Source organism: Paenibacillus sp. FW104-T2, assembly GCF_058789975.1.
In genome coordinates this window covers 115531-163612 of record NZ_JBYTCE010000016.1, presented here as the reverse complement: position 1 = coordinate 163612, position 48082 = coordinate 115531, and the positions used below count along the sequence as shown (strand labels likewise).

Here is a 48082-nt window from a genome sequence, read left to right as displayed (position 1 = left end):
TTATTGCCATATACGAATGACCAACAGAAGACCTAGGAAGCGTTTTCTCTAAAAAGAAACAAAAAAAGCCGCCATAAAGGCGACTTCCGTCTTACATAGAAACATTCATCCATCTATCTTTGTCATTTCTGTTCATCACGTTCTTACAAACCAGCTAGCATGAGAAAACATACTCCCAGGTTATGATCCAGTAGGGGTAATTGGGCTGCTTTCCGTTGTCTCGTCAAATAACGTCACCAGCTCAATTCCGTCTGCCGAGATCCGTACTAACCCCTTATCCGATAAACGCAGCTCAGGAATAACGACCAGAGCAAGCAGGGAAAGTGTCATGAAGGCATTATTCAGAGTACAGCCTGCCGATTGCAGTGCTTCGCTGATTGCAGCAGATTGTGCAGCGACTTCTTCAAAGGGCTCGGTGGACATTAATCCTGCGATCCGAAGTGGAAACTCGGTTACACCTTCATCCGTAATCACGGCAACCCCGCCTTGCATGCGAATTACCCGATTACCTGCCTCCGCCATCAAGGTATCATCGTTACCGATAACGAGAAGATTGTGACTGTCATGAGCTACTGTCATCGCAATGGCTGCAGGGCGTGTGAATCCAATGCCGCCTACAAGTGCAACTGCCTTGTTTCCGGTTTGCCTATGTCGTTCTAGTACTGCAATTTTGCAGATATCTCCCGTTGTGGACACAGCTACCTTACCGTTTTGCACAGGTACAGGAACATGTTTCTCTTTCGTATCCACATGGTTTTCGGTCACATGAATGATTTTGGCCCCGATGGCTCCCTCGGCAATCGGCGCTTGCAGTTCCATATCTTTCGGCTGAATATTAGCTTCCAGCTTCACCGTATTCAACGCTTCTTCCGGATAAGTGAAGCTATCCCAGACGGCCGTCATCTTTCCCTTCTCTGCGACAACATGCCCGGCAGCAATTGTCATGCCAACACGCACATCTGCCAGTCGGCCATCCAGTAAGATAATATCAGCTATATTGCCAGGGATAACGGCTCCAATATCACGAGCCACACCGAAACGTTCCGCTGTGTTTATCGTTGCCATTTGGAAGGCAGTCACGGGTTTGACCCCCTGCGAGATGGCCAGTCGGACGACGAAGTCCATGTGTCCTTCTTTGAGCAGCGATTCCGAACTCCGATCATCGGTCACCAGCATCATTCGGCGAGTATCCAGTCCGAGTTCGGTACAGGCTTTGATGGTTTCAGCCACATCATGCCAGGCTGATCCCTGCCGCATTTTGGCATACATGCCAAGTCTCAGACGCTCCACGACATCTTCCTTCGTCACACATTCATGGTCTCCAGTCACACCGCTTGCCGCATAAACAGGTAAACGCCAGTCATCCGCTGCCCAGGTAAAGTGACCGTCCGCCACCTTGCCAGCCCGCAGCGTAGCCTGGATTTCTCCTATCATCGTTTCATCCCCGTATACGACACCCGGGAAGTTCATGACCTCACCAAGCCCAATCATGTCAGGGCCCCAGGAGAGAGCCTCAGCCACTTCCTCAGGCCCGATATAAGCTCCTGTCGTCTCCAAACCAGGATGTGTTGAAGGCACACAGGAAGCCACCTGCATATAGGCTGCGAGCGGCGTCGTTCTCGCTTCATCCAGCATAAGCCGCAGACCCTTGAGTCCGAGTACGTTGGAAATCTCATGCGGGTCAAAAAAACCACCGGTTGTACCGGAAGGCAGTACGGCTCTCGCAAACTCCGTCACCTTCATCTGCGTGCTCTCAATGTGGCAATGTCCGTCCAGTAATCCTGGAGCAATGTATTTCCCTTCTGCTTCAATAATACGTGTATGCTCTCCGATGGTATGACTCACATCCTTGCCAACATAAGCAATCCGAGCTCCCTGCACCGCAACGGACATATCCGGCAAAATTTCACCCGAGATGACATTAACCAGCGTCCCGCCCCGAATCACTAATGTTGCCTTCATATCTCCTCGCGCTGTTGCTACCAGATCAGGCACACAATCTGCCATTAATGGCCGTTCAAAAGATGGTTTGTTCATGCCATTGCCTCCTTCATTCATTAACGATCCCAAAAAAATATATTGTTACGATTATATGAGTCCGCACGGCATGTGTAAAGAAAATTCCCACCAATTGTGCATGAGTACAAATTCAAGCTCAATAATTATCCACGGAACTAAACCCATTCATTCTTATGTCAGGAATCGTTATCCAGCGTTGCTCTTCCACTGCGTTTATCATATTCAAAACCTTACCCTACATAGAAAGACTCCCGTTCTAGGGAACGGAAGTCTTCTCATATAAAAGGATCACCTTGTTTAATCTGTTTGAGCCGCAGATACATGGTTAATGGCATATAATTGCTGCGGTTGTGAGGTTATGAACGGACTTGGTTTACCAAGGCTGTACACATGGAGCAGGTGCATCGCTCGGGTACACGCCGTATAGAACAGTTTGCGCTCGTGCTCCTGCGCATATTGTTCTGCTGAACCGTCATAGATCAGCACCGCATCAAACTCCACCCCTTTTGCAAGGTATGCCGGTATGACATGCACACCCCGTTCGAAGGCAAGTGTTGTCTTCTTGATCAATTTCGGTGCAGCAGGCAGTACGCGGCTTAACGCCTCATGAACTTCCTTGCTCTCTTCCGCCGTCTTACAGATTACCGCAACCGATTCATACTCTTCCTGAATGAGATGGCTAAGATCCGCTGCAATCTTCTTCATATGCTCCTCCGTATTGGATGAAACAATGACTGCCGGCTTCTCGCCGCTGCGATTGAACGGAATAATCTCTTCCCCACCGGGAACCATCCCCCTTGTAAACTCCACAATCTCCTGTGTTGAACGGTAGCTCCGCGTGAGTTCGATCACTTCGGTATTCTCTGGTCCATACAGATTTGTGAGTGGTCCAGTCCCACGAAGTACTGAAGAATGGGCATAGATCGCCTGATTAAAATCACCCAAGGCCGTTATTTTCGCCCGTGGAAACAGTCTTTTCATGAAAGCCAGCTGAAACGCAGAATAATCCTGTGCCTCGTCAATAATCACATGTCTTATATTCGAGTTGATATGGAACCCAAGCAGCAGCTCCCGCAAATACAGATAAGGGGTAATATCCTCATAAGCCAGTTCCTGTACTTTCATTCGGCGAAGGGTCATGCTGCAGATTTCATCCCAGTGGGCAGGCAGTGCCTCGCCTTCCAGCAGACGAATCATCTGTGCCTGGTCCTGGAACAGATGCGCATACAACTGGCGAATATCCACGAATCGCAGCGATTTGATCCACTTCCGCAATGGCTTGAGCCGATCACTAACCACCATGCGGGCCAAGATCTCCCGTTCCTGTGCAAAATCATCGAATGTATCCACTTTCCCCTTTTGTTTGCGCTTCAGCCGCTGATAAGCACGCTGCAGATCTTCCGGTTCCATCAGATCCAGCTGCTGATCAACCCAAGGTGCTTCCAATTCACTTTTGCCAAAGGCCGACAATTCCTTCAGCATCCAGTCCCGCAGCATTTCCAGACGATTCACCAGCTTCACGGATGACCCGAAGCTGTAGAATTTCTCAGCCATCGCCTCCGCTGTGACAACCGCCTGTCCCTGGAACCGCACCGGTTTGAATTTCATGCCTTCCGACATCAGGCTGTCCTTGAATTGCGTAATCACTTTCAGGAAGGCTTCGGAAGACTTGAAGCGGATGCCTGACATGCGCGCCGTGTATCCTGGATCCTCCATATTGGAGAGGACGTATTCAAGCTGAATGAATGGATCCTCCAGCTGATATTCGCGGCCAAGCCTGCGTTCCAGGTATTCCTGAAACGTCGTTTGCAGCATATTTTCTTCCCCAAGCTCAGGCAGTACCGTGGATACGTAACTGTTGAACATCGGGTTCGGCGAAAAGAGTACCATCTGATCGGCCTGCAAATGCTCGCGATACTTGTATAGAAGGTAGGCTACACGCTGCAATGCAGCTGACGTTTTCCCGCTGCCGGCTGCTCCCTGCACAATCAGCATACGTGTACGGTCATTACGGATAATTCGGTTTTGTTCCTTTTGAATGGTCGCCACAATGCTTTTCATCTGTGCATCCGATGTACGGCTCAGCACCGCCTGAAGAAGTTCATCTCCAATGGTAACCCCGGTATCGAACATAAAACGGATGCGCCCATCCCGAATGACAAACTGTCGTTTCATTTCGATATCGCCACTGATTTCCCCGCTTGGTGTATGGTAAGTAATTGGTCCGGGGGCACCATCGTAATATAGATTGGATATCGGCGCTCGCCAGTCGTAGACCAGGAAGGACTCTTCCTTCTCATCCAGCAGTGAGGCAATACCCAGATAAATCCGCTCTGCTTGCGGATAACCGTCTTCCTTAAAATCGATACGTCCAAAATAGGGCGAGTGATGCAGTCGTTTCATTTTGTCCAGCGCTGCTGCCGTATTCAGATGACTGCGCTCCCGATCAGACAGGACCTGCGATTGCTGCCGCATGCTGGTCGATGTTTCCCCAACATCATCCGCCTCACTGAAGTTCATGGTGACTTCATCCCAGAAGTCCTTTCTCATCTCCACAACTTCATCCCGGAAAGACCCAACCTCCTTTTCAAGGTCGGTTATTTTCCGCTCGATCTGATCGGTTACGATGTCTACTCGCTGCTGCTCCTCGCTCCATTGCTGGTCAGTACTCATATGTTAATACGCCCCTCTTTCCCCGGATTGTGTCCTCAAAAGCCCATTTGACAAGCCCGAAAAGGCTATGGTATAATTAATTAGAAAGTAAACATTTTAATTTTATGTTAATTTGTTCTAATTTTCTGAAAACCATTTTTTATTGTACCAGTGACAGCGTCCCGATGCAAGCGGAGGCGTTTTTTGTTGTTTCCACCCTTAAATACTAACCTTATATACTAAGGGCATCGTTCCAATAGACCTCTTTATTATTACCCTTGAAATGGATGAATATAGATATGGTTCGTCTTCTAATGACGCAATTCTGCAATCGACTCTTTCCATCTTGATATGGATGCTGCTTCGTCTTTTAGTTGAAACGTGATGCCTGTGGTGATGTCAGCATACGGAGCACGATCCACGCGTACGCCCGTCACTTGAGCCTCATACCGATCTCTAGGATGAATAGCTTCCTTTAATGGAGGAAGTGCTCTGATCTCCAAGCGCACATACAGCAACTTATGCTCATGTACGGCAATCAAGGTAGCCTTGCCTGTTCTGTTCATATTCATACTTGTTTGTGTCCCTGGCCATAATGCGAGTCTAAGTGTATTTGGGTTCATAGCAATAATCTCCCCCACACTAATCATGGCCTGATGCGGCCATCCATCCTCTGACACGGTTAGCAGCTGCATGGCCTCATGCTGTTTCTCCTCCAATTGATCACCACTCAGCCATTCAACAAATTCTGGATTAAGATGTTTATCGTTCATATTATTCTCCCTCGGTTCACTAAGATGACCTTCATCCCTTGGTTATGTATACAAAACAACCCGGACACAGTTGTCCGGGCTACACGTTGTATTTCTATTGTATCTGATGGAGAAGCCTGTGTGCAATTGCTGTTAAGGCCACTTCAGCCAGTTCAGCATTTTATCCTGTGACTCGTTGTCTTCCGTGGAGCTGTGCACATGTTCGGCAAGCCTGTTGAGTCGTTCCAGCTGATATCCGTAATCGTATATTGCTGCAGCAACGATAGATAGTCTAAGCATGCCTTCCTGATCCATATCAAACTGGGATATGGCTTGTTCCATGAACCGATCATTATCCAATATGAACTGGGCTGCCTCTTCCCCATTCGGCTTCAACTTATCCTCGAATTTGAGCAGGGCGTGCTCATGGAATTTAATGACCAATTCAAGATGTGTATCAAAAAACTGATCCATCTCTGGCGTCCGCTGTGCTTGAAAATAATGTCGCTCCACAGAATCCAGCACGTCATACCCTTTTTGCAGGCTCAGCAGCATTTGTTTATATACAACCATCTGCCGCGTCTCGCTGAATTTGGAACGCTTCATTTTCTTCTGTTCTTCCTCAAACAAATTGTACTTATCCGAGAGCGATTTGATGGAACCACCCAGACTGCCCTTCTCATCCCTGAAAACGACTTCCTTGATCTCATCCGAGATGGACGTGCGTAAAAGCAAGGACATACTGTTGAACACATTCTGGATCTGCTTCACAAACTGCACCTTGGGCTTAGGCGGAAATACCGTGATATTAATGAGAAACGCGGATACAATACCAACAAGCGTCAGCAGGAACCGGTTCAATGCAAAGTGCCAGTCACCTGAAGCTTCCATAATGGAAACGACGGTAACCAGAGTCAGCCCTACGGTCTCACCCATATTCAATTTAAGACAAATCATAATAACAAGCACAATGATCAATCCCACTGCGATTGGCTCATTGGACAATACCATACCGCCCAAGAGGGCAACAATGGCTCCAAGCGTAGTTGTCTGCAATTGATCCAGGAAATACTTCCAGGAACGATAGATTGATGGCTGCATCGCGAAGATGGCAGCTATGGCAGCCGGTACCGGTGACTGCGGATTCAAGAACATGCTCAGGTACAGAGCAAGCGTTACCGCAATTCCTGTCTTAAGCACGCGTGCTCCAAACGACACGGTAACCCCTCCTTACCTGTACTCTCATTTTGAACTAAACCATTAATAATCATTATTACCCCATATTTCTTTTTTTGTTGAATTAATTTGATCCAATACTCCACTTTTTCATCCATTAACGATAACAGCAGCTCCTTTTAATGTCCCGTAGCCATGTAACTTAAACATCATTTTTATCAGAACGACTTATTTTACCACGGACGCTATGTGGTTACCATGTGATTCCTCATAATGTTTATTTCAGAAGATTAGATAACTTGTTTTCTTGCAAAAAAAAGCAAACCTTTGGGATGTGGTATTTACCACCACCAAAGGTTTGCTAATATATTGGTTTGGTTATCGTTTCACCAAGTCCAAGGGTGCTTAACGATCTGTCCCTTCCCACTCCCGCTTGAACTGCTCCACGAACTCCACCATAAACGCATGGCGCTGCTCAGCCAGTTCCTTGCCATAGGATGTATTCATGAGATCCTTCAGTTTAAACAGCTTCTCGTAAAAGTGATTAATTGTCGTGCTCCGTCCATTTCGATATTCCTCCCGGGTCATCTGCTCCCGCGGCGGAAGGGCTGGATCATACATTTCACGGCCTCGCGCTCCTGCAAAAGCAAACGTGCGTGCGATACCTATGGCCCCCATCGCATCCAGTCGGTCTGCATCCTGCACGACTTGAGCTTCCAGCGAAGATACAGCCGGACGCTGCCCTCCTGCGAAGGAGATCGTGCTGATGATGTTAACAACAGCTTCCCGGGTGTCCAGTTCAAGCTGCTGATCATCCAGCCATCGATTCAGCTTCTCCATCCCGGCTTCCAGACTTTCGTTCAATTTCTCATCCGGCACATCATGCAGCAGTGCAGCCAGCTCACAGACAAAAGGGTCTGCTCCCATTCGATGGGCAAGCTCAACAGCAAGCGCCGTAACTCGTTCAATATGCGGCCAATCATGACCGTCCGTATGCTTCCCGGCATCCCCCTGGACAAAGGCTCGGGCGGCTCCAAGGATGGCCTCTCTGGCAGATGTACCATCTACATGCTCAGGATGTCCGGATATATTCATAGTCAGACTGGAATTGTCGTCCACGATTACTCTTCCCCGCCTTCTCGGGCCTGTTCACGCGGCACACGCCGGGCAACACCAGTTCTCACTGCCGCTTCAACTACACGCTTACGGATCGACTTGACCACCTTATCATTGAATACGCTTGGAATAATATAATAACGTGTACGTTCCTCATCCGAGATGGCAGAAGCAATGGCCTTCGCGGCTGCCAGTTTCATTTCTTCATTAATCTCCGTCGCACGGCAGTCCAGAACGGCTCTGAACATCCCCGGGAAACAAAGCACGTTATTAATCTGATTCGGATAATCCGAACGGCCTGTAGCCATGACGGCCACGATATCCTCCGCTACAGCCGGCATAATCTCCGGTACCGGGTTTGCCATCGCAAATACGATAGGGTCCTCAGCCATGGATTGCACATCTTCACGGGTTAACAGATTGCCACGGGATAATCCGATAAACACGTCTGCTCCTCGAATAACATCCCGCAATGAACCCGACTCCAGCTCCGGATTGGTTCGCGAAGCATAATCACTCCATACCTCATTTTCATAGGTTTGTGTCCGTACAATCGCTCCCTCACGGTCAACACCGATTAACCGGCTTGCTCCAGCGGACAGGAGAATATTGCTGCAAGCCACCCCTGCAGCGCCTATACCACAGACGACGATCTTCACATCGTTAATGGATTTGCCGACAAGTTTGAGCGCATTAATCAGACCGGCATATAAAACAACTGCGGTACCATGCTGGTCATCATGAAACACGGGAATGTCCAGTTCCTCATTCAGTCTTCGTTCAATTTCAAAGCATCGCGGAGAGGAGATATCCTCCAGATTAATACCGCCAAAAGCAGGTGAAATCGATTTCACCGTGCGAATGATCTCCTCGGTATCCTGTGTATCCAGGCAGATAGGAAATGCATCCACACCGGCAAACTGCTTAAACAGCATAGCCTTTCCTTCCATAACCGGCATCGCTGCGCGAGGTCCAATGTTCCCCAGTCCGAGCACGGCACTGCCATCGGATACAACGGCCACCGTGTTCCGTTTGATGGTCAGCGAAAATGCCTTGCCCGGTTCATCGGCAATCGCCGAACATACACGAGCCACATCTGGTGTATAAACACGTGACAAGTCTTCCCGGTTATGAATCGGCGTTTTGGGAGTGACTTCGATTTTGCCGCCAAGGTGCAGCAGAAACGTACGGTCAGACACGTTAATAATGGATACACCTTTGAGCTGGCGTACCGCTTCTATGATTTTGCTGTTATCCTGCGCATCCGTTACCGCAACTGTCAAGTCGCGCACACTCACATCCTGATTGGTCGAAATCACGTCGATGGCAATGATGTCTCCCCCAGCTTCCGAGATGGCCGAGGCCACTTCGCCAAACTTGATATCTTTCGTTGTCATTTCCAGCCGAATAATAATGCTGTTGCCGTCCAGATTTCTCTGATTCATTCCAATTCCTCCCAGACTGAAAGTCTTGAGTTGCACGTTACCTGTTTCTCTTCGCTGTACATGCACTCTTTTCCTTTATCTTGTCCAGAAAAAGTGACAACTGCTACATGACTTTATACAAAAAAAGACCGCCCTTACGTCTGATCTGACGTGAAGGACAGCCTTTCTCAGTTATCTTATTTTCGTGCAGCCGGTCTTCTCAAGACACGAATGTCATACGGCTGCAGATCCAAATGGGCATGAACTTCTTCGCCACGAAGCAGATCCGTATAAGATTTCTTGTCCAGTTCAAGCTGCTTGGTTTCCGGCGTATAGTTCTGTACAAATACATAATCGGATGTACCATCCGTCCGCAGATGCGCAGTGACTCCTGCAGGAAGTTTGGTTTCGAGTGCACGTTCAATTCCCAGATCGACAATGAGCTTGCCATAGAAATCATCGTAGAACGGTGCAGTGAAACGCGTTGCGATATAATACGCTTTACCCGACCCCAATCGGTTAACGGTCAATGCAGGTCGTCCGGCATAAAAGTCTGAACGATAGGTTGCCAGCGTCTCCGCACCTTCCAGATGGATAAGATCACATAATTCGATGGCATCGTATTCAGCCTGCAGACCGAGCTCGTTTCCGCTCACAGGAATCGCCCCATTCTGATCCCGGTCATGCAGCCCGTCGATCTCTTCAGACCAGATCCCAAGCGTTTTGCGAAGCGGACCGGGGAAACCTCCCAGGAAGCATAGGTCATTCTCATTGACGATCCCTGACCAATAGGTTCCGACGAATGTACCGCCATTTTCGACAAATCGCTCAATCCGTTCGCCTACACCTTCCCGCACAAGGTATAACATCGGTGCGATCAGCAATTTGTACTTGGATAGATCGGCTTCCATATCGATCACGTCCACAGGTACTCCTTTTTTCCAAAATGCATCATAATGCCACTCTACCGTTTGCTCATACTTCACGCCAATATTACGTGGTCCCTGGGAATCCTTCACTGCCCAGCGGTTCTCCCAATCGAAAATGATGGCCACTTCTGCCGGTACGGACGTGCCTACAACCGCTTCCATTCCTTCCAGAGCCGTGCCTACGTCCGTCACATCCTTGAACACACGGGTGTGTTCATGTCCAACATGATCCACGACAGCACCATGCAGCTTCTCGCTGGAGCCTCTGCTCTTTCTCCATTGGAAGTACTGCACACTATCCGAACCATGCGCTACCGCTTGAAGAGAAGACAGCAGATGCATGCCTGGACGTTTCAGCTTGCTGGTCTCCTGCCAGTTCGTAGAACTTGGCGTACTCTCCATCAGCAGGAACGGCTGCCCACCTTTGATCGAACGAACGATGTCATGCATCATTGCTATTCTGGAGGCCTGTTTATCTTCCTCGTCCGCATCATGCCATGTCGGATAGCTGTCCCAGGACAGGAAGTCCAGAATGTCGGCAAATTTCCAGTAGTTCAACCCTTCATAAAATTCCATCAGATTGGTCGTTACAGGCAGATCCGGATTACTTGCTTTGAGCGGTTTTGTTTCATGCACAATGAAGTCTGCTGTCTGATCCGTAACGAAGCGGCGCCAGTCTAGATTCATGGCATGCACCTGTGTCTCACCATGCGGCGAAGGCGATTCCACCTGACTCCAGTCTGTAACCGTATGGCTCCAGAACGTAGTCCACCAGGAATGATTCAATTCATCCAGCGTGCCATATTTATTTTTCACCCAGCCGCGAAAAGCCTCCTGACAATAGTCACAATGGCAGTCGCCGCCAAATTCATTGGAAATATGCCAGCCGATAATCGCAGGATGCTTCGAATAACGTTCGGCGAGTTTGGTATTGATCGCCGTTACCTTTTCCCGGTATACAGGAGATGTATAGCAATGGTTATGACGGAAACCGTGCAGGTTGCGAACCCGATTGGCTCCTACACGCAATACTTCCGGGTACTTGGCGGACATCCATGCAGGTCTTGCACCGCTCGGCGTCGCAAGAAAGGCGTAGATTCCATTCGCTGCAAACGTATCCAAAACACGATCCAGCCATTCAAAGGTGTATACACCTTCCTCCGGTTCAAGGGATACCCACGAGAAGATGCCAATGGACATCACGTTGCACTTGGCAAGCTTCATCAGGCGGATATCTTCTTCCAGCACCTCAGGATATTTGAGCCATTGCTCCGGGTTATAATCTGCACCATGCAGCATGTGCGGCACCTTCGTACTTACAGGTGGATATTTATAAATCATATTTCGAGTCTCCTTATCCTTATGTTAATAGCTCTCTATCTGATCAATGCCGAGCCCTTCGGTGTATCCGTTTCGGATTCTTCCGAAGTTACATCAGCCTTCAAAGCTGTAAACGATTCCAATTTGCGGCCTTTAAAATCAAACATGGTCAAATTGCCCCAGTTGTTCGGATGTCCAACAGACCATTCCGGCTTGCTCGGAATCCATGCAGGCTCCCAGTAGTAAAAACCTTGACCCAATCCTCCCGGAACCTCACGAATAATCTGAAGTAAGTCCTGCAGGTAGCGCGCTTGGCCTTCCACACTTGCCGGATAACCTGGCAGCAGCAGATCTTCCTGATTCAGAATCCACTCGTGATCTTCGGGTTGTTCCAATGTCCAGGGATAAGCGGTCTCAACCACGTTAATGGGCTTGCCGTATCTGGCGGCCAGGTCATGCAAATTGTCACGCAGCGCGTCCAACGTTCCATGCCACCAGGGATAGTACGAGAGTCCAATCGTATCGAACTCCACGCCAAGCGCTTCGAAACGGTCGTAAAACTTTCGGCTTTCCACGTTATCCCCGCCACGATCAATATGGATCATGATGTTGATATTGGAATCAACGGATTTAACAGCAGCAATACCGTACTTCACCAGGCCTGCAAAACGTTCCCACTGTTCGTCGGTGTCATGCTCTTCACCGCTCACCCGACCTTCATCCCACAGCATGCCTGGGGTAATTTCATTCCCGACCTGTACCATGTCAGGCAGGGCGTCATGTTCTTTTAACGTGCGAAGCACATCTGCTGTATAGGTGCACACCGCCCGTTGAAGCTCTTCATAAGACAGATTCTCCCACGCTTTGGGCTTCCACTGGTTGGCTGGGTCTGCCCAGCGATCCGAGTAATGGAAGTCGAGGAGAAATTGCAGCCCTTGTTCTTTGATCCGTTTGGCAATCGTTACGGTTCGCTCCAGATTGCAGAATCCTCCGATAGGATCGTTCCAGATCCGCAGTCGAATCGCATTGGCACCGTTCAGCTTCAGGATGGACAGCAGGTCCTGTTCCTTGCCGTCCGTGTCGCTGTAGCTCCCTCCATGCTGTTCAATTTCATCCATAAAAGACACATCCATTCCAAGAATGAATGGCTTATTCTCCAAGTTGCTCACTTGTTCAACCTCCATTGGATTAGATTTAGCAACCAGGCTCAGCCTTTAACTGAACCCAGTGTCATGCCTTTAACAAAGAAACGCTGCAGGAACGGGTACACAATCAGAATTGGGGCGCTTCCGATAAAGATTTGTGCAGCTCTTACCGTGGTTTGAGAAATGGTCTCCATCTCTTTCGGGTTCATGGCCATCGTACTCATATCACGTTTGATAATGACGGTCTGCATGAAAGTAGCCAGAGGATAATCCTTAGCATTGTTCATATAGAGCAATCCGTCAAACCATGAGTTCCAGTGGAACACCATACTGAACAGTGCAATGGTTGCGATCGATGGCATGGAAATCGGCAGGAAAATACTGAACAACGTTCTGAAGTGATTCGCTCCATCCATCAACGCCGCTTCCTCAAGCTCTTTCGGAATACCCCGGAAGAAGTTTAGCATCAGAATAACGAGGAATGTATTAACAGCTCCCGGCAGCACCAGCACCCAGAAGGAATCCATTAGGCCGATTTTCTGAATGACCATATAGAAGGGAACCAGCCCCCCATTGAAAATCATACTAAAAACGAAAATCCATGAATAGACGGTTCTTCCTTTAAATTCATTATTTTCTTTCGACAACGGGTACGCCGCCAAAAAGGTAATCAGCAACGTAATTCCCGTACCAATAACGGTCCGCAGCAAGGAAATCCAGAGAGAGTTTAGGAAAATCGGATTATTCATCGTTTTTTTGTATGCTTCAAGTGAGAATCCTACCGGCCAGAGGCTGACGAGGTTGGCGTCTGCGGCAGCCTTGTTACTGAAGGATACAGCCAGGACATGAATCATCGGTACAATACACATAATGGCAACCAAAATGAGAAAACAAATATTAATGACGTTGAACACGCGATAAGGCGTTGATTTATGATACATCGTGGTCCCTTCTTTCTCCGTTCATTCGATTAGAATATACGATATCCGGCGTATTTTTTGGCTAGGCTGTATGATACAAGGATCAAGATCATGCTGATGACTGATTTAAACAATCCAATTGCGGTCGCGAAGCCCATCTCTCCATTTTCCAGCGCCGAACGATATACGAATGTATCAATAATGTCGCCCGTTTGATATACGAGCGGGTTGTACAGGTTGAAAATCTGATCGAACCCGGCGTTAAGCACGTTGCCCAGTGCCAGTGTTCCAACCACCATCAGCATCGGTACAAGAGACGGGATGGTAATATGCAGCGTCTGCTTCCAGCGACCCGCTCCGTCAATTTCTGCTGCTTCATACAGCGCCGGGTTAATGCCGGCAAGGGCAGCCAGGAAGACAATCATGTTATAGCCGAATTCCTTCCACACATCCGTTAGAATGATCGTTGGTCGGAACCAGCTGTTATCGCCAAGGAAGAAATATGGCCCAAGTCCGAATGCCCCGAGTACCCGGTTCACCAGTCCTCCGGTGGATAACAGATCAATCAGAATTCCGCCCAGGATGACCCAAGACAAGAAGTGAGGCAGATACACCAAGGTTTGAATCGTTCGCTGGATCGCCATCTTGCGAACCTCATTGAGCAGAATCGCGAACACAAACGGGACAAACAAGTTAAAAATGAGTTTTAGCACAGCAATGATCAATGTATTCCAAATGACTTGCAGGCTGTCCTCGCGTTCAAATAAATATCTAAAATTATCAAGCCCGACCCACTCCGAGCCGCTGATGCCGAGCCATGGTTTGTAGTTCTGAAATGCCATAACAATTCCGCCCATAGGCACATAACTGAATATAATCAGAAAGATGATAGCTGGCAGCAGCATTACGTGAAATGGCCAAGTTCGTTTCAAAGTTCTCATGATTGCTCCCCCTGTAATTCTTCCTACTCAAGGCTTCCTGAGTGGCTTATACTGCGATTATATCAATCGTTTGCATAGGTCAAACAGCACATAAAAGCAATATAAATGGCACAAAAGCAACCACTTTGGACTAGCTGCATTTACAGCCAATTCCTCCCTCTTGGGCTAGCACCCCTATCAAGCAAATCAAGCTCTCCTAACGACAAAAAAGCGCGCAGACCTGGCTGGTCTGCACGCTCCTTGTATCCTTATTTTTTTACGCTCTCATACCACTCGTTGACCTCTTGTGTGATTTGGTCACCGCCACCCGATTTCCACGTTTGTACAAATGTATCGAACGCATCTACAGGATTTTTACCATAAATAATTTCGTTGAATGCTTGATTCTCGATTTTGTTCAGATAGTCGAGCTTGGATTTCATCGTCGCAGTTGTAGGACCTGTAAACATGTTTTTGTACGAGATTTCTTCCTGACTGAGCAATACTTTTGCAGCAGCAGGGGTTTCTGGCCCATAGTTAACGGCCACATCCTTCTCCAGCTTCGTTTCAGGCTCTTTGCCGTCTGCCAGGTTCAAGAGCGCTTTCATCTGTGCATCCGGAATACGGGCACCATCACGAACGAGCAGGTAACGGACAACGTTAACATAACCGCCTTCAATATCATCGATCGGCATTTGTTTGCCGTCAGCATCCAATTGATAGTCATACTTTTCAAACAGACCATTATCATAAGGGCTTCCTGGTGCAGGATCTGCATAGTTGTCGAACAGGTAGTTCTCATAAGTAAAGAAGGCTTCAGGATGCTCCATGTCTTTCTTAATCAGAACGACACCATTAACAAACTGTGTACCGTGACGCATGGCTTTACCTTCGGGTCCTACTGGAATTTCGATCGGCTTCCAAACGGCACTTGGCACATTTTTCACCGTATCCAGCAGCGGCCATCCGCTCATCCAGTAAGGGCCTGGAATAATACCGGCCGTACCCGCCACGGCAGGCTCTGCCGTTTTGTTCTCATCCCACAAAGCTGCTTCCTGCGGAATGTAACCCTTCTTGAGCCACTCGCTCAATTTGGTCAAACCTTGCTTCATGCCGGGGTTGATGGAGCCATACTCCAGCTTGCCATCTGCACCCAGATTCCATTGGAACGGCAGCGTACCGTATGCACCGAAGATCCAGGATGGATCACCCATCCAGGTGTTCATGGATGTTTTGAAACCGATGCTCAGTGGAGTGACCTTGTCTGGAGCCAATCCATCCGGGTTATTATTTTTGAACGCTTCCATTACGGTTTCCAGTTCGTCAATCGTTTTTGGCGCTTTCATGTTCAGCTTGTCCAGCCAGTCCTGACGGATCCAGAGCAGGTAATCATTGTTGTAGGCATAGTCGAGTACTGGTATACCCATTCTTTTGCCATCACGGCTGTACTGGTTCCAAACGTTCGGGTCCTGCTCCATTGCTTTCTTCCAAGTATCCGATGCATATTTATCGAAAAGTGGACCTACTTCCTGATACATGCCGGAATCAATCAAATCCTGAGCCAGCAGGTTATCTCCTACCGTTACCACGTCAGGCATCTCTTGACCGGAAGACATGGCCAGACGAAGTTTTGTCGCGAATGCGTTGTTCGTATCTGTCACAGACCACAGGGATTTGATATTGATCCCAAACTTCTCTTTGGCCCACTTGGTTGCGACGTTATTTTCCATCGATTCCCCATTTTTGAACTTCAGCTCCGGGTCAATCCCCCATGCTGTTGTAATGGTGACTTCCGGATCATATTTTTCTTTGTATTCGTTTTCAATGGCAGACGTGCTGGAGCCCGCACTCTCACCGTCACTGCCTCCACCGCATGCAGCAAGAATGACAGCCAAACACGTTGTCGTAGCCAGGAGCGGCAGCCATCTCTTTTTTGTAGATTTCGCTCTCATTGTTGTTCCCCCTCAATCAATCGTTTTGGTTACCCTTTCATTATAGGCCTGCCAGGCCTTTCAGCCTATGTCACGAAAACAAGATTTCTGCACCTTTGACAACCTATATATTGGAACGGAGGATGAAATTATGCCTGGTCTCGAAATTCATTCGGCGTCATGCCGTAATGCTTTTTGAACATTTTGCTGAAATATTGCGGATTTTGATATCCAAGTTCACTCGTAATTTCGTAAATCTTCTTGTTGCTGTTCTTCAGCAGATACAGCGCACGTTCCATGCGCATGCGAATCATGTAGTCCCCAAGACCTTCGCCCGTTTCGGCTTTGTAAATCTTCGACAGATACACGGGATGCAGGTATACCTTGTCGGCAATCATCTTCACGGACAGATCCTGTCCCGTATCTCGGGTAACCATCTCCTGAACCTGCTTGATGACATGCCTGCGGCTCTGGGTTCCCGCCTGATCGGATAACTCTTCCTGCAGCTTCGCAAGCATTTCCGTAGCCCAGCGTCGCAACCGTTCGGGAGATTGGATCAACTGATGTGCCAGCAGCAGGTCAAAACCTGCGTGATCGATCTCGTGCACCAGATGACCCTGCTTGTGAGCGATATACATGAACGCATTGGTCACAGACAAATACATTTCATACACGTGCTCTCTGGACAAACACACCCGATCTGCCGCGTCAAATACAGCATTAAGCTTGCTCGCTGCAGCTTCCCACTGCTTCGTTTCGAGCAACTGGGGCAAAACGGGAGGTTTATAGAGTTCTTCCAGCGCGTGCGCTGCATCGTTTTCCATCCGCAGGGATCTATCCTTGTCCATGAAAATAATCTTGTTCTCTTCCGGTCCGGAAAGGACCAGCGATCCCAGACTTCGGCGGTAAGCTGCAGTCATTTCTTTAAACGGAAACGGCGGTGTAACCACCATGGACAGATCTCCCTGCAGGTAACGAATGACATGCTCCCGGAAAGTATTCACCGGTCCGGTCAATGTCTCCTCGCTCATGGATGCTTCCTCCACCGGTCCCTGATGCTGTAAAAACATGACCAGACATTCATGCGGCCCTCGTCCAAACCAGACTCTGAATTGGTCTCCGAGAACTTCCTCTGCGATGTTGCCTACCGCAAAGTCCATCAGGTCTAGTGATTGCTGATCCATGGAAGAGAATCGGCCTGTAAGACGAATAAGGAGCATAACCACCGGTTCTTCGGGTTCAAGTCCAATCTCATATTGCTGCAGCTGTTCGCGAAGGGCACGCGTTGTAATTTCACGACCAAGCAGCAGATCATGCATCAGATTTTCACGCAAAATTTTATAATCCGATTTCCGGCTGTACAGGAGCCTATGATATTTATCAAACTCATCCCACTCCCCGCGGAGAGACGTAATCGCAGCAGAGACCGAAGCCATAAATTCTTCATCATTCACGGGTTTCAGAATATAATCGGATGCCTGCAGCTGAATTGCCTTTTTGGCATAATCAAAATCACTATGTCCGGTCAGCAGAATACAGCGGATATGAGACCATCTGCTGCTCACCTCTTCAATCAGGTCCAATCCGCTCATACCGGGCATACGAATATCGGTAACGACGATATCGACCGCATTTTCCTCCATAATCTCCAGCGCTTCCTTGCCGGACGCTGCACGAAGCACCGTCGTTACTCCAAGCTCTCCCCACGGAATGGTCATTTCCAGACTCTCCGTTACATACGTTTCGTCATCCACCAGCAGTATATCAATCAACGTTCGTCACTCCCTGTCTGCTACATTTGCAATATATATTTACTCTCAAAAAGCAATCAATGGTCGTCAATCACTTTGCATCGGCACTTACTTCTTCCTCATCTATTGCATCTTCTGCTGGCCATGATAAGGCTACACAGAGACCCCCCAGTGGGGATTCGGTTATGTGAATGCCTGCCTGTTCTCCATACCGCAGCTGCAATCGTTGATTCACATTCCACAGACCACAACCCATATCCTGATCCATCGTGCCCCTGAGCTTGTCCAGCAGCTTATCCCGCTCCTCACTGGTCATGCCCTGTCCGTCATCTTCGACCTTTAGAATCATGACACCATTCTGTTTTTCTCCCGATACCCTGATCTCTCCAGCATCTGCATCGGCTTCAATGCCGTGAATGACCGCATTTTCAACCAATGGCTGCACGATAAGGGGTGGAACCTCCTGTCTCATCATGCTGTCTGGCAGATCAATGCGGTAACGAATCCGATCCATGCGCATCTGCTGGATTTCGAGGTAACAGTTCACAAATTCAATTTCCTCGTTCAGCGGCACAACGTCACGTTCCTGTCTGGTTGTATAGCGATAGTATCTGGATAAATTGTGTGACATGGCTACCACGGCATCCACACGTTTCAATTTCGCCATACTTGTGATAAAAGAGAAACAGTTATAGAAGAAGTGCGGGTTAATCTGGGATTGCAATTGCTTCAATCGGGCTTCACGTACGTGAATCTGTTCCAGATACACATGCTCAAACAGCTGCTGAATCTGTTCCACCATGGAGTTGAATCGCTCGGACAAAAAGCTGAATTCATTCCGGCCCTTGGGCTTAATTCGTACCGAATAATCTTCCTGCTTCAATCGCTGGAATCCGCGAATAAGCTGTTTCACAGGTACCTGTACCTGAACGTACAACAGATAGGCGGCTAGGAAACTCATGCCGAGCAAACATATCATTGAAGAATAAAAAAGCACATTCGATTGATGAATGGGTTTTAATATATCAGATAACGGCATATAGTCCACCAGATACCAGCCTGTCGTGCTGGATTTGACCGTATTCACCATGTAAGGTTCGTTGTCGATCACTACAGTGCGATTGTCCACATCCTGAAGGGTATGAATCGCCAGCTGGTCCATCAGCCGATTGGTCAGCTCACGATCCGAGGTTCGGTTATAGATGACACCGGATTCCTCTCGATAATAGAAGGGATCATGTCTTCCATCATCCTTGAACTTGTCCAGCATATCCCGAATGTTATCGCTGTCAAATTCCAGCTTGATAATGGTCTCAGCATTCACCGCGGGGTCCTTAATCCCATAAGGAGAAGCGGTAATCCAGCTGAACATGAATTTCTCATCTTTCCCATCAATAATCTTGCGGACATCCCAACCCGGAACCATACTTTCTCTGAGTGCCTGCTTGTCATAAAAACGGGCATCGCGTTCGGAGACAACCCTGCCCATGGAAGGGGAATATAAATATAATTTCGTTGTCCAGTTCGACGAGCTTTCCTGAATACTCAGCTTGTTCTGGATCCGCTTGACCAGATTGATTGCATCGAGGTCAAAATACCGACTATCGGTATAAATCCGGCGGAAGCTCGCAATATCCGGATCATGGATGAGAAGATTAGGCCAGGACGATAACAGCTCAATGTGCGTATTCACCTGATTTTGGAAAAATTCAAGCTGGTTGCTATTGGAACGATTCAATTCATCCCTGAGTACGGCCGTCGTTTTGTGATTCGAGTACCAGTAGAGCAATACAACGGGGATCAGCATAATCAGGATCAAGATCACCATTTTGGAAAACAGATTGGTCCGGTATGACATTATTCATCTCACCTTGTCTAAATTTGTCGTGACATTAATTGTAATGATGTAAGCGGTAAAAACAATCACTTTTTTTTATCCACGCAGTTCTCCGCCCTTGCCCATTCACCAGACTCAATCAAACCGGCTCATTTATAGCGTAAGCGTTACCATATTGAGGATAAAGGTCACAAAACCAATATTTCTGCACTAAATGCAACTTCCACAACACAAAAAAGCCAGCCTATTGGCCAGCTCTTCGCGGATAACATCGCTATTTCATGCTTCTTGAAATTGGTTTCTATATGTATGTGTTCCTTGCTGAAACTTATGGTATGGCATAATCGAATACAATGTTCTGACCTTCTACCTCTACATCCAGCACAATATTCCTAAGCTTTCCCCTTACTTGAAGCGGTGACTGTGCAGAACCTGAAAATGCAAGTTTGCCGGTGAACGTGCCATGAGGCATGATTTCGAGATGAACCGGCTGGAGTTCAACGGACTTCAGAGCCTCGTATAAAGGATCATCCTGCTGTCTGTAACTTCTCGCCAAGTCGGGCAAAAGCACAGCTGCGACGGGCTGCCTGCTATAATTTTTAAGTGTGAGATCACAGCTTACTCTTGTATTTCCATCCAGAGCCACATCGTACATGCAGGAGCTATCATTCTGAAGATATGATACACCATGGATACCAGTGGAACCCCATTTGGCGACATACATCACCTTATCTGTGATGTAGGAATAACTTAAAATAATGACCACGACGATCAGCCAGAGCTGTCTTGCCAGCCGAGGATACGAAGACTTTACTTCCTTGCGGGTTAGATAAAAACTGCATCCTAATAAACCTAGTCCTATAAATAGCGTAATATGTACACCGCTCATGTAAGCCGTGGTATAGGGGGATAACCCTATTTTGGATAACATCCGATCTCCCACCGAGTAACCCAGGTGGTGATTAAACGTAAAAATGATCGCAAAAAGCAGCAAAATCGCAGAGAACGCTAATTTCGTCCTCGACACAGGAACACCCCCTATTTAGCCACCTGATTATATCATAATTTTCCTAATTATGGTGTACAATCCATATCAAAAAAAATAAATCAAGGCGTCTTCGACTATTGCCGAAAACACCTTGATCAGAGGAAGTATCGTTACTTGGCTAGGAATGCGTCGAGCTGTTCCTGTTTGGCTGCAATGATTTTATCGATACCTGCGGCCTTCAGCTTCTCCAGATACTTGGGAATCATTTCGTTTGGATCCACTGCTCCGGATGTCATGCCTGGTTTGAACTGTTTGTTTACGTTATTAACCGCTGCTATTTCGTTTTTGACGGACTGGCTGTTGAAGGTAAAACCCAGTGCAGGCGACTTGACTCCCTTGGCATTAAACTCCTTGAACTTCTCCCACTTCTGAGGATCTTCATTATCCCAGAGGAAGTTCAGGAACTGGTTACCAAGCTGCCATTGGGCACCAGGATTATACGTGCGGCTGTTCGCATCCACACCTTCAGGCAGCGTGATAATATTGTCCTGACCATCCTTTTTCACATAATGCTTGCCTTCGATTCCGAAATTCAACAGATTATTGATTTCCTTGTCCGAGTGGAGCAGGTTGATGACCTGCATCGCTTTTTCCGGCTGCTCGGAAGAACGCGAGATAGCCAGCATGGCACCGGAAGCATCACCGGTTGTGATGGTCGGCTCTGTCATTTCAATCTGAGTCAGCGGGTATCCGACGTACCCTTCTTCTTCCTTGTCCTTCCCCGGTTTCATGCCATCTGTCCACATAAACGCCTTACCTGCCTTCGCCTGATCTTTCGGGAAGACGTTGGAAGTTGCCGCATCGCTATTGATGTATCCCGCTTGATACCATTTGCGTGCCAGTGCTGCGGCCTCCTTGAATTCAGGTGTCTCCACTTCGTTCAGCACGGTGGTTGTGCCAGCTGTCTTGGAGATGACTCCAGGTACAGATGCATCACCGAGATAATCCCAATCCAGATTCTCCAGCAGTCCGTTACCATTGGTGTTCGACATATAGAATGGAGTAACGGATGGTTCGTTTTCCTTGATTGTTTTCAGCAGAGGCTCCAGATCGGTCCACGTTTTTACCTTGGTCAGATCGAGTTTGTATTTATCCGCGAGATCCTGGCGCACCAGAACACCACGTGTAGCTGCCAATTCCTTGTTTGTCGGAACGCCGTAGTTCACACCATCAACCTGGGAACCTTCCAGGAAAGCAGGATCCAGATTTTTTTTGATATCCTGCCCATATTGATCAAGCAGGTCATTCAAGGGCAGGAATGCACCTTTGGCCACGTTGACGGTATAGTTCTGCCATGCCGCCGTGAAAATAATATCCGATTTTTCTCCGGAAGAGATCATCAGGTTGAGCTTGTTATCCCACTGTCCCCAGTCGATTGCGTTAATCTTGAGCGTAGCTCCGATCTTGGGCTCCATTTTTTTGTTGATCTCGGCTTCCACCAGTGCCACATCTTTCTGTGGTGTCCCCGGGTAGTACAACGTTACCTCATACGGTTTGGCTGCATTTTCCCCTGAACCTCCATTTTCTGCCCCTTGCGTTGTTCCGCCTTGGTCTGATGAACATCCGGCAAGCACCAGGCTGAATGCCATCACGGCTGCCGTAAGTCGCGTCCATACCTTCATTGATTTGATCAACTGAACCCCTCCCAATAATGTTGAACTTTTGCGCACACGATTTCCCCAATTCGCATGTAACCCGGATCTAACTTAGATCCTTCACTGCATTGTATATATGCCCTTTCATTCTATCTTGGGATCATCCACTACCCCGCTGACCGGGACGGAGTTATCCTTTCACAGCACCCACCGTCAGACCTTTAATAAAGTACCTTTGGAAGAACGGATAGGCCAGCACAATCGGACCGATGCCCACGACAGCCATCGCCATTTGCAGCGTTTTGTTAGGAAGATTCAACAATCCGCCCTGTGATGAAATCTGTGAAGAAACATTGGAGTTGGATGTTAAATATTGAATATCGAGCAGTGTTCGGTACATGAGGTACTGAAGACTGATCGTCCGGTTATCAGAGATAAAAATCATACTGAGGTACCAGTCATTCCAGTAGTTCAGTGTGCTGAACAGTGCCACGGTGGCCATAACCGGTAAGGAGAGCGGCAGTACGATACGTGTAAACGTTCGGAGTTCACCTGCTCCATCAATCCGTGCCGATTCAAGAATGGATACCGGAATGGAATTGGCGAAGAATGTCCGCATCACCAGAACGAAGAACGGTGATAACAATAACGGCAATATCAAGGCCAGAATGGAATTTTTCAGATCCAGGACATTGACGTATACGAGATACCAGGGAACGAGCCCCCCGTTGAACAACATCGTGAAGAAAATAAAGAAGGCAAACCATCCGCGGTAGGGCAAATCCCTTCTGGAAAGCGGGTAGGCATATAGTGCAGTCAACGCCACGCTGGTAATGGTACCTACCACTGTCACGATGATGGAGATGCCGTAGGAATGGATAATCTGATCCATATCCTTGAACAGAAACTCATAAGCCGTCAGGCTAAACTTCTCGGGGATCAGCTTGTATCCGTTCGCAATGACGGTTGTCTCGTCCGAGAAGGAAATGGAAAAGACTAGCAAAATCGGAACGATGCAGGCTATGGCATAGAAGATGAACATTGCGTGTATAATGGACGCAGAACGTCGCGATACAGCAAGTGGGTCACGTGATTTCACAGCAGACTTGCCTCCTCTCTAAAATAATGCATTATCTTTATCCATTCTTCGGACGATCGTATTGGATACAAGCACAAGTACAAATCCGACAACAGCCTGATAGAGTCCAGCCGCAGAAGACATCCCAATGTCGCCGCCAATGAGGAATGTGCGATAAACATAGGTATCCAGAACGTTCGTTACAGGGAACAATGCCCCCGATTCCAATGGAACCTGATAGAACAGACTAAAGTCCGCATAGAAGATTCGGCCGATCTGCAGCAAGGTCATGATGACAATGAGCGGAACGAGAAACGGAACCGTGATAAACCGGATCTGATGCCACTTGCTTGCTCCATCCAGCACGGCGGCTTCGTAGTACTCCTCATCAATGCCTACCACAGCTGCGAGATAAATGACGGCATAGTATCCGATGTTTTTCCAGGTGTTTACAATCGGCAAAATGTACGGCCAATACTTCGGCTCCGAGTACCAGTCAATGGGCTGCCCGCCAAAGAGCTGCAGGATCGTCGAGTTCATAAAACCTGAATCCTTGCCGAGAAACGCCAGAACCAGATAGCTAACCACGATCATGGATAAAAAGTAAGGCAGGAGCATCAAGGATTGATACAGTTTGGACATCGCTTTGTTCTTTACTTCATTCAGCAGGATCGCAAGCCCTACCCCCACAAACAGATTGAGCGCAATAAATACCGTGTTATACGCAAGTGTGTTGCGTGTGATCTCCCAAGCATCACTCGTTGAGAACAGGTACTTGAAGTTATCCCAACCGCTCCAGGGACTGCCCCATATTCCGTCGGCGTAATTCACATTTTTGAATGCAATCAGGACGCCAAACATCGGCATATAGTTGTTCACCAGCAGAAACAGAATCCCTGGCAAAAACATGAGATACAAGACTTTGAACTTACCAAGATTGTACAAAACGGACTTTCGCTTGCGGACGGATCTATCTGGTATATCCGCTACCCGTACACCCTTGCCCGCCTGGGGTTGTGTCTTCATAACCTCTTCTCCCTCACTCCTCTTGATTTCCTTCCTCAGGATGAAGCACCGCTGTGTATCCTGTGGTTCAAGTATAACCGCGGGGAGCTCTGGCCCAATATCGGCTGTGGTGACCTTTTCACTTATCAAATGATGACATTGGCATGATACCAAATAAAATAAAAACAAAATAAAAGACGCAGCATGCTGCGTCAACGCTAGACCGTTCTGGACTGTTTACGGAACTCCTGCGGCGTAATGCCCGTGCACTTTTTGAACATTTTCGTGAAATGGGAGTAGTTATAATAGCCCACTTTGCCGGCAATATCCGTGACCTTTACGGTGGATTCAGACAACAGGGTTTTGGCTTTGTCTACCCGCCGCTGCAATATGAATTCAGAGAGAGACATTCCCTTCTCCTTCCGAAACAGCCGGGACAGATATGCTGGATTGAAGCCGGCAAACGACGCCAGTTCCTCACGCATCAGATCTTCGCCAATATGATTCTCGATATAAATGCATAGTTGGTCCACAATCGTCATCGGACTGTGATCATCCGGATACAGGATCGGAATGGCACGGTCAATCAGATCCAGGGACCAAAGTTTTAATTGCGGCAAGGATCGTGTAACCATACTTTCTTCAGGCTCACGCTCACCAGGGTACAGACTGCGTACGGATACATTTTTCTGATGAAGCAGGGGATAAACCACATGCAGCATGGCATGATAGAACAGGCGCAGAATCTCTGGAGATAACTGTTCCTGCGCAGCCAGCAGCTCGAATATTTCTTCCACGCGTTCCCGAAGATCATCCACTTTGCCGGTTTCAAACAAAATCGACAACTCCGAAAACCAGGGGATTGGCAGAAATCGGTCCTCCGGTTTCTTTCCCTGCTCATCATAAACGAATACTCCCTCAAGCTCCCTGATATTGCGTCGCTCCATATCCATCAGTTCGTTCAGCAAACCCTGTAATTCGGTTACGGCCACGGGTGCACCTACGTAACAGGACAAGCGGCAGTAGAAATACGTCCCACATTCCCGAATATACAGCTGACAATTCTGTGCCACCTGGCTAGCAGCAGGTACAACTCCATCCTGTTCATACGCAAGTACGATATTCAGATTGCTATGGTCCTGAAATACTTCTCCTGGCCGATCCCCAAGGATCATCTCCCTCGCTGCATTCCGAAGAGCATATTCCAGTACCTCCTCATCACGCAGATCGAATTCCCTTACCCACTCCTCTACCGATATGACAATCGGCAGAATACGGGCATGCGGGTCGATCTCCGCCCCATAGACCTCGGCCAGCTCCTTCAACCGTGGCTTGGTTAGAGTGACGCGCTGGGAGATGGCATCTTTCCAGAACCGCTCGGTCAGCAGTGGTTTGTGGGTTTGCCAGCGCTTGTATACCGACTCATATATTTCATTGGTACGCGAACGCTGCTCTCCGGCTTTGAGTTTATCCACGGCCTGCGTAACCACCTTAAGAAGTTGATCAGCCTGGGCAGGTTTTAGCACATAATCGAAGCTGTTTAACTTGAGCGCTGTCTGGGCGTAGTCAAACAAGGCATGACCTGTCAAAAAGATCGTCAGGATGCCCGGAGCATGCTTCAAAACCCAGCTCTGCAGATCCAGACCCGTCTCTCCCGGCATTTCAATATCAGAGATCATGATCGAGATGGACTGGCTCTGAAGCACCATTCGTGCCTCTTCCGCATCACCCGCACTAAATACCCGATCGATGCCGGCCAAACGCCAATCAATCCCTTCTACCATGGCCTGAAGAGCATAAACCTCATCGTCCACGATTAATAGATTTCGCATCAGTTCAAGCTCCCCCTTCTTCCTCTTCCGTTTGGGCGGGCAGATACAGGATCACTGCTGCTCCGCCAGCCCTCAGGTTTTGGAACTCCAATTTGGCTGATTCATCGTATTTCACTAGCAAACGGTGAGCAACGTTCCAAATCCCGATGTGCTGTCCATTGTGGTCTTCCGCATAGTTTCCCCGCTGGAGACGCGCAAGCATGTCTTGTTCGAAGCCGACACCGTTATCCTCTACCGAAACCCTTAATGTAGTGTTGTGCTGTATAGCTTCAACCTCAGAATGTGGACTGGATAACGTTTTCGTTAAGTTGGCTGAGATGCGTATGACAAATGGTTCCGTACGCCGCCTAAACCCATGAATAATTGCATTTTCCACAAAAGGCTGGAGGGTTAAAGGCGGCAGTACAAAATGACCAAGACCTTCATCCACATCCAGGGAAAAATTCAATTTGTTCGGAAACCTGAGCTTTTGAATCTCCAGATAATGACGAATGTGCTCGAGTTCTTCATCCAGCCTGATCACGCGTTTGCCTGCCCGGAGACTAAACCGGAAATAATCGGCCAGATGTCCGGCCATCTGCTGGACCAGTTCATGTTTTTGCAGTGAAGCCAGGCTATGAATAATGTTCAGGGAATTCAGGTAAAAGTGAGGGTTGATCTGCATCTGAAGCTGCTTGAATTCGGCCTCCCTGGTACGAAGCTGTTCTTCATAGACATCGATTTTAAGATGCTGAATCTGGCTGGTCATCTGATTGAAGCTGTGAGTGACGAACTCTAATTCCGATGAAGTCGGCGGATCAAGCCTCACGTCGAGTTCTCCACGACTGACCCGTCTCATCCCTTTGATTAAAGTATTCATAGGTCGAAACAGCAACTGACGCAGGAAAATCAGGGCCGTGATCAAAATGACGGCTGCGCCAATAGGCAGCAGGCGAATAATCTGCTGAAAGAACGGCAGGTTGCGCAGCATATCCTCTTCGGGCAACAAGACAATATAGTTCATGTCGGACATCGCCGAAGGCAAGCCGAGCATCAGGTACTGCCGTTCATCCCCCTTGGATGTAACCTCTGATATGACCTGGTACGGATTCTCCAAACCGGAGAGATGTGCTGCAGCCAGCTTGATCTGCTCCGAGCTGAGGGCTGAACCGGACAGCGCTCCTCCATTGCTATCCACGATAACGGCACCTCCCCGTCCATCGGATTCAGTGAATTGTTCGGGGTGGTTCAGTGCATTCATATCCACAAGCGCACCAGCGTAGAACTGCTGATTAATTCGGACCGTTTTGACCAGTGCATTCCATCCACCACCGCGAACAATGCTCCATTCTGGCCGCTGAGTCTCATCATCCAATTGCGTCATCTGTACAGGCATGCTATCCCGGACGAGTGACATTTTGATGTCATAACTGCCCGAAGTCGCCAGCAGCAGATCATCATTTACCGCATCATAAAGAAAGAAAGAATCAATCAGATTGTAAAATCCGATATCGGTCATGAATTTGTTCATGATCCGCTGTTTCGCAATGATATAATCCCCGCTGCCGTATTTCAGGAAAAAAAGCGAAATGATATCCGGGTCCCGCTCGCCCAGACTGTATAGGTACCGATTGGTCTCCTGCAGCACTCGCTCATTCTGCTCCACACTCTTCGCAAGATGATTCATGTTGGTTAGGGATACTTTGTCCCTGACGACTCGAATTGCATAGACGTTGTTGTAATACAACAGCAAAAACAGCGGCAGCATGATCAGCGTTAAGCCAACCATGAATTTGAAGCGCAGTGAACGGATAAAGTTCATGGATTCCCGCCCTCTTATTCTCAATGTTTTATATGACCTTCTACTCTGTAAACGTTATCAAAAACAAACAACCTACTATTCTGTTTCTATTCCGGCCTGTTGTTAAATTTCCATATTTCTTCCTTAACGGCGGCATGTTCATTGTAATCATGCTTATTATGTGCTGTATATATGATGAAGTGACTTTCTCTGTCAGCTCTGGTGACCTGATCACGTCGTTCATTCGATATGTACCGTCTAATCAATTCTCCATTTGCAAAAAAATTCCTGCTGGTGGTCACACTCACACGTTCTACACAAAAAATAAAGCCTTCCAGCCCTCCTCTTCTCCATGAACGCCCGGTCCTGACATGCATACGATATATCACGCCTTAGGACTAAGGTGGAAGGAGGTATGCGGTGTGAATATTCAATTGGTACCGTTACATTATGTATATCTGGCTTTTATCGTGCTCATTGTGGCTGTCATGATACGGCGCCGGGATACGATGATTATCTGTGTTGCCGGGATTATGACGATTGGATTACTGGCAACAGAGACGTTAAGCGGTGCGGTGTCAGGAATCTTCAATAGTTTTGTATATGCTGCCAAAGAGCTGCTCAGCACGATCTTTATCATCTCGATCATTGTCGCCATGAGCCGGGTACTAATTCGCACAGGTATTAATGAAGTAATGGTTGCTCCACTAACCCGGTTTATTCGTTCTCCGCAGGTGGCCTATTGGGGAATTGGGCTTATCATGATGACGGTCTCCCTGTTTTTTTGGCCTTCGCCAGCGGTAGCACTGGTCGGGGCAGTTTTGCTTCCCGTCGCCGTTCGTGTAGGACTTCCACCCATTGGTGCTGCCATCGCAATGAATTTGTTCGGACATGGTATCGCCCTCTCGGGAGACTATATCATTCAAGGAGCTCCCAAACTGACTGCAGATGCAGCTGGCCTTCCGGTTACTTCCGTCATGACGGCAAGCATACCGCTGGTCCTCGTGATGGGCGCGGTATCCACACTGACGGCCTTTTGGATGTTACGAAATGAGATGAAAAGTGGCGTCCGCACTCAGATGCGTTCTCCTGTCCCAGGTGAACCTCTAATTGGGGCTTCTTCTCCTTCCGAAACCTTGCCGGGGGCCGGGGTCGTACCCGTACAACAACGTCAAGCGATACCGATACGATTACAAAAGGCATTCGCCATACTTATTCCATTGTTATTCGCAGTGGATGTGATTCTGATGTTTGTTCTTAAGCTTCAGGGCGGGGACGCTACAGCCTTAATCGGAGGTACCGCCGTACTTATCCTCATCACGGTCACTCTCGCAGCACATCGGCATGAAGGCCCTGAAGAGACAACGAATTATTTAATTGAAGGCTTTCAGTTTGGCTTCAAAGTATTCGGTCCCGTTATCCCTATTGCAGCTTTCTTTTATCTGGGGGACGCAGCCATCACCGAACTGTTTAGTAACCCTCTACCCGATGGATCACATGGTATAGTCAATGATCTTGGTGTTGCTCTTGCGGGGCTGGTTCCCTTGAATGATACGGTAGGTGCGATCACAATGACCTTGATTGGAGCCGTTACGGGAATGGATGGTTCGGGGTTTTCAGGGATATCCCTGGTGGGGTCCATCGCTTCGATGTTTGCCGGCACAGCAGACTCAGCCCCCGTATTAACAGCACTCGGTCAGATTGCTGCCATCTGGGTTGGCGGTGGTACCTTAATCCCTTGGGCTTTAATTCCAGCTGCTGCCATCTGCGGAGTCAGTCCATTTGAACTGGCGCGTCGCAACCTGAAGCCGGTACTGCTTGGTTTAACGGTCACGACGATCGTCGCCATTTTCTTACTATAATTAGTGCATTTTTTTACGCATTTTGAAAAGAAGTACGCTGCCTGGCCCAGAGCCATAGCTCGTGCCTGCTCCAATGGGCTAGATGCAGCAGCTCCACATAAGGGTCACCCTGTAACCCCAGCACTTCGGCAAAGGCTGGCTCTGTCTTCAATCCACTCCATTTCAGTCGGCGGATCTCGTCGTGACCTTCCGCACCCCAGAGCTGCAGCAGCTCCCATTCGACTAACATGTGAAGGTAGGCATTTTGTTTATTGACCGGCAACGATTGGGCGTAAATCTCCAATGGCCAATCCTCAATCTGAAAAGAACAAGTCATGTAGGCACTAGGGATATCCATACCTAGCCCCGTTCCGCGTTGACACGAAAAATGCTCCATTCCGCTAAAATGCTGAGTCACTACCATCTCGAACGCGTTCAGATCGGGAACTTCACACAATATATCAAGATCACTGCCAGGAATGTCTATATCAATGGGTACGGTTCCTGCCGGATAAGGGGTATATGCCTCCAAAATGGAGAACAAACCACTCTGAAGAAGCACCCGGTAAGCATCCCGCTGCCGTTCGTTGCCGGATGCCAGATGTGCCAAAACCTCAGCAGTTGTCTTCATGGATTCTGAGGCAGCCGAATCATTCCGCCGCTCCTGTAATCACCTGTTTTACACGACCAACTTGCCCACTTGTCAGACGAACCTTGATGCCATGGGGATGCGTGGGTGATTTGGTCAGCAAATCCTTGACGATCCCCCTTGTCAGTTTGCCTGTAGGCTGATCTTGCTTCAGTACGATATCTACTTCCAGACCAGGTTTAATGTTTACTCGTTGTTGTCCGTTCATCATGCAATCCTCTCCTTCCTCTTGCAACGTCAATCCATTCAGCTATGTTAGAGCAAAGCTTCATCTATTGTAAATCTTTTGGATTTAAAACAAAAGCCATGCCCGCTGCGTGGAAACGTGCTGCACCCTTATTTCGGATCTGAATCCGGAGAAGATGATTTGCTCTTCATGTCCCGCAGAGCGGACCGGTAGACCTCATCGGCACTCTTTTCAATTTCATTAGAGGTGGACTCGACTGGTTCCTCTTGGGGTTCAGGTGGTTTGCGAAAATGAAGCAGAGCTTGACGGTACTCACTATCATCATTTCTTTTTGTTTGAGTTTCCTGCTGCCTGGCTTGGTGGCTCATTTCAATCTTATTTTCCCGCAATTCCGTTTCCGTTTCTCTTGGTCCATCCGGTTCCGTATAATCCACCGGGTCTGAAGAATCCAGCAATTGTCCCTCTGTCTGCTCGTCCCCCTGCAGAAGGACAGGCTCTCGTTCTGTCTCAGCCGTTTGGGCAGCCCTGGCTTCTGCAGCTCTGCGGGTCGATCTGGAGTTAAAGATCATGAGAAAAATAATCCCTAGTAAAACAATTACGGCCAATATAATCAACATCTGAGCATCCTCCTTGTCATCGCCTGTGGCAACTTATCAATATATTGGTTCCCCAATCTGCGAATTATATTTCATGTTGTTTCGTATAGAGCAGCAGAGTACCGGGAATGCTCCAAACAGGATTGTCAGCAGAAGAACATATTAGGAGGAATGATCACATGAACTCTCGTGCCATATTGATCAATATCATTGTCATTCTGGTGATTTTGGGGGCAGGTGCCGCAGGCATATACTACTACAACCAATCCACTAGCTACGTTAAAACCGATAATGCGTTAGTCACGGGTCAGCCCATATCTATTGCTTCCACCGTTAGTGGCGAACTCCAAACGTGGAAAGGCAAAGTAGGTACCTCATACAATCAAGGGGATACGATCGGGACCGTCTCTGCAGGCGGTAAATCAACTCCAATTACCATGCCTGTTGCCGGCACCGTTGTCCAGGCGACCGCTGTAGAGAACTCATTGGTTTCTGCCGGTAATCCATTGGCTAGAGCCTATGATTTTAATAACTTGTATGTGACCGCGAATGTGGAAGAAACCGTCATCGACAAAATCAAAAGCGGGCAAATCGTTGACGTATACATCGATGCATTTCCAGATACCACACTAACAGGCAAAGTAGATCAGATTGGGCTTGCTACAGCTTCCTCTTTTTCCCTACTGCCTTCGACCAATACCAATGCCAATTACACCAAAGTTACGCAGGTTATCCCGATTACTATTACGATTGAGGGTTACAAAGGTCTGGGTGTTGTCCCAGGCATGAGCGCCACTGTGCGCGTTCATATATAAGGTCTGCCGATGGATAATCAATTGCCGCTCGGAAGAACCATTGCCGTCCTGCTGCTCGGCGCCTTTATCGCCATTCTGAATCAGACTCTGCTTAATGTGGCGATCCCCCATCTGATGAATGACTTCAACGTCTCGGCCACAACAGTGCAATGGCTATCCACTGCCTATTTGCTCGTGAATGGGGTTCTCATCCCCATAACAGCCTATCTGATTGAGTCATTCGGGACCCGTAAACTGTTCACCACAGCGATGCTGCTGTTCACCGTTGGCTCTGCCATCTGCGCAATCAGTCCGGGATTTACAGTCATGCTAATTGGGCGTATTGTACAGGCCAGTGGTGCCGGCATTATCATGCCGCTGGTTATGAACGTATTTTTAACCGTATTTCCAACCGAAAAACGGGGAACAGCGATGGGCACCATGGGGATCGCCATGATGTTTGCTCCAGCTATTGGTCCTACCCTGTCAGGCTGGATCGTGGAGCACTACACTTGGCGCATTCTGTTCTACATGGTTATCCCGCTGGCTTTGCTCGATATCCTGTTTGCTTTTCTCTGGCTGCGAAATGTGTCCAAGCTCAGTTCTCCCAAATTCGATGCGTACGGTGCGCTCTTTTCAACGATCGGATTCGGATTTCTGCTGTATGGATTCAGTTCTGCCGGCGACAAGGGATGGAGCAGTGCAATTGTACTGTTGACCTTGATCATCGGTATTCTGTTCATCACGTTCTTTGTTCTCAGGGAAACGGCAATGAAACATCCCCTGCTGGAGTTTCGTGTGTTTAAATACGATATTTTTACCATCTCCACACTAGTCAGTGCTACCATCAACATGGCCCTTTTCGGGGGGATGCTTCTGTTACCCATCTATCTGCAAAATATAAGAGGATTTTCCCCTTTGCAATCGGGTCTCTTGCTGCTGCCAGGTGCACTGCTGATGGGGGTTATGTCACCCATATCAGGAGCACTATTCGACCGGATCGGCTCCCGGCCACTAGCCATTGTCGGCTTGCTGATCACGGCATTCTCTACCTTTGAGTTCAGTAAATTGACCGGGGAAACCCCTTATGGTCACATTATGATGCTGTATACTCTTCGGAGCTTCGGCATGTCCATGCTGATGATGTCCGTGCAGACCGAGGGCCTAAACCAGTTACCCCCTCATCTGACCAGTCACGGTACAGCCATGTCCAACACGATAAGGCAGGTAGCTGGCTCGATTGGAACAGCCCTGCTGATTACCGTTATGGCTACACGGTCAGGCATTCATTTGGCTGACTACAGCAATACGGTCACGACAACCAATGTGCCCCTGACTGAACAAGTCGGGCTCCTAGGTTCGCAGATGGCTGCCGTAGCAGGCGTGCCATCTGAACAAGGTTCTTCACTGGCGTTACAGCAGCTATACGGTATCGCAGTTCAGACCTCGACGATTGAAGGCATTAACGATGCCTTTATTGTTGCCACCTGGATTTCCATTATTGGTCTACTCCTGTCGCTGTTTCTGCGGCGGGCAAGAGCCCGCCCTCGTGCGGTGAAGACAGAACAATAATCATATTCCGGAAACATAACAAAAGCCGCCGGTCTCTCCTAAGAGAAACCGGCGGCTTTTGTTAAAGTATTAGGAGCGCTATTTAAAGGAAACGCCATCCTTTGTTGCTTCTTTTGCCTTCACTGCAAGCAGTTCTGATACGGTGACAAAGCGGTATCCCTCTTGCTGAAGCTTGGGAAGGATTACTTTTAGGGCAGCAACGGTCTGGGCCCTTCCCTCCACCTTGTCATGAAACAGCACGATGTCCCCATTGCGTGCATTTTTCAGAACCTTGTTTGTAATGGCTGCTACCCCAGGAGAAGCCCAGTCCCGGGTGTCCTGATGCCAGGACCATAACACAATGGTATAACCTTTTTGTTTGGCAACATCAATGACCATGTCATTGTAAAATCCTCCGGGCGGTCGGAACAGCAGCGGTCGTGGTACCCCGGCATCCGTAATGGATTGCTCAGCAGCCACCATATCCTGCGTAAACTTGTCCCTGGCTGTGGATTTGACCGCATAAGTGTGTGCATAAGTATGATTGGCCACTTCATGTCCTTCATGCTGTTCCTGCATGACCAGCTCAGGATACTTTTCCGCCCATTTACCCAGTACGAAAAAAGTGCCCTTAGCTTGGTACTGCTTAAGCAAAGCCAGTATCTGCGGGGTCTGCACCGGATCAGGACCATCATCGAAGGTCAACGCAATGAGCTTGTCATGGGTAGGGACCTCCCAGACAATCTCTCCTCGTTCCTCGTAATATTGACGATTCTTCTGTACCGGCTTCGCATAGGCAGAACTGGTGCCTAGCATGAGAATCAGGGTGAACAATCCGATCGTTCGGGCTGCCTTCAGGTTCATGTTTAAGTCCTCTCTTTATCGTCAAACGTAAACTCCCTATTAGCATTTCCCGAAATGCCGGAACTATTTAACGGAAAATCTGGTCAATCACTGCGATTTCCTCGGCAGACAACGTTACATCTAAGGTTTTCAGATTGTTAATGACCTGCTCCGGTTTCTTCGCCCCTGGAATGAGTGCATCAATCGAAGGCTGAGTCAGGTACCAGGCCAGCACGAGATGTGCAACCTCGGCATTTTTGGATTCGGCAATGCTGCGGAGCTGTTCCACTTTGTCCAGATTGCGGATAAAGTTTTCACCAGTGAACAGCGGATTTTTGGCCCGTCCATCCTGGAATGTCGTATCCCGATTATATTTACCACCCAGCAGTCCGGCTGCCAGCGGAAAGTATGGAACAAAAGAAATTTCATGCTCTGCTGTGTACGGAAGCAGTTCTTTCTCAGCCTCTCGTTTGAACAGATTGTATTCGGATTGCAGCACATCCACATAACCATCCCGATTCGCTTCTCGCAGCTGTTCGATGGAGAAGTTGGATACACCGATTGCGCGGATTTTACCATCGTCTTTCAGTTGTTTTAGTGCACCTACTGCTTCATCCTTCGGTGTCTGCTCGTCCGGAAAATGGATGTAAAACAAGTCGATGTAATCCGTCTGAAGACGTTTCAAGGCTTCATCCACAGAAGCTTTCAGAAAAGCAGGAGAGTTATCCATCACCACGCTGCCATCCACGAATTTGTGGGCTGCCTTGGTGGCGATAATCGTTTGGTGACGCTGCCCCGTTTCCTTAAGTACCTCTCCAATTAAACGCTCTGAATGTTCAGGTCCATAAATGAAAGCCGTATCCACAAAGTTAATCCCTTGTTTCAGCGCTGTACGAACCACTTCCTTGCCTGTTTCATCGTTCAGCATATCCGGGTAGATATTATGTCCCCCTACTGCGTTTGCACCCAATCCAATTGGGTTAACGAGCAAATCCGTTTTCCCCAGGCGAGTCTGTTGCTGTGCCATAATTCATCCATCTCCTTTTCCTGAGCATTGGCTAAATGGTTATCTTAAGTAGTTCATCCTGCGGTGAATCCATTATATCAGAGTCATTTTTACATTTAAAATATCGGATTTATCGGATTAGCTATTTTTCAGTACGGTCGCTTCAACATCATTGATAAATCGGCGGAGCTTCGCAGCCACGTCTCGATTGATCTCTCCATTCTCATACAACTGTTGTACCGTATTACGCTGCTCTTGAATGGCTACCATTTGCAGCTCAAGCTTCTCCTGATTGAACGGATCTTCGGTCTTCCCCTTATTCCAGCTTCTCAGTCTGGCGATCACCCGCTCATACTTAGCAATCACGGACAGCGCCACAGGCCGATTGCCGTCGTTCATATGAGCCCGAATGGCTTTGATAGCCGCTTCCGAAGTACGAAGCTTAACCTGTCGAAACTGATCTGCATTCTCTAACATGAACGGCTGCTCGGGCTTCTCCGAGCGATTCGTAAACAGATGACCGAGCACACGTCCGATCTCACTAATGGAGAACATCATCTGCGTGTTGGTGCGGTTAGCCAGCATCATTTCCTTACGGTCCAGCCAGCTGTTACATTTAAACGCCGCTTCGGATGCAATGACGTTCTCATCCATCATATTTTCAATTTCCTTGCGCTCCGCACGCGTGCCAATCAGGTTAATGGCCGTTTCCTGCTTCATGATGTCCTTGCGTTTGCCCGCCGTCATCTGTCCTGCAGCCTGCCTGATGTATTTCGATAAATCAGAGACTACAGCAAGTGCTGCGGCTTTGTTCTCGTCGGTCATCTCGGACTTGACTGCCCGAATGGCCGCATTAAGCATGATGTCCTGTGCCTTTCGCTCTGTCGTTTGCTGAGAGCCATCAGCAGCCTTTTCATCATTCTTGGCGAGTACTGGAAGAAACACGCTTGCAGCGATTAACGTAAACAGAATAACCCCGGCTGCCAGGAATATGATCAAGTCCCGTTCCGGGAAAGGGGATCCGTCCTGAAGCACATACGGAATGGAGAATGCACCCGCAAGGGTTACTGCGCCTCTCACACCCGACAGGGAGATAATGGTCATCTCTTTTAACCTTGGTTTTCCAATCGGGGACTTCTTGCGGAACCACTCGTTCCCCTGCCAGAACAGATAGATCCAGACAAAACGAAGAAGTAACAACAATACGGATATTAATCCTACATACCCCAAAACTTGTAAATTGTTAAAGGTCACATTCTTGAAGATTGTATTCAGCACATCCGGAATCTGGACACCCAGAATGACAAACACCAAACCATTCAGAATAAATAAAATAACGGACCATGTGCTTGCAGAGACTACCTGCATCTTCAACTGAACCGATTCAGTCCGGTCACGTTCTATGGCATGGATAATACCTCCCGCCACAACGGCCAAAATGCCTGAGACGCCAATTTCTTCACTCACTAGATAAATAACGAATGGCGTAAGGATCTGCAGCAGCATATGCACGGTGACGTCTTCCATACCCAAACGCCGGATCCATACACCGAGCCGAATGAGCAGAAAGGATAATAGCGCACCTACCAGCAGTCCACCAATGGCAATGATGAGAAAGCTGAATGAAGCCTCTGCCAACGAGAAAACGCCTGTAACCGTTGCTGCGATGGCAAATTTAAATGCGACCAGGCCCGATGCATCATTCATCAAAGCTTCGCCTTCGAGAAGTCTATGTATGCTTTTGGGCAGATGTACACGCCCTGCCATGGCGCCAACGGCAACCGCATCGGTTGGGGACAGGATGGCTGCAAGGGCGAAAGCGGCAGGCAGCGGAATAGAGGGAATCAGCCAGTGAATGGCATAACCAGCCACAACTACGGTAACAAAGACCAAACCGAGTGCCAGCAGCAGAATGGGAGCCCTTAAATTCCACAGTTCATGCCTTGGTGTTCGTTTGCCATCGTTGTATAACAAAGGCGCGATAAAGAGCACAAAAAACAGTTCCGGATTCAGTGGCAGATGTACCCCTGCAGGAAGAAGCGCAATGGCTACGCCGAGGACAATCTGAATGAGCGGAACCGGGATGAAAGGTACAAACCGGTTCAGGATGTTCGATAAACCGATGAGTACCAGCAATACAAGTACCGCAATAAACAATTCCATGATGGTAATCCCTTTCCCTAAATGAAGTAATAAACCCAATCGGAGTAGTCTTATTTTAACATATATCCGTTTTTGTTATAAAAATGTTGTCATATCCATTACCCAGTTAGTGAAGTCAAGTAGCTCAGAGTAACAATTCAGTTTGCATTTGTTTATAAGATGTTACAATATGCTCAGGACAATACCCGTTTGGAAAGGAACATGGTAACTATGGCATTTGGAATTAATCGGCAGGAGTTGTCAGAATGGAAAGACCGTGTATCACGCGGCGAACTTGCTTATCTTACTCATTTTTGGATAGACCCGCGTTTCCCGGGCATTACAAGCGTAACCAAAGTAGGCTGCTCGAATCTGGAACGCCTTGAACAATGGTGTCTGGAACATGGCCTTGATCCGCGCTATATCCATCGACGTCAGCCTTTTCCCCATTTTGACCTGCTCGGACATAAACAAAAAGAAATCCTGATGGAGATTGGCCTAATGGATCACATTGAACGATTCCACCTGTAATCATCAGCTTATAACATGAAAAAACGTCAGCCTTCAACATTCGTCCCAACCCGGGGCGAACCTTTGAAGACTGACGCTTCAATGCCATTTTAACGATGTGTTTGTTCCAAAACCTTCATTTTTTCGAGCAGCTTCAGTTCAATTTTCTTAAGCATGCCTATCATCTGCTGCTGTTCTTCTTCCGTAAGCGCTTGTAACAGTTCCCATGTCATACGTCCACGGTTTGCAGTCAGGGATTTGGCCAGCTGCTCTCCATCTTCCGTCAGGGATAACCACACAATTCTTCGATCCTCTTCACTGCGTACCCGCTGAATCAACCCTTCACTCTCCAGCTGATTCAAAACAATGGTGGTAGCGCCAGATGATAAGCTGAGCTGCCTTGCCACATCAACAGCCATACAGCGCTGTTCCCTTAAAAGCATGCCCAATATATGACTCTTAGTCGGATTCAGTTTGCAGTTTGTTTCTGTTTTCTGCTGCTGGTCCAATACCTTATTTTTATATCTGAAGAAGGCCTCCAACAATTGATCAATGTTTGCCAATTGAGAGTTTTGCTCCGTATCCAGGCTCATAAATGTTCCTCCTGCCTTTCATCATAACCTTCCTAACATTGTAACATATTTGTACTTTTTTGTTTGTGAAAAATACGCTTGCTCCATGGATCCATTGCTGTTTGTAAAGTTCATGCTTATTTTTGCGATACATGTGACAAGCTACCTCATAGCATGATAAATGATGCATTTTGAGGAGGTAATGGAGCTTGAATATTTATATTGTTTTCGATAGCGAGGGCGGTCATACACAGGCGCTGGCTGAGGCGATTGCAGCCGGGGCAGCCAGTGTGCACGGGGCCACCGTTCATCTGCACTCCACCGAAGAAGCAGATGTATACAAGCTGGTGGAAATGGACGCCATTATATGGGGATGTCCAGGTCATTTTGGTTCTATCAGCTCCGGTCTGAAAAAATGGATCGACAAGCTGGGTTACCTATGGGCTCAGGGAAAACTCGTGGATAAAGTAGGTGCTGTATTCTGTACGATTGCCACAGAACATGGAGGGCTCGAATCAGCATTACTTCATCTGCTGACCCCAATGCTGCATCAGGGAATGATTATAACCGGGCTGCCAGGAAACTTTGCTGACAACGCTTTATATGGTTCTTATTATGGCGTTGGAGTTACCTGCCCAGTGGATAGTGATGTTCTGTTAAGCGATCAAGGAATTGCTCTTGGCAAAGCACTTGGAGAACGTGTCGCCCGAATCACCAATCGTCTGATCACCTAGACCGTGTTCCATTCGGGAGGATGTATCTCACCTTTTGTTCTCAAGCCTGCCCTTTCTTCAAGAAGCGGGAAAACAGCGCAGGCTTGAGTCCACCTTCTAAGCAAAGTCACAACTGCCTATTGCAAAAATGAAGTGTGTTTGTTTATAATAACTAGTATCTTAAAGTTACTTTTAGTTACTTAATAATTTTTATAAATTTGTTATCAGAAAGTAATATAATAACATAGCAAGGGAATTATATATATGAATGACAATAATCCGTTACAAGTAGACGTCTGTATTGTTGGAGCCGGACCAGGCGGCGCCCTCCTGTCTTACTTGTTGAACCGCCAAGGAATATCAACAGCACTAATTGAACGTCAACCTCATCTGCACAAGTCATTTCGCGGTGAACTGCTTAACCAGGACGGTGAAGCTGTGCTGAGCAAACATGGACTCTATTCGGGAGTAGCACAGCTTGGAGCCATGCCTTTGGAGCAGATTCAATACTGGGAGAACGGACAGATTATCCACACGGTTTACCCTGGTGAGGGAGAAACGCATGTGGGCATCCACGTACCACAGGATCACCTGCTGGATTATATTGTTTCACAATCACAGGCCCTGCCGCACAATCACGAGAAGGTACTATTTAATACGGTGATGACCGGACTGCTTAGAGATAAGACAGGAAAAACAGTAGGCATCAATGTTCGGCAAAATGGTGTTCCCGATTCTATAGAAGCAGCCATTATTGTCGGAGCGGACGGGAGATATTCTGCTGTACGAAAATACGCTGGCCTCACCCCGGATATACGCAAGCATGGGTATGATCTGTTATGGGCCCGAATTCCCGCGCCTGTAGGCTGGGAACCAGCCGTTCGTATGGCGAGCATGAACGGTCAGCAGCTGGCGCTGTTCTCCCAATACGGCGGGTATGTACAGATTGGCTGGAATATTCCACAGGGTTCCTTCTCCAAGCTGCGTGAGCAGCCCTTCGCCCCTTTTGTGGAGAAACTCGTTGAAGCCTTCCCTTGTCTCGCGGAATCGGTTGCTGCACATATTCAGACCTGGAGCGATTTTGTACTGTTATCCGTAGAGAGCAGTTATAGCGAGTCATGGACTCAGGACAATGTGGTTCTGCTCGGTGATGCGGCACATACCATGACGCCTACAGGAGCCTTTGGGCTCAATGCAGCCCTAGAAGATGCCGATGTACTTGCCGAAATTATCATTCAGATGGCCTCTGATCAATTTCAATCAATGGACCTATTGAAGCAGCTTCAGGTGATTCGCAGCAGCAAAGTGAAACAACAGCTTGCTCGTCAGGTGGAGATGGAATCCTCCTTTCAACAGCGTTACGAATCCATGCGCTACCAACCGCTCGAAATCGATAACATTTAATTCATATCAAACATGCCGATGGCTTCTGTTCAAAGGCCATCGGCATGTTTTTGCTCATTTTGCAATTATATTTCGCGACCGTTCATTGCACTTACCCGAAGCTCATTCAGGGGCAGCGACCTCGTCTCTGGATGGCGCAAATACACCGTGCGGCTCTCCCCTGGAAGCAAGTCGAAATAGTTGTCACTGAATCGCACACGTCCCAGCGGAAGCTCCAGTTTAACCAACCTTGCGATGGCACCGCTGGCTGTAACGGTAACAGACTGCTCCTCCTCATTGACATGTACACTCAGCTGGGACAACGGCAGCGCGATATCCTTCGGATCACGCAGGAAATATCGGTTAAGCGGGGCAGCAAATCCTTCCGATACGAGTTCAATCAAGACTTCTTCGGCACGTCTGCCCTGCAGCACTGCTGCTTCACTTAATACTCCAACCTTTGAAGAAGATTGGGGTTCAACCTCCACCTGCAGTGTATCCGAATATACTTTCTCCCCATTCAGCTGATATACATTAATCCGAAGATGTCCCTGTAACCCCTCAAGTTTATCGTTCACGACCCACAATGCAAGCGGATCGCCTGGCTCATGCTCCAGTGACAGTAGGATCGGATGGAAGAAGGTCTTCCCATAATAAAAGGATGCCTTGGGCAGCAGCTCATAATCAATCATGGACCAGCTCGTTCCCGGCCAGCTATCGTTTAGCTGCCACACAAGCGCGCCACTATTCCGGTGATTGATCCTCCGGAAATGTTCGATTCCGTACCGTAAGCCTTCCGCTTGAGTCAGCATCGAATAATTCATGTATTCTTCAATCGTTTGTGGAATGCCCGTGTAGCCTTCCATCAAAAGAATGCCCTTTTGGTGATTGGTATCCTTGTTGCGATAGGCCATCTCCGGACTTCCCCAGTAGAACTGCCCTTCAGGCATATTTTTCTCCAGCGTATAACGGTTGGCCGAAGCATGCATACCGAATTCACTGCTGAACAAGGCATAGTCCTTTTTATAATTTTTAAATGTTACGCCCTCAATGCTGTAGTCGAGCAGCGGTGGTTCACTGTGTTTTCTTGGGTAAACGGAACCATGCCAAACCTGCCAGTTGTGACGGTCACCAACATCCGGATCATTGGCATCATTGCCATCCTTGTCTCCAAACGGTGAAGAGGGCCAATACGGACGGGACGGATCCAGACGTTCCAGAGCCTCAGGAATCAGCTCATGATAGATCAGCTCCCCATAGAAAGGACTGGTGATGTCTCCGCTGGCAGACTTCATATCGTAAAGCCAGTCAATCTCGTTATTGCCGCACCAGAGGGCAAGGGATGCCCGGTTCCGCAGCCTGATCACATTATTTTCAACTTCGCATCTGACATTCTCCATAAAATCTTGATTGAAGTCAGGAAATAATGCATTGGCAAAGGCAAAATCCTGCCACACCAGCACCCCTTGCCGATCGCACTCATCATAAAAGACATCCTTCTCATAGATACCGCCTGCCCACACCCGCAGCATATTCATGTTTCCTTCGACGGTCAGCTCAATGAGCTCCCGATATCTTGAGTCGGGAATAGCACCAATTAGATGATCAGCGGGTATCCAGTTTGCTCCCTTGGCATACATTTTGATTCCGTTCAGTATAAAAGCAAACGCGTCTTCTCCCTGTTCATTGTGGAGGGCAAGTTCAATGGTTCGAATTCCATAGGGCTCGTGATAACGGTCTACTTCAATTCCATCTGCGTATAGGACTACCTCCAGTGTATACAAATACGGTTCACCCAGATCATGCGTCCACCACAATCGCGGTGAAGGCACAGCCAGTGTTGTATCCGCCTGTCCGCCTTGGACAGTCAGCGCAGCAGCTTGAATCACTTCCTCACCGCCCGCATCCAACAAGCGGACATCACATGTCGTGACCACAGCTTGCTTCAGCTGCTGTCTGTTTCGGAAGGACATCACCGATTTCACTTTTGCCGTAACGTCGATAATTGCCTGTTCTTGGCTGACAGACTTGGTCCGGGCAAACACACTATCCAGCTTTGCTATCTTGTGTCTCTCCAACCGGACTGCACCCCAGATGCCCACAGTAACCATGCGCGGTCCCCAGTCCCAGCCGAAATTCATCGCTGCCTTGCGCAGCCAAGGCCGTTCCTTCGTATAGGATGACCAATCGAATGTCTCTTTGTCCCGGTTGTGCAGAAACAGCGGATCGAATCGAACTGCAATGGCGTTCCACCCATGGCGGACCAGTGTCGTAACATTGAAGGTATGGGACATGAGCATATTGGCTGTTTTCCCCACCTCATGTCCGTTCACATAGACTGTTGCAAACGTATCCAAACCTTCGAAGACAAGCTCGAAATGTTCCTGATCCTCTTCTGCCTTCACCAGGTTAAAGTTGGTACGATACCACCATTCCTTTTGCTCGATCCAACGGCTCTTGGCATCGTTATGCCCGTAGTATGGCGGATCAATTATGCTCCTCGCCACCAAGGCCGAATGAACATCCCCTGGCACTTCCGCCCCGATCCAGAAACGGTCATCCAGTGCAGCAGCTGCAATGTCCATCGTCCGTTTTTCCAAGGCTTCAAAATGCTGGATCTTCCATTGACCTGACAAATCCTGACTTGAATCACTCTTCTTCATCATATGCCTCACTCCCCAGATCCCTGAATCATTCCACATTATCGAAAACGTTTGCAGAAACAACGACAACCATTCGTGCCTGCTAACTTCCTGAAGGCTTGAATGCATACGTCTCTTCGCGAAATTCACTCGGGGTCTTGCCTGTATGTTTTTTGAACAGCCTGCTAAAGTATTTTACGTCTTCATACCCACTCATGGCAGCCACTTCACTGACTTTTGCAGGAGAGACTGCCAGCATCTCCATGGCCCGCCGGATACGCATATTCGTTACAAAATCCCCAAACGTTGTACCTGTCTCTTTCTTGAACAGTTCACTGAGATGTCCCGGGTGCAAATGGATTTGGCCAGCCACCTGCTGTAGACTGATTTCTTGAGCCAACCCGGATTCCATGTAGGCAATGGCCTTTTGCACATGCGAAGCCTGCCCTTGACCCATTTGGCTATAATATGTATGCATCAGACCATATAAATGGTGAAACAGCATATCCTGAAGCTCCGCAGCATCTGCATCAGGTTCCGGCACCCATGGGTCATATCGCGCAGGCTCTTCTCTTCCTATTGCACGCATCGTGCGAACCAGCCAGCGTTGTCCTGCAATGACCGCGGAATGCAAACAGGCATTGAACGATTCTGGTGTTACCTCCGGGTCCAACACGAGTTCTTTCACAAGCTCCCGTGTCCATGTGGTGAGCGTGACAGGGTCATTATCGAGCAAAAGGGTCCCCAGCACGGTTTCCTCTTCATGCGTAAGTAATGTTTTACCACCCTTGCGGTTTTTCACATGCTCGATGCTCCAAATTTTATCGTCAAGCAGACTCATATATTGATACGCTGCGGATGCTGTTAAATAGCTTTCGTGAAGGTGTACCTCGCCACTAACCGGATGCCCTACAGCTGCACGGAGCGTACATTTCAAGAGCTGCTCCATATGATTAACTACCGTTCCCAACGTGTTCAGCAATTCCTGCTGCCTGCTCATTATCTGCATTACACCAATAATCTGTTCCTTATGAATATGTGTCGCTGCACCAGGCAGCATATCCTCCAGCATATTTTGCACGGCAAATCTCAGAAGTGCAGCAGAAGAGCGACTCCATCCTTGCGCACGAATAACAAATACAACCTGCTGATAGACCTGACTGCCGTCCCATGATACACCAGCAGACTCCGCCACGCCCGGCTTCAAAAATGCTGGACACGAACCTGTAATCACATCACCGTCAATAACCCACCGTTCAAACAATCGCTGTTTATTCTCCTGTAAAAGTCGCCCTTCCTTGGACTTTTCTGTCCAGCGGTCCATAACTCTTTGCTTGGCCTGGAGAACCGTTTTGATGATCTCTTCCGGTTTGCTCGTTTTTAACAGATAATCCGTCACACCCTGCCGAATCGCCTGCTGTGCATAAGAGAAGTCATCGTAGCCTGACAAAATAATGACCTCCATCTCAGGCAGCAATTGCAGTCCTTCATTTGCAAGTTCAAGCCCTGTCTTGCCAGTCATGCGGATGTCAGTCATCAGAATGTGCGGACGCTCCTCAGCCAACCGGGACAACGCTTCTTCAGCCGAGGCTGCTGGTGTAAGGAGATCAATCCCCAGCTCGCCCCAGGCAATAACGCTGGCAAGTCCGGTGCGAATGATCACTTCATCATCGACAATCAGTAGTCTCATGGCGATTCCTCCAGAAAGGGTATGGAAAATGAAATACGGGTCCCTCCACCGACACGGCTGTCCATTTCAAGTTGAGAAGCCGCACCATAATGGAGCAGCAATCTCTCATTAACGTTGTGGATTCCATAGCCACCAGCAGTGGGATTCACTTCTGGCAGTTTTTCCTTCAGCTGTTCCAGCCTCTCCTGGTCCATGCCGACACCATCATCCAGCACCAATACGTTCATTCGTGCTTCATCCTGATCTTGACGAATCATGATGGTGATCGTTCCCGGACCATTCTTGGGCTGAATACCATGTACCATGGCATTCTCAACGAGCGGCTGCAGCAGAAGCTTCAGCATCATCCGCTGCTCCAGTGCAGGATCCACAATATAGTGCACCGAAAATTTATCAGGGAAGCGGATGGACTGCACCCGTACATAATGCTGGATATGGGCAATCTCCTGTCCAACAGGACAGAAATCCTTGCCGTTATTCAGGCTGATGCGCAGGAAATCACTTAAACCTTCGACCATATCCGCAATCCGGCTCTCTTTTGACATCAGTGCAATCCAGTGAATGGACGAAAGGGTATTATACAGAAAGTGCGGATTGATCTGTGCCTGAAGTGCCCTGAGATCAGCTTCTTTCTTGCGGGCTTCACCTTGTATAACCTCTTCCTTCAGGCTCTCGATATGTGCACCGAGCAGATTGTAGCTCTCTCCCAGTCTGCCGATCTCATCATCACTTTCAGATCGAAACAAGGGCAGCGGCCGATCCGGGTCAATACGGGACAGGTGCCTGGTGAGCACACGGAGCGGCCTTGTCACGCGGCGGACGGTAAACCAGACCAGCCCTGCACAGATGACAGCAGAAGCCACCACGGCTACAGCCGTGAGAATCAGAATATAACCGTTCTCCGACTTGTATTGGTCGTAAGGAACTGTTCCAGTCAAGGTCCATCCAGTCAGCTGTTCCGGGTAATAGAGCAGTGTCCGTTTGTTTTCTCCGCTGCCATACGTAGTCGTCCCGCTCTCACTCTGCCGAATCAGCGTCTGCAATTCAGGCTCGACCTGCTCCAGAGTCTGCCCAAGCCGGGATTTATCCATGGAGGACAGGATCTCTCCGGATTGTCCGACCAGCTCCAGACGCCCTTCACCTCTGCCTAGTCCGAGCGCAGCCCAGTCTTTGGAAATGGCCTTTTCATCCAGGCTGATCGCGAGCCATCCGATGGGTCGATAATCATGAATGCTGCGGATGGGACGCACCAACGTGATCACATTTTGTATGCCTGCATAGTTGCGAACCGGGTAGACGCCGGTCCACATTTTTACCGCATCGCCAGCAGGAGCTGGCGGATCGGAAGTACCCGGTTCATACCAGGTAGCCGTTGTCAGAACAGCATCAAACCGATCCGGATATATCGCTATATTCGCAATATATTTTTTAGACGCCGCCAGATTGGTCATCCTGCCGACAATATCCACGCGGTCCAGTTCATGATCTTCATTTCGGCTCAGATACTGCTGAATATCGCGCTCTCCAATCAGGAAAATCGAAATATTCTCGGCGTCCTGAAGCATGTAGCGAAGATTGGCTTCCACCTGTTTCAGCGTGTCCATACCGGACAGCTTCGTCTTCTGCTCGGTAATGCGGGAAGAGATCAGAAATGCGAACAGACCCAGCGCCAGCAGCGGCACGATCATGGAGGCAGTTACGACAACCGAGAGCTTCCTCTGCAGCGATGATGTGAGCCAGCTTCCCAATTCTTTTCCTCCTCTGGATGCGCCTTCGTTTAACCCTTAACCGCTCCAGCCGTCATGCCTTTCATCACCTGTTCCTGAAAAACAAAATATAGAATTATGGTCGGAATAACCGACAGTGTCATGGCGGCCAGCGTTAATCCATAATCCGTCTGGTATCCGTCCGCGAAATTCGCAATCGCCAGCGGTAACGTTTTCAATCCTGTCTTGTTAATGAATACAAGTGCGAACGAAAAGTCATTCCAAGCATGCAAAAAACTCAGAATCGTAACGGTAGACAAGGCAGGCACTGACATCGGAAGCATGATCCGGGTAAACAGTCCCCACAGACCTGTTCCATCGATAAACGCTGCCTCTTCAATGTCGCGTGGTACACTCGTCAGATATGCCGTTAGTACAAAGATGGCCGTTGGCAAAGCAAAGGCCGTATACGGCAGGATTAATGCCCAATACGTATTCAATAGGGACATCTGCTTCATCAGAATGAACAAAGGAACCAATGTGCTATGAATGGGAATCAGCATGCCTACAACGAAAAAGGTCATGACCAGCCCTTTCCAGCGGAACTGGAATCGTGACAGTATGAATGAGGCTAGAGCTGCAATAAACAAAGTCAAAATCAATGATCCCAATGATACCACCAGTGAGTTGCCAAATGCTGTACCCAATCTGGAGCTTTCCCACGCATTGCTGAAATTGGCTACATTCCATTGGGCCGGCAAACCAAATGGCCTGCTGTAGAAATCTTCATTCGTTTTGAACGCACTGATCACAAGCCAGTAAAACGGATACAATGTTAAAATACCATACACCGTCAGCAGCGTCCAAACAATTCCGCTGCGCAGCCGGCGAACCGGATGGCCTGAGGCTCTTCCTGGTGATGGCATCATTACAGGTGTCGTACTCATTACAGTTCCCCCTCTCGTTTAATTCTCTTTTCTTTTGCGACTGGTCACCCACTGGCTTGTTCCGATAAGCAGCAAGGAGA

General features: G+C 48.4%; 37 protein-coding genes (1 of these 37 cut by a window edge). 6 read left to right on the top strand and 31 right to left on the bottom strand.

Features of this window, described 5'->3' with window-relative positions; translation table 11 throughout:
- Positions 1 to 180: 180 nt before the first annotated feature.
- The 19 genes from ade to AC3WQ3_RS19920 form a co-directional block, all read right to left on the bottom strand.
- Entirely contained in the window at positions 181 to 2037 is a 1857-nt protein-coding gene (gene ade, locus AC3WQ3_RS20010) for an adenine deaminase (protein WP_336779566.1), read from the bottom strand.
- A gap of 279 nt (positions 2038 to 2316) precedes the next feature.
- Positions 2317 to 4692 (bottom strand): RNA polymerase recycling motor HelD, encoded by a 2376-nt coding sequence (helD, locus tag AC3WQ3_RS20005; protein WP_336779565.1) that lies wholly within the window; start codon positions 4690 to 4692, stop codon positions 2317 to 2319.
- A 290-nt stretch (positions 4693 to 4982) separates the two neighbouring features.
- Entirely contained in the window at positions 4983 to 5444 is a 462-nt protein-coding gene (locus AC3WQ3_RS20000) for a pyridoxamine 5'-phosphate oxidase family protein (protein WP_492473270.1), read from the bottom strand.
- Between the two features lie 132 nt (positions 5445 to 5576).
- Positions 5577 to 6641: an FUSC family protein gene (locus AC3WQ3_RS19995; protein ID WP_153977919.1), complete on the bottom strand. Its 1065-nt coding sequence runs from the start codon at positions 6639 to 6641 to the stop codon at positions 5577 to 5579.
- 363 nt (positions 6642 to 7004) lie between these two features.
- Positions 7005 to 7694: an HD domain-containing protein gene (locus AC3WQ3_RS19990; RefSeq protein WP_492473268.1), complete on the bottom strand. Its 690-nt coding sequence runs from the start codon at positions 7692 to 7694 to the stop codon at positions 7005 to 7007.
- Positions 7695 to 7720: 26 nt separating this feature from the next.
- A complete protein-coding gene (locus AC3WQ3_RS19985; RefSeq protein WP_492473267.1) occupies positions 7721 to 9160 on the bottom strand; it encodes an NAD-dependent malic enzyme in 1440 nt (479 codons plus the stop codon).
- 176 nt (positions 9161 to 9336) lie between these two features.
- Positions 9337 to 11409 carry a beta-galactosidase gene (locus AC3WQ3_RS19980; RefSeq protein WP_492473266.1) on the bottom strand — a complete coding sequence of 691 codons (2073 nt, stop codon included), beginning with the start codon at positions 11407 to 11409 and terminating at the stop codon, positions 9337 to 9339.
- 35 nt (positions 11410 to 11444) lie between these two features.
- A complete protein-coding gene (locus tag AC3WQ3_RS19975) occupies positions 11445 to 12557 on the bottom strand; it encodes a glycoside hydrolase family 53 protein (RefSeq protein WP_336779560.1) in 1113 nt (370 codons plus the stop codon).
- A gap of 38 nt (positions 12558 to 12595) precedes the next feature.
- The gene (locus tag AC3WQ3_RS19970) at positions 12596 to 13474 is read right to left on the bottom strand and encodes a carbohydrate ABC transporter permease (RefSeq protein ID WP_062321957.1); all 879 of its coding nucleotides are present in this window, start codon (positions 13472 to 13474) and stop codon (positions 12596 to 12598) included.
- Between the two features lie 29 nt (positions 13475 to 13503).
- Entirely contained in the window at positions 13504 to 14394 is an 891-nt protein-coding gene (locus AC3WQ3_RS19965) for an ABC transporter permease (RefSeq protein ID WP_336779558.1), read from the bottom strand.
- Positions 14395 to 14642: 248 nt separating this feature from the next.
- On the bottom strand, positions 14643 to 16325 hold the full coding sequence (locus AC3WQ3_RS19960; RefSeq protein WP_492473265.1) for a type 2 periplasmic-binding domain-containing protein: 1683 nt from the start codon (positions 16323 to 16325) through the stop codon (positions 14643 to 14645).
- Positions 16326 to 16453: 128 nt separating this feature from the next.
- Positions 16454 to 18076 carry a response regulator gene (locus AC3WQ3_RS19955; RefSeq protein WP_127536367.1) on the bottom strand — a complete coding sequence of 541 codons (1623 nt, stop codon included), beginning with the start codon at positions 18074 to 18076 and terminating at the stop codon, positions 16454 to 16456.
- 70 nt (positions 18077 to 18146) lie between these two features.
- The gene (locus AC3WQ3_RS19950) at positions 18147 to 19913 is read right to left on the bottom strand and encodes a sensor histidine kinase (protein WP_336779555.1); all 1767 of its coding nucleotides are present in this window, start codon (positions 19911 to 19913) and stop codon (positions 18147 to 18149) included.
- A gap of 307 nt (positions 19914 to 20220) precedes the next feature.
- Complete coding sequence (locus AC3WQ3_RS19945) at positions 20221 to 20919, bottom strand: hypothetical protein (RefSeq protein WP_492473264.1); 699 nt, start codon at positions 20917 to 20919, stop codon at positions 20221 to 20223.
- A 131-nt stretch (positions 20920 to 21050) separates the two neighbouring features.
- Positions 21051 to 22574: an ABC transporter substrate-binding protein gene (locus AC3WQ3_RS19940; RefSeq protein ID WP_492473263.1), complete on the bottom strand. Its 1524-nt coding sequence runs from the start codon at positions 22572 to 22574 to the stop codon at positions 21051 to 21053.
- Between the two features lie 151 nt (positions 22575 to 22725).
- Positions 22726 to 23634 (bottom strand): carbohydrate ABC transporter permease, encoded by a 909-nt coding sequence (locus AC3WQ3_RS19935; protein WP_492473262.1) that lies wholly within the window; start codon positions 23632 to 23634, stop codon positions 22726 to 22728.
- An 18-nt stretch (positions 23635 to 23652) separates the two neighbouring features.
- Positions 23653 to 24639, bottom strand: coding sequence for an ABC transporter permease (locus AC3WQ3_RS19930; RefSeq protein WP_176476010.1), 987 nt, complete (start codon positions 24637 to 24639; stop codon positions 23653 to 23655).
- A gap of 197 nt (positions 24640 to 24836) precedes the next feature.
- Positions 24837 to 26450: a response regulator transcription factor gene (locus AC3WQ3_RS19925; RefSeq protein WP_492473261.1), complete on the bottom strand. Its 1614-nt coding sequence runs from the start codon at positions 26448 to 26450 to the stop codon at positions 24837 to 24839.
- A 4-nt stretch (positions 26451 to 26454) separates the two neighbouring features.
- Positions 26455 to 28251 (bottom strand): sensor histidine kinase, encoded by a 1797-nt coding sequence (locus AC3WQ3_RS19920; protein WP_492473260.1) that lies wholly within the window; start codon positions 28249 to 28251, stop codon positions 26455 to 26457.
- A gap of 401 nt (positions 28252 to 28652) precedes the next feature.
- Between AC3WQ3_RS19920 and AC3WQ3_RS19915 the strand changes: the two genes are divergently transcribed.
- Positions 28653 to 30092, top strand: a complete 1440-nt coding sequence (locus tag AC3WQ3_RS19915; RefSeq protein ID WP_336779549.1) for a hypothetical protein — start codon at positions 28653 to 28655, stop codon at positions 30090 to 30092.
- A gap of 13 nt (positions 30093 to 30105) precedes the next feature.
- Here AC3WQ3_RS19915 and AC3WQ3_RS19910 read toward each other — a convergent pair whose 3' ends face one another.
- The 3 genes from AC3WQ3_RS19910 to AC3WQ3_RS19900 form a co-directional block, all read right to left on the bottom strand.
- Positions 30106 to 30702: a DUF4269 domain-containing protein gene (locus AC3WQ3_RS19910; RefSeq protein WP_492473259.1), complete on the bottom strand. Its 597-nt coding sequence runs from the start codon at positions 30700 to 30702 to the stop codon at positions 30106 to 30108.
- A 19-nt stretch (positions 30703 to 30721) separates the two neighbouring features.
- Positions 30722 to 30928: a YwbE family protein gene (locus AC3WQ3_RS19905; protein WP_095287993.1), complete on the bottom strand. Its 207-nt coding sequence runs from the start codon at positions 30926 to 30928 to the stop codon at positions 30722 to 30724.
- 128 nt (positions 30929 to 31056) lie between these two features.
- On the bottom strand, positions 31057 to 31524 hold the full coding sequence (locus AC3WQ3_RS19900; protein WP_492473258.1) for a hypothetical protein: 468 nt from the start codon (positions 31522 to 31524) through the stop codon (positions 31057 to 31059).
- A 158-nt stretch (positions 31525 to 31682) separates the two neighbouring features.
- Between AC3WQ3_RS19900 and AC3WQ3_RS19895 the strand changes: the two genes are divergently transcribed.
- Together AC3WQ3_RS19895 and AC3WQ3_RS19890 are read left to right on the top strand one after the other, a co-directional pair.
- The gene (locus AC3WQ3_RS19895) at positions 31683 to 32318 is read left to right on the top strand and encodes an efflux RND transporter periplasmic adaptor subunit (RefSeq protein WP_110759410.1); all 636 of its coding nucleotides are present in this window, start codon (positions 31683 to 31685) and stop codon (positions 32316 to 32318) included.
- Between the two features lie 9 nt (positions 32319 to 32327).
- On the top strand, positions 32328 to 33869 hold the full coding sequence (locus AC3WQ3_RS19890) for a DHA2 family efflux MFS transporter permease subunit (protein ID WP_492473257.1): 1542 nt from the start codon (positions 32328 to 32330) through the stop codon (positions 33867 to 33869).
- Positions 33870 to 33947: 78 nt separating this feature from the next.
- Here AC3WQ3_RS19890 and AC3WQ3_RS19885 read toward each other — a convergent pair whose 3' ends face one another.
- The 3 genes from AC3WQ3_RS19885 to AC3WQ3_RS19875 form a co-directional block, all read right to left on the bottom strand.
- Complete coding sequence (locus tag AC3WQ3_RS19885) at positions 33948 to 34712, bottom strand: polysaccharide deacetylase family protein (protein WP_336779546.1); 765 nt, start codon at positions 34710 to 34712, stop codon at positions 33948 to 33950.
- Between the two features lie 67 nt (positions 34713 to 34779).
- A complete protein-coding gene (locus AC3WQ3_RS19880; RefSeq protein ID WP_336779545.1) occupies positions 34780 to 35718 on the bottom strand; it encodes an aldo/keto reductase in 939 nt (312 codons plus the stop codon).
- 117 nt (positions 35719 to 35835) lie between these two features.
- A complete protein-coding gene (locus AC3WQ3_RS19875) occupies positions 35836 to 37860 on the bottom strand; it encodes a Na+/H+ antiporter (protein WP_154893664.1) in 2025 nt (674 codons plus the stop codon).
- Between the two features lie 210 nt (positions 37861 to 38070).
- Between AC3WQ3_RS19875 and AC3WQ3_RS19870 the strand changes: the two genes are divergently transcribed.
- The gene (locus AC3WQ3_RS19870; protein WP_492473256.1) at positions 38071 to 38370 is read left to right on the top strand and encodes a hypothetical protein; all 300 of its coding nucleotides are present in this window, start codon (positions 38071 to 38073) and stop codon (positions 38368 to 38370) included.
- An 89-nt stretch (positions 38371 to 38459) separates the two neighbouring features.
- On the opposite strand, the gene AC3WQ3_RS19865 is transcribed toward AC3WQ3_RS19870, so the two are convergent.
- Positions 38460 to 38942, bottom strand: coding sequence for a MarR family winged helix-turn-helix transcriptional regulator (locus tag AC3WQ3_RS19865; protein ID WP_095358788.1), 483 nt, complete (start codon positions 38940 to 38942; stop codon positions 38460 to 38462).
- A gap of 188 nt (positions 38943 to 39130) precedes the next feature.
- Between AC3WQ3_RS19865 and AC3WQ3_RS19860 the strand changes: the two genes are divergently transcribed.
- Both AC3WQ3_RS19860 and AC3WQ3_RS19855 read left to right on the top strand, forming a co-directional pair.
- Positions 39131 to 39655, top strand: a complete 525-nt coding sequence (locus AC3WQ3_RS19860; RefSeq protein WP_127536391.1) for an NAD(P)H-dependent oxidoreductase — start codon at positions 39131 to 39133, stop codon at positions 39653 to 39655.
- Between the two features lie 243 nt (positions 39656 to 39898).
- Entirely contained in the window at positions 39899 to 41038 is a 1140-nt protein-coding gene (locus tag AC3WQ3_RS19855) for an FAD-dependent monooxygenase (RefSeq protein ID WP_336779541.1), read from the top strand.
- Between the two features lie 65 nt (positions 41039 to 41103).
- On the opposite strand, the gene AC3WQ3_RS19850 is transcribed toward AC3WQ3_RS19855, so the two are convergent.
- The 5 genes from AC3WQ3_RS19850 to AC3WQ3_RS19830 all read right to left on the bottom strand — a co-directional run.
- Complete coding sequence (locus AC3WQ3_RS19850) at positions 41104 to 43680, bottom strand: beta-mannosidase (RefSeq protein ID WP_492473274.1); 2577 nt, start codon at positions 43678 to 43680, stop codon at positions 41104 to 41106.
- Positions 43681 to 43762: 82 nt separating this feature from the next.
- Positions 43763 to 45349, bottom strand: a complete 1587-nt coding sequence (locus tag AC3WQ3_RS19845) for a helix-turn-helix domain-containing protein (RefSeq protein WP_492473255.1) — start codon at positions 45347 to 45349, stop codon at positions 43763 to 43765.
- Positions 45346 to 47097, bottom strand: a complete 1752-nt coding sequence (locus AC3WQ3_RS19840) for a sensor histidine kinase (RefSeq protein WP_492473254.1) — start codon at positions 47095 to 47097, stop codon at positions 45346 to 45348. The genes AC3WQ3_RS19845 and AC3WQ3_RS19840 overlap by 4 nt, the downstream gene beginning before the upstream one ends.
- Before the next feature lie 29 nt (positions 47098 to 47126).
- Entirely contained in the window at positions 47127 to 48002 is an 876-nt protein-coding gene (locus AC3WQ3_RS19835) for a carbohydrate ABC transporter permease (RefSeq protein ID WP_492473253.1), read from the bottom strand.
- An 18-nt stretch (positions 48003 to 48020) separates the two neighbouring features.
- Positions 48021 to 48082, bottom strand: the 3' portion of a protein-coding gene (locus AC3WQ3_RS19830) for a carbohydrate ABC transporter permease (protein WP_095287994.1). Its footprint extends 817 nt past the window's final position; the window shows 62 of its 879 coding nt (coding positions 818-879); its start codon lies off the right edge, out of view — the gene reads right to left on this strand; it ends in the stop codon at positions 48021 to 48023.

Coding starts and splice junctions, on each gene's coding strand:
- ade (WP_336779566.1), bottom strand. CDS start 2,037: ATGAACAAACCATCTTTTGAACGGCCATTAATGGCAGATTGTGTGCCT.
- helD (WP_336779565.1), bottom strand. CDS start 4,692: ATGAGTACTGACCAGCAATGGAGCGAGGAGCAGCAGCGAGTAGACATC.
- AC3WQ3_RS20000 (WP_492473270.1), bottom strand. CDS start 5,444: ATGAACGATAAACATCTTAATCCAGAATTTGTTGAATGGCTGAGTGGT.
- AC3WQ3_RS19990 (WP_492473268.1), bottom strand. CDS start 7,694: ATGAATATATCCGGACATCCTGAGCATGTAGATGGTACATCTGCCAGA.
- AC3WQ3_RS19985 (WP_492473267.1), bottom strand. CDS start 9,160: ATGAATCAGAGAAATCTGGACGGCAACAGCATTATTATTCGGCTGGAA.
- AC3WQ3_RS19980 (WP_492473266.1), bottom strand. CDS start 11,409: ATGATTTATAAATATCCACCTGTAAGTACGAAGGTGCCGCACATGCTG.
- AC3WQ3_RS19970 (WP_062321957.1), bottom strand. CDS start 13,474: ATGTATCATAAATCAACGCCTTATCGCGTGTTCAACGTCATTAATATT.
- AC3WQ3_RS19965 (WP_336779558.1), bottom strand. CDS start 14,394: ATGAGAACTTTGAAACGAACTTGGCCATTTCACGTAATGCTGCTGCCA.
- AC3WQ3_RS19960 (WP_492473265.1), bottom strand. CDS start 16,325: ATGAGAGCGAAATCTACAAAAAAGAGATGGCTGCCGCTCCTGGCTACG.
- AC3WQ3_RS19950 (WP_336779555.1), bottom strand. CDS start 19,913: ATGTCATACCGGACCAATCTGTTTTCCAAAATGGTGATCTTGATCCTG.
- AC3WQ3_RS19930 (WP_176476010.1), bottom strand. CDS start 24,639: ATGAAGACACAACCCCAGGCGGGCAAGGGTGTACGGGTAGCGGATATA.
- AC3WQ3_RS19925 (WP_492473261.1), bottom strand. CDS start 26,450: ATGCGAAATCTATTAATCGTGGACGATGAGGTTTATGCTCTTCAGGCC.
- AC3WQ3_RS19920 (WP_492473260.1), bottom strand. CDS start 28,251: ATGAACTTTATCCGTTCACTGCGCTTCAAATTCATGGTTGGCTTAACG.
- AC3WQ3_RS19910 (WP_492473259.1), bottom strand. CDS start 30,702: ATGAAGACAACTGCTGAGGTTTTGGCACATCTGGCATCCGGCAACGAA.
- AC3WQ3_RS19905 (WP_095287993.1), bottom strand. CDS start 30,928: ATGAACGGACAACAACGAGTAAACATTAAACCTGGTCTGGAAGTAGAT.
- AC3WQ3_RS19900 (WP_492473258.1), bottom strand. CDS start 31,524: ATGTTGATTATATTGGCCGTAATTGTTTTACTAGGGATTATTTTTCTC.
- AC3WQ3_RS19895 (WP_110759410.1), top strand. CDS start 31,683: ATGAACTCTCGTGCCATATTGATCAATATCATTGTCATTCTGGTGATT.
- AC3WQ3_RS19890 (WP_492473257.1), top strand. CDS start 32,328: ATGGATAATCAATTGCCGCTCGGAAGAACCATTGCCGTCCTGCTGCTC.
- AC3WQ3_RS19885 (WP_336779546.1), bottom strand. CDS start 34,712: ATGAACCTGAAGGCAGCCCGAACGATCGGATTGTTCACCCTGATTCTC.
- AC3WQ3_RS19880 (WP_336779545.1), bottom strand. CDS start 35,718: ATGGCACAGCAACAGACTCGCCTGGGGAAAACGGATTTGCTCGTTAAC.
- AC3WQ3_RS19875 (WP_154893664.1), bottom strand. CDS start 37,860: ATGGAATTGTTTATTGCGGTACTTGTATTGCTGGTACTCATCGGTTTA.
- AC3WQ3_RS19870 (WP_492473256.1), top strand. CDS start 38,071: ATGGCATTTGGAATTAATCGGCAGGAGTTGTCAGAATGGAAAGACCGT.
- AC3WQ3_RS19865 (WP_095358788.1), bottom strand. CDS start 38,942: ATGAGCCTGGATACGGAGCAAAACTCTCAATTGGCAAACATTGATCAA.
- AC3WQ3_RS19855 (WP_336779541.1), top strand. CDS start 39,899: ATGAATGACAATAATCCGTTACAAGTAGACGTCTGTATTGTTGGAGCC.
- AC3WQ3_RS19850 (WP_492473274.1), bottom strand. CDS start 43,680: ATGAAGAAGAGTGATTCAAGTCAGGATTTGTCAGGTCAATGGAAGATC.
- AC3WQ3_RS19845 (WP_492473255.1), bottom strand. CDS start 45,349: ATGAGACTACTGATTGTCGATGATGAAGTGATCATTCGCACCGGACTT.
- AC3WQ3_RS19835 (WP_492473253.1), bottom strand. CDS start 48,002: ATGAGTACGACACCTGTAATGATGCCATCACCAGGAAGAGCCTCAGGC.